This is a genomic window from Thermodesulforhabdus norvegica, from assembly GCF_900114975.1.
Classification (GTDB): Bacteria; Desulfobacterota; Syntrophobacteria; order Syntrophobacterales; family Thermodesulforhabdaceae; genus Thermodesulforhabdus; species Thermodesulforhabdus norvegica.
The window spans coordinates 113,405-170,229 of record NZ_FOUU01000004.1 but is presented as its reverse complement, the minus strand read 5'-3'; the positions used below and the strand labels follow the sequence as shown (position 1 = coordinate 170,229).

The window sequence follows — 56,825 nt, the reverse complement described above, 5'->3', positions numbered from 1 at the left end:
TCGATTCCCGTCAACGATTATTCTTGAGTTCTTTCCGATTCTTTTTCACACTAAGCGATTGAAAAGGGCAAGAACTTTCCTGCATCGAAAGGAGGGCAAAAGGCCATGGCAGAAATAAAGAGCACCATCGAACTGGCGATGGAACGAACCAGGCATCTCGTTATGACCGACAGAGAAAAGAAAGAAATGGAATATCGCGAGCACCTGGAGAAAATTCCCGGGGTTGCACAGAAGTATCTGGATGGTTTGATGAAAGAAGAAGAAGTAAAAAAAGCCCTTGAAGAGCTTCCTGAAGCAATAAGAGAAAACGCAAAAAATAAACTTATCGTTTCCATCCTGGAAAAGACGGACGAAAAGCTGGCGACAAAGGCGCTGAGTCTCCTGAAAAGCCTCACAGCCCAAAAAGGGAAACATCACGTAGAAGAACTGGAAGCCCTCGTCCACCACTATGAATCCCGACTGCAGGGAGCTTTAGAAAAGATCAGTCGCGATATTACAGAAAAGCTGTCCCGCCGTAAGATAAGCGGAACGGCCGTAAGGATAATCCCTGAAAAATCCGAAAACTACCGAAGGCTTACCAGAGAATTCCACGAGGCTTTTACAAGAGCAAAAGAAAAATGTATAGAAGCCTTCGGGTCTTAGGAAGCCGAACTGAAAGGGAAATGTCCAGATGGGGAGCACGGAATGGAAAGACTTTTAACGGCCGAGAAAGCAAAGCTTTTTCTTCTGGGTAACGAAGCAATCGTCAGGGGAGCGCTGGAAAGCGGTGTGAGTTACGCGACCGCTTATCCCGGCACTCCATCGTCGGAAATAATCGACACGATGTATCGACTGAGGGAAGCCTCCGGTATCAGGGTTGAATACGCCGTAAACGAAAAGGTCTCCGTGGAAGCGGCGGCAGCGGTTGCCGTATCCGGCCTCAGAAGCCTCGTTTCAATGAAGCATGTTGGCCTGAACGTTGCGGCAGACGCTTTTATGACCCTCGCCTACGTCGGCGTTAGAGCCGGTATGGTAATCGTAACCGCCGACGACCCGTCTCTACATTCAAGCCAGAACGAGCAGGATAACCGATGGTATGCCAGGATGGCGCTGGTCCCCATGCTGGAGCCGTCAACGCCGGACGAAGCTTACCGGATGACGCGATACGGTTTTGAACTTTCTGAGAAGTTCGGCATACCCTGCCTGCTTCGTACTACCACAAGGGTAAGCCATGCCCGGGGCGTCGTAAAAGTGGGCTCTATTGCTTCCCGAAATACCCCCCGGGGACACTTCGAAAAGAATCCCATGAAGTATGTCGTTGTGCCTATGGTGGGCCGCGAACTCCGTCTGCAACTCCTGGAAAAGTGGTCAGGGCTCGAAAAGGTCTCTGAAGGTTGCGAATTTAACTTAGTGGAGGAAGCCAAGAACGGGGAAAGGAACCTCGGAATAATCACCGGAGGAGTCTCCTATCTCTACGTAAAGGACGCCCTGCAGGAACTCGGACTCGACGACAAGATTAACATTGCCAAGCTTGGTATGACTTCCCCCTTTCCGGAAAAATTCGTAGCTGACTTTCTTTCGAAGGTTGACAGGGTTCTTGTGGTAGAAGAACTGGAACCCTACCTTGAAGACATGGTTCGTGTTTGCGCTCAGAAGTACGGGCAATCAAAAAAAATCAGAGAAATAGAGGGCAAGTCGCTAATTCCGAGAGCCTTTGAGCTGAATGTGCCGGTCGTTAGATCCGCCATTGCAGAATTTGCCCGGATCCCAAAACCGGAAGGGAAAGTTTTTTCCGTCCCTCCCCTGCCTCAGCGTCCGCCCAATCTCTGTCCCGGTTGCCCTCACAGGGCTACCTACTATGCAATAAAACAGGTCTTTGGTGATGATGCTATCTATCCTACGGACATCGGCTGTTACACACTTGGGCTATTACCGCCGCTTAAAATGGCCGATTTTCTGCTGTGCATGGGCTCCAGCGTTTCCACGGCGGGCGGATTCAGCATAGCCCAGAATCGACCGGTTGTCGCATTTATAGGTGACTCCACCTTCTTCCATGCCGGCATCCCCGGTCTCATAAACTCCGTTTACAATAACCACAGGCTCCTTCTGGTAATTCTGGACAACAGCACAACGGCAATGACGGGTCATCAGCCTCATCCAGGTGCATCCATGACACCGGAAGGGATTCAGGAGCCGAAGTTAAAAATTGAAGAGATCGTCAAATCCTGCGGTGTCAAAGGCGTGGAAGTTGTTAATCCTCTGCAGGTCAAAAAAACCCTGCAGACTATTGAAGATCTAAAAAAGGCACTGATCGAATCCCCCGGAGTCTATGTACTTATAGCAAGAAGCCCCTGTCCTTTACTGGCCCGCAGAGTAACAAAGCAACCTCAAAGGGTTTACTTCAAAGTAGATGAAACCTGTGACGGTTGCGCCCGCTGTCTCGAAGAGCTTGCCTGCCCCGCTTTTGTGGCCCGGGAAGGTAAAGTCCACATTGATCGCTTTCTCTGCATCGGCTGTGCGGTCTGTGCTCAGATCTGCACTTCCATAAGGCCTCAAAAAATTGACGGGAGGAGCAAAGAATCATGAAAAACGAGAAACTCAGACTTTTCTTTACGGGTGTTGGAGGTCAGGGGATACTCCTTGCCACGAGGATGATCGGGGAGGCCGCATTACTTGCAGATACTCCCGTTTCGATGAGTGAAGTTCACGGCATGGCTCAGCGTGGGGGAGTGGTAGAATCTTCCGTCGTTCTGGGAAAAAGATGGAGTCCCGTTATAGGTCAGGGCGAGGCGGACATTCTGGTTGCAATGGAACCCCTTGAAGCTCTGAGGGCTTTACCGAGATGTCACGAGAAGACGGTGGCGGTCGTAAATTCCGTGCCCATTCCCCCTTTTTCCGTAAGCCGGGGTGAAGCAACCTATCCCGACATCGATTATATGGTTTCGGAGCTAAAGAAAAACCTTTGCCGTGTATATGTAACAGACGCCAGGGAAATTGCTCTAAAAGCGGGGTCGGAGAGAGCCGTAAACATCGTCCTGGTGGGTGTTCTCTTCGGTCTCGGGTTGTTGCCTTTAGAGAGAAAGCATCTCGAGCAGGCTCTTTTTTCTCTGCTGCCGGAAAGGTTAGTCGATATGAATTTAAGAGCTTTCGAAGGCGGGGTTGAAGAAGGTTTTCGGTTGCAATCGGAGGGCGAAAGGTGTAGTGTATGATTGGGTTGGAGTCTTCGATCAGGGGCTGTTCCTGAATTAATGGCACGGATGTTGCTCTTTTCTTCAGTGAAGGAAAAAGGGTTGTTTGTTAACGAAATTGTTGATTACTGCCGATAAAAAAAGTAGTGTAGTAGCCTCTTTCCGGATGAACCGGAAAGGATGAATGTTACTGCACGGTAAGGATACAAGCATGAGGATTACTCAAGAAGAGGTCCTCGAGAAGAGCTGCAAGGAAATAATCGAAACCATCCTTGCCTGCCTCGATCACGCCATAAAGGGAACCATATATCTCATCGGGCCTCTTCCGGAACTCAGGGCGATTCGCATCACCTCTGGCGTAAGAGACACCGAAGGAGACGAAATCCGCTGGGGGCTTCCGGAACATTCAGACTATAACTTCCCCGGCAAAACCTGGCTCCAGTACAGAGACGAGCCGGGACGGCCTCTTGAGGCGATGGCGTGGTGCGTGGAGCGTCAGAGGAGCTGGACTGCCGACAATCCCGCCGAGGATACCCGAAGTGTAAGAAAACAGCTCGTGGGAGAACTGGAAGATTACCACCACATGGAACCCGTGCTTGTCAGAAAAGCCGACATCTACGGCTCCTCCGACATGCTTGAGTACCCGCTTACCTGGGACGGTAAACCCATATGGCAGGACACGGAATACGCCGTCGTGGCCGTTATAAAAATTCACTTCCTTCCCAACACCATACGGCGGGGCGACAAATCGACTAAGCTTGTAAAGCGGCTCGCCAGGGTGCTGGGCTCAGACATATTGTCACTCCATCTGCGTGAGGCTTTCTGCGAAGTGAGAAGGTCTTTCGAAAGAAAGAGGCTGGAAAGCTGCAATGAACTGGCGCATCAGTTAAGAAACCCCATCATGAAATTGGGCTTCATCGCATCGGCCATAAACGCAGAGATCGCACTTCTCCGACAGCAGTGGGAGCATTACATATCCCAACAGCTTCCGGAGCTTATGACCAAAGACAAAATTATGGAACGCCTCCATCAAATACTTGTCTCCAGGCTGGATCAGCTGGACGGTCACATGGATCTCAAGGTAACGGCTCATACGCTTCTGAGAAAACAAAAGGACTTTCAGCAACTGGGGCTTCATCCCAGCAACGGCCGTGAATGGATCCTGAGGCAGATTGAGCCATTATGGGAAGCCATCTTCGAAGCCACACCTCTGTGGTCCGACCGGGCCGAGGAAGTGCGGAAACTTCTACAGAGCCTTAAAGAAGCCATCTGGTACGGACTGGATGAAAGTATAATATCCAGGCTGAATCACATTCCCGAGGAGGTAAAGGAGACCTGGAGTCGTCTGGCTTACTCGGAGTTTTCACCTGAAAACACCGAAATACTAGAAGAAATTCTGACCTTTCTTGAATACGCACCGATAGAAATAACTCACGGTCAGCACATTCGAAGAGTTCTTTCCTACCTGAAAAGCGTTACCGAGGTCGTGCAGGAGCTTGAAGAGAGGGCCAATGCCATAATAGACTCCCTCCGAAACATGGACCTTGAGCCCATAATATCATCCTTTTCCACCGAAGCCGCAGGAGAGGAAAGCTGCATTCTATCAGGGCGCTAGTTTATTAAGAACCTCAGAGAGGGCTCCGGCGAGACTTTCTATTGTGTAAGGCTTGTACACTAATTTTAAGTCCCTGTGCTTTTTCAGGTATTTTTCAAAAGGACTTCCGACATATCCGGTGCACACTATGACGGGTAAGTCGGGCTTCAGTTCCTTTGCGTATTCAAGAAGTCTGTGTCCCGGTATCCCGGGCATCGTTATGTCGGTCACCAGGACGCTGACTTCCCCTATATTCTTACCGATGTATTGCTGAGCCTTTTCAGAATCGGTAAAGGCCTTAACATTATAGCCCCATGACTCCAGGGCCCTTTTCGCCATATCCACGATGAGAGGATCATCATCAACGAAGACCACAAGCTGACCTCGACCCTTACCCGGAGCTTCATATACCCTATCCCAACTTGTCAACTTATCGTCTCCATCGGCTGCGCGTGGCAAGAACACCCTGAAAACCGTACCCCTTCCGGGCGTGCTCTCCACGGCAATGTCTCCTCTATGTCCCGAAACTATGCTTCTAACTACGGCAAGGCCCAAGCCGGTGCCGCCGGTAGATTTTTTGGTTGTGAAGTAGGGATCGAAAATCTTGTCCATTATTTCAGAAGGAATACCCGGGCCGGTATCTGCAATTTCAATGCATACGTATTCACCAGGGGGAAGGAATCCGGATGCACATTTCGTAGGAGCCGACAAATTTTGTCTATAGAGATTAATTTTCAATATTCCTTCGTCCATGCCCTCCATTGCCTGAACGGCATTTGTGCAGAGATTTATGATAACCTGCTGAATCTTTGAGGGATCGCCGCGTATGACGAGCCCATCATCCTCCATGTTGAGTTCTACCTGAATGGTGGAGGGTATGATTGACCTGATAAACTTTACCGTTTCCTTGACAAAGGGTTTTAGATCGATATCGGATAAAGTGGACGGCCCGGGACGGCTTATGGAAAGAATCTGCTTTACCAGATCGCGGGCCGAGGTTCCCGCCCTTTCTATCTGTTCAAGGTAACCACAAATCTCACCGTCCTTACAGGCGGACTTTGCAAGTTCCGTAAAGCCCATGATTACCGTAAGAACATTGTTAAAATCGTGGGCAATCCCGGCGGCAAGGGTGGCTATCGCTTCAATTTTCTGCAACCTGTGAATGTGATCCCTCATTTCTTCCCGTTCTTTCTCCATCCGCCTTCTCAGAGAAATATCCCGGATGATCATAATAACCCGACCATCTTCGTCTTCCTGACCGTACAAAGCTTTGGAAACGGTTATTTCAAGATCAAGGCGCTTTTTATCGCCACTCCAGAGGGTTAACTCGAGGGGTTGATCAAAGTCGGTCTTATCAGAGCAGACATAATCGCGGAGTTTCTCACGACTTATTTCCGGGAACAGATCGCACACGCAGGATCCCACAAGATCCTCCGACTTCATTTCGAAGATAACCTCTGCAGCTCTGTTCACATACTCGATACGCCCATCAGAACGGGCGATGACAACCCCGTCTCCTGCGGCATACATAACAGCTCGAAATTTCTCTTCACTCTCCCTGAGGGCCTCCAGAGCCTTGCCCCGAAGTTTTACCTCACGACGAAGCCTATCGGTAATTTCCTTCAAAGAATGTTCTCTGGCTTTTATCCTCGAGGCCATCTCGGTCATAAAGTCCATTATGGTTGCGAACTCCTCGTACTTAAAAGGAGCGGCAGGGATTTCATAGCGTCCCTCCGAAATCATTCGCATATACTCAAGAAGTTCTCCCAGCGGCTTTGCGATGTTTCTTTGAACGAAGAAATAAACGGTAAAAACCACGGCTGTAAGACCCAGACAGACGAAAAGAATGGCTGCCCCCAGCCACGCCATAAAGGTCATAATTTCATATGCGTAGGATATCCTGAACAGAAGTGATCCAACGGGTACAGAGTTGTAATAAACGGAACTGCCTCGCTCAATAACGAAATGTGCGGCCTTCTTATCATGCTTGCATATGGTATTTCCAAGATCATCCTTTACTTCGATGTAAACCAGATACTCAGCAGAAAGCAGGGAATCACAGATGTCTCTGGTCGTCTCGGTATCAAGTCTCCACAAAGGCACTTTAAGAGCATTTACAAGATAGTTGAGGTATTCATCGGCTTCTTCCATGTTCTCGTGTTTTATGAAATTGACGCTCAGAATGCCAACTATCAATAGACTCATCATCACCGCGGTCAGCATAATTGTGACGCAGAGCATCACAAGAGAGGATGCCAGCTTTTTTTGACGATAACCTTTTTCCCGCAAGCCATGCTCCATCATCACTCGTTTCGTTCCTTCCTCAGCCACGGAACCACCTCTGCGAGTTTACGATCTATAGCACGAAGGATAACCGGGTCTGCCTTTCTGCTACACATCATGTACCGGGGATTTGAAGGCACGAAATTGTCGAGATACACAGGTTTCACTCGATTTTTCAACGACGGATCATTGAGGATAAGGAAACCCAACTCTTCGGAGTCTATCAGCAGAGATCCGATGCGTCCAGTTGCAAGCATCCTTACGAGGGATGCCGTGGGCGCATGAAGACAGGTGACGGAAGGATATTCTGCAATAATTTCGTCAATGGTTGCCCCATAGGAAAAACCACAGCGGGTGGTAAGCTTACCTGAGGCTGCAAGGGCTTCAAATTCTCTGCGGGTAATTTTCGTGTGGTACTGGGATTCTCCCGGGACCAGCAAAACCGGCGGTGGGCTTACATAAAAGGGGCCGATGAATTTGTAAAGTTTCTCTCTATCCGGCGTTTTAAACCATCCAACGGAGCAGGCATTCGGCTCGCTGAGCAGTAACCTCAAGATTCGCTTTGGACTTTGCTCCTCAAGTTTTGCATCTATCCCCGATTGTTTCAAAATATGCACGGTAAAATTCATGAGAAAACCACCGGGTACTTTTTCGCCTCGGACATAGAAGGGTGGTCTGTGAAAATAATAAATCGTTATCCGGAGATTCTTGCTTTCACAGTGGGCATAAAAAAGGATCAAAAAACAGGATACCACAAAGACGAACCTGCCCACCGAGGAAACCGGATAACGAACCATAACTGATCTCTGAACCTGTGGAAATCAGTTGCACCTGACCGTTCCTTGCATTGCTAACACATCAATCTCACAAGGACAACGGAATCTTGAATTTTTTATTTGTATTACCCGTAAAACCCGGTAAATTATCTGTAAAGCAAGGTCACGGTAATAACGGCAAACTCACAGGGGGCAACAATGAAGAAAATCGCCAGCATTGTGACCCTTTTATTTGTGGTTTTTATCCTGGGGGCGCCTTTGTATGCATGGACGGTTCAGGGACAGGAGGAATCCCCGTCAAAGGAGGTCAAGGCTCAGAGCCCTGAAGACAGAGCTCTGGATAATCGTAAGGAATTTATAGCATTTCTTCTCAGGCCCGATTTCAGATATGGGCCTCTTGCATCACTGCCCGATCCTTTCAAACCCTTTGTGAAGTCGCCTGAAGAAGAGGCCATGGAGCGGGCTGCCCTGGAAGAAGTGCTCCCACCGGAACCCCTTGTGCTAACACCTCTTCAGAAAATGGACATAAGCGAAATACAGCGGGGTTTTAAAGGTGTACTCTGGGGTCCGATGGGACGACGAGCTATTATAGAGGACTCCACCGGAAAAGGTTATCTCGTTACCGTTGGTACACCCGTAGGGAATCAGGATGGGGTGGTATCGGCCATATTCAGGGATCGTATCGTCATAAAACAGAAGGTCTGGGACCGCCAGCTCAAGGACTTTGTCTGGGAAGAGGTCGTAGTACCGTTGCCGAAGAAGACGAGTTCTTAAGAGAGGTTTTTACCCGGGCCTTCCGGGAGTTCTGATAGTTGCTATTATCAGAAATATTGCGCCGACGGTGATAGCACCGTCGGCGAGGTTGAAAGCCGGCCAGTGGAGGTCTCCTATATAGAAGTCCAGAAAGTCCGTTACCATTCCTCTGGTAATCCGGTCGTACAGATTACCCAGAGCCCCCCCAAGGATTAGCCCGTAGGGAATAAGAAGACCGCGACCGGGATTGTCCCCGGAGCGGGCAACTACGGTGTTAAGTACGACAACGGCAATAAGAGCAATTAAAATTAAAATCAGGCGTGTCAGTAACGTTGGGTTATCAGCAAGGATGCTGAAGGCAACACCGGGATTTTCCACATGTACGAGGTTAAAAAATCCGGGAATAACGGGGCTGGCCGAACCGACCGGAAGAGTCTCCCGAACGAGACGTTTGCTCAGTTGATCCAGCATCAGAACGAATAATCCCGTGATCCAGAAGATCAAAAGCTTTCCCCTTTTAGAGCTCCCTATCGACATCGGAACCGTCGACTCCTTTTAGATAGGTCAGCCTGAATCATTTCTTGACGACCTTTATGATCTGCTCGGCAGCCTGGTCGATTTCATCCTCAGTCGTGAACCGCCCAAGGGATATCCTGACCGTGCCTTTCGCTACGTCTTCCGGCGCCTGTATTGCCTGAAGAACGTGTGAGATTCTAACATCTCGGGAATGACATGCCGCACCTGCAGAAATGGCAACCTTATCGGCAAGGCCGTTTACGATATCATAGGCAAGCCTTCCGGGAAAACCCACACTGAGTGTGTTGGGAAGCCGGGGAGCATTCCGTCCGTGGATGACCGCATCGGGAAGGGCCTCAAGTATCCGCTCTTCAAGTCGATTTCTCAGTTTCTCCAGCCTTTTTATCTCCTCCGCAAGCATACGCCCCGCAATATCGGCCGCTTCCCCCAGTCCAACGATGTAAGGGACGTTTTCAGTTCCTGGCCTTACCCCCCGCTCCTGACCTGCTCCGAACATGAGCTTTCCGAAAGAAGCGCCGTTTTTGCAGTACAATGCCCCTATACCTTTAGGAGCGTAGAGCTTGTGTCCGGCAATGGTCATAAAGTCAACGCCCAGAAGATCGGTTCCCACGGGGATTTTCCCGGCACTCTGGGCAGCATCCGTGTGGAGTAAAATGCCCCGCTCCCTGGTTATTTTAGAAATCTTCCCAAGGGGCTGAATCGTACCAATTTCGTTGTTTGCGTGCATTACGCTGACAAGAACGGTATCGGGCCTTATGGCCCGGCGAAGATCGTCCGGATCGACCAAGCCGTTTTTGTCCACAGGCACAAAGGATACGTCGAAACCTCTACACATGAGCTCTATACAGGGCTCAAGAACGGAAGGATGTTCGATTTTGGCGGTCACTATGTGTCGTCCTTTATTCATCAGAGCCTGAGCAACGCCGAAAAGAACCGTGTTATTGGATTCGGTGCCGCCGCTGGTGAATATTACTTCATCGGGGCTGCACTGCAGGAGACAGGCCATCTGTTTTCGAGCCTTCTCAACAGCCCGACGTGCCTCAAGGCCGTAGGCATGACCGCTTGAAGGATTTCCGAAATGTTCTTTAAAAAAGGGTAGCATTGCTTCAAGAACCTGAGGGTCCACCGGAGTAGTTGCGTTGTAGTCAAGATAAATGGGCCTCATGGCTTATCTCCTACCAGTCATACAGAATATCCCAGTATGCGTTAAAAGGAGGAGAATTTCGAGTATACCTCCAGTCCATGGTCTTCCCCGTTCCGGGGCCTTTGGCAGAGTCTTCCCTCCAGAACCTGAGGTAAATGGCCGGCTCAAGCCTGACCTCACCCAAATTGGGATCCTCCACTCTCTGCCAGATTTCTCTTTCTTCTATTACCTTCCAAACCGTATTGAATTTTTTACTTCTAACTCTTTCTCCGACTCTTGGAAGACCGAGTTTTTCCCTGAGCTCCCTGAAACGATATACCGCCGCTTCATCACCGTAGTCCAGAATTCTTTCTCCCAGTATCATTATCCCAATAGCACCCAAGGGGGCCGTGAGTAAAATCGAAAGTACCGCAACCGCAAGGATGACGTCACCGGAGGCGACCCCGGCTTCAAGGGGCACCGCACCGATGGCGGCCTGAACAGTTGCCTTGGGAATGTAGGCAACCACGCAGAAAAGGCGCTCCCGTGGGTCGAGATCTGTCCCGAGAAGGCTCAAATAGGTCCCTACACTCCTAAACAAAAGCCCGACTAAGATCACCGCCGTTCCTGCAAGCCCCGCCTTCCAGGCGACATGGATGTTTACCTGCGACCCTACCAGGACGAAGAGCAGAATTTCGGCAAAAACCCATAGTTTCTTGAGCTTTTGCGAAATCATGTGGGCAATGAGTTCGGCCTTGTCCAGGATGATGAAGCCTATGGCCATTACCCCCAGAAGGCTTGCTACGTGGACACCGTGCTTTCCCGCGACATCTTCAAGCCAGGTCAGGAGAATTGCCATACCCATGACCACAATGGTCCTCTTGGGAGGACGCCAGTCGTATTTAACAAACAACCTGTACAGCAGGTATCCGGGTATCAGACCAGAAAGGATGCCAAGAACGATGGAAACGGGTATATTCAGTAAGCTTGCGAAAATACTTACCGAATGCTGAGTATACATGCCCAGTAGAATGGTAAAGATCACAATGACGAAGACGTCATCTATGGAGGAAGCTGCAAGAACCAGAGTGGGTATTCCTTTTTTGGCTCCTCGCCCCCGGTCCATAAAATCGATCATAAGGGGCACGACCACGGCTGGTGAAACTGCGCCGAGTATTGAACCCAGAATTGCCGCTTCCAAATAGGATATTCCCAGCCAGTGAGGCGCAACCAGCGTGACGCCTGCAATTTCGAAAAGTGCAGGCACGGCGGACATAAGCAATGCCGGTCGCCCCACCCGGAGCAAGGTATCTCGGTGGAGTTCAAACCCCGCCCTGAGAAGAATGACAATAAGGGCTATCTTTCTGAAATCGGCCGAGACATGCATCATCTCGGGACGCATAATCCCGAAAACATAAGGCCCAACGAGAATGCCGACTATCAGCATTCCAACGAGACCCGGCAGTTTCAGTTTTCGGAAAAGGTAATCGGCCATAAGACCCAGTATGACGATAACTGCCAGACTGAAAGCCATAACGACCTCCTGCAAAAAGAAACCCCCGTCCGGCTTACGCCAAACGGGGGTTGTTCATTGAACTTCACCGGGCCGACACTCCTACCCCCTCTGGCAGAGTAGAAGTCATCAGCCCGACTTTCATCGACGGGCGATTCGGGCAGACTTCATTGCCCTCACCTTGTCAATGAACGATTTTTCACAAAGTCCTTATTACCTTAAAGGGCAATAAGGTGTCAAGATCCTGAAACCACCCGGTCGATCAGGATGGAAAGTAATAGCGAGACGGAGATTACGGAGTTTACATGAAAGAAAGCCACAGGCACTCTTGAAAGGTCAGAAGGGCTTACAAGGCGGTGTTCAACGATCAAAAGACATCCGATAAATGCAACTCCCGCATAGTACGTAAAGCCCAGAGAAAAAAGCGCACCCGTTACGAGAAGCGCTCCAAAGGTCACGGTGTGAAGGAGAGATGAAATCCAGAGTGCTTTATCCACGCCGGATGTGGCGGGAAGAGAAAAAATTCCCGTTCGTCTGTCAAATTCTACATCCATACAGGCATAGAGTATGTCGAAACCGGCTATGTAGGTCATCAGGGCTATTGAAAGGGGCACTATCTTCCAGGAAAAATCTCCCGTAACGGCAATCCAGGCACCCATCGGCGCCAATCCTATGGCACACCCGAGCCAGAGGTGACACCATCGGGTAAACCTCTTTGCATAGGAATAGGAAAGCAAAAAGACTAGCACGGGGAAGGCAAGGTAAAAGCACAGCGGGTTTATCATGCGAGCACTCAGGACAAAAGCAATTCCGGAAATGGCAATAAAAGTTATCAGGGCTTTAGCCGAAATTTCACCCGTGACGGAAGGTCGGCCTGAAGTTCTGGGATTCATTCGGTCGTAAACCCTATCGGCCCATCTGTTAAAGCCCATGGCAGCAGATCGGGCACTTATCATGGCCAAAATTATCCACAGGAGTTTGCCTTTCGTAACGGGGACCTGTCTGTGCGCCAGGATTACAGAGGAAAGTGCAAAGGGCAGAGCAAAGATCGTGTGACTGAACTTTATCAGCCTTCCGTAGGTGTAGATAACCTTCAACCAGTTCATATTTATCCCCGTTCAAAACAGCGCCGTCTCACCAAGTTTCGGCAAAAATCCACGGGTCATTCAAATATTCCGTCGCAAGCATACCAACGGGCATCATGTACATCGCAACGACTGCCCGGCTCCTCATTCGAGATTCGATCAGACCGGGAAAACTCTTTTACGACTTCACCGGGCTCTTTCCCGGAGCCTTTAGTTTAAGGTTATGCCGTATTTGTCAAGTTTGTAACGCAGGGTTCCCCGGGGAATGCCCAGGAGTCTTGCGGCAAGCGAAATGTTCCCCCCTGCCCTCTTAACGGCCTCACTGATAAGAGATGCTGCCACCTGATCCAGAATATCGTCTAACCTGAGACCTTCTTCGGGAAAGGGGATATTAATGACGGCCGCCTGAAGGTCATCTTTGACCCTGCTTGGCAAAAGTTCTGCCGGAAGGTGATCCTTCCTCAGCGTATCGGAGTTATGCATAATGCAGATTCTTTCCATCGTGTTTTTAAGCTCTCTTACGTTCCCCGGCCACGAATAACCCGTTAGCAGTTCCTCGGCATCGGAGCCTATTTTCTGGAAATCTTTGCCGAACTTTCTTGCATAATGTTTCATAAAGAATTCCGCCAGCGCCATAATGTCTTCCGGCCTTTCCCGAAGCGGGGGAATAACGATGGGGAAGACGTTCAACCGGTAAAAAAGGTCCTCCCGGAACCTCCCGTCTCTGACTGCCTTCTGAAGATCCTTGTTGGTTGCGGCTATAATTCGCACGTCCACGTCGTACAGACGCGTACTTCCAAGGCGTCTTACCTTTTTCTCTTCCAGAACCCGAAGAAGTTTTGCCTGAACGTTCAGGTCCATTTCTGCCACTTCATCGAGAAACAGAGTTCCCCCAGAAGCAGCTTCAAACAGACCGGCCCGTTTCTGAACGGCGCCCGTAAAGGCACCTTTTTCGTGACCAAATATCTCACTTTCCAGAAGGCTTCCCGGGAAAGCAGCACAGTTTACCGCCATAAAGGGCTTATTCTTTCTCGGGCTCATGGCGTGAATATACCGCGCTATCACCTCTTTGCCGGTACCGCTTTCTCCCATGATCAAAACCGTGGTATCGCCGTGACGGGCAACCTCTCTGGCCTGACCAAGGACCCTGGAAAAGGTTTCACTTCTGTAAACTATCTCGTCGTGAAATCTGGATTTGTGTTCTCTCAGGTAGTTAACTTCTTTTCTCAAACCCTGAGCTTCAAGAGCCAGCCTGACTATAAGCTTTATAACATCCGCCTTGAAGGGCTTTTTTATGTAGTCATAGGCACCGAGCTTTATTGCCTGAACGGCAGACTCAACGGAGGCATAACCCGTTATGATTATGACGAAAATCTCAGGGTCCATCTCTTTGATGGTTCTCAAAACGTCCAGCCCGTTCATGTCGGGCAGTCTGAGATCCAGCAGAACAAGATCAGGAGATTCCTTCTCTACAAGCTTAAGAGCGCTTTGCCCGTCGAAGGCAAGCTGAGTGCGGTAATTCTCCTCTTCGAGAATTCTCTGAAGATTTTCACATATGAAAGGCTCGTCATCGACTATCAAAACGTGAGCCATAGTCACCGGATCCCGTAATGCTTTTCAAGTATCTCATGGGAAAAAGCCCAATTGCCTTCAAGTAGTTAAAGGGCCAGAAAAGCAACCACCTGTAGGAACGAAAACCCGAAAGCACATCCGCTATAATGGCGGCAATTTCCTGACCGTAGAGTGAAAAACATCCGTCACGCAATTTCGGAACATGGTAAACTATTCGGGCCAGAAAACTCGATAAAGCATATTCCCGAAAAAGCCTGCGCTTTATAGCCTGCCTGTAAACCTTAAATACCTCCTCCCTATTTCCATCGCCCTCAATGATGGCGTTAGCAGCTTCCATGCCACTTATAACGGCACCGCTGATCCCTTCCGCCATGATCGGATCGGTCCATCCCAGCGCATCCCCGGCAAAGAGTACCCCTCCCGGGTCGGCCGGTTCTTTTCTGGGGGATACGGGTATGGGCGATCCCTTCACGCCTCTGACCAGCGTCACATCCAGGCCCAACCATCGGACATACCTGCGGAAGAGAGCCCGCAGGGATTTACCTCTGTCGCCGAATCGACCGTAATACACAACCCCCACACAATAGGTATCCCTTCTCGGAAACACCCAGCCGTATCCGTTTGGAATTACGCCAAAATCAAAACGCGGAGAAGGAGCCAGATCTTCCAGCACCGGAACCTCTTCCTTTCTTACGCTACCCTCAAGGGCGGGTATTAAAATCCGGCCATCCGGGGTTCCCAGAAGACGCCCTACAGGGCTCACCGCACCGTCGGAAGCGATAACGTAACGGGTCAAAAATCTTCTTCCGCCTGCCGTTACCTCGATTAAACTTTTCTTTCCCGCATCTCTCTTTATCCTTACATCTCTGCACCCGGTCCTGTTCAGGAAAACTGCCCCCTTTTGCCTCGCCGTGGTCAGCATTGCGTAATCGAAGTGGTAACGATCCACCGTGGATATAAGGGGATAATTTTTTGTGACCACGAAAGTTTTCTTCAGGGATGCAAAGTGAAGGAGGGCACTCCTGTGCTGTGCTTCAACGCATTGTTCTGCAACCTCCGCGGGCACCCCTTTGAGGGCCCTCCAGACAAGGCCGCCCCCACAGGCCTTGCGTCGAGGAAAGGATTTCCGATCAAGAAGGAGAACTTCCAACCCCTTTTCGGCCAGAACCCTTGCCGCCGTAGATCCGGCAGGTCCTGCCCCCACGATGACAACATCATAAACTCTCGAGCTCTTCACCGTATCATCCCGCCTTTCCGTCAACGGGTAAATCAACAGTAAACATTGTTCCCTCTCCGGGTCTGCTGTTTACGCCAATCCAGCCTCCGTGTTCGACTATTATGCTGTGCACGATAGAAAGTCCGAGGCCCGTTCCGGAAAAATGTCTGGTAAAAAAGGGATCGAAAATAAAAGGCAGATCTTCCGGCTGGATGCCCATTCCGGTATCGGCCACAGAGATCCTCACACATTCCCTGCCGGTAACCGTCTCAAAGGGCTTAACGGTTTTAAGCGCAATCGTAAGCCTTCCACCATTCGGCATTGCCTGTAAAGCATTCAGGGTCAGATTCAGAAGAGCCTGCTGAATTCTGTTGGGATCCATCACGACCTCCGGAAGACTGTCAGGGACGGAAACGGTTAAATCGATTTTCTGCTGTTTGCAATGCTTTCTGATAAAGAAAACAAGCCTATCAATAACAGGACGAAGATCGGCCTTCACAGGGCGATTTCTCCCTTTCTGAGCCGCGAATTGAACCAGGTTATCAACCAGCTCCTCTAATCTATCGAGTTCATGAAGTGCCTTTCGTACGAGGGCTGCCGAATCACGGGTCGAAGGGTTGGACTCGAGATGGTCATGAATGTCATCGAGCAAAAGAGAAAGTCCTGTGAGAGGGTTGCGTATTTCGTGAGCAATGCCTGCGGCAAGCGTCCCCAGGCTCACAAGCCTATTTGACCTCTGAATGTGTTCTTCAAGCTTTTTTCTCTCGGTCACATCCCTTAAGAACATGAGAATGATGTCCGAGTCCACATCTCTGCAAATTCTCGAAAATTGCACATCAAGATATCGCTCTACTCCGTTCCCATCTTCGTGCATTTCAATTTCAAAGGATTGTTTGTCGGTATTACACAAAAGGAATCTCTGTATCCTGCGGCATAGTGCTTCGTGGTTCGATAAAACCTCATTGTAGTGCCTGCCCACGACGTCTTCGGCCTTCATGCGGAACAGGTCTGCAGCCCGATCGTTTACGGACGTTATAATCCCTTCCGTATCCATGGTGATAAGGCCGTGAATCATCTGGGTAAAAACGGCCCGGATGAAGTTCCTCTCCTCCAGGATTTTTCCGTAAAGGGTTGACCTTTCAATTGCCCGCGATGCAACACCGGCAAGGATTTCCAGGGATTCAATATCCTGCTCCGTTATAATCCTTCCGCTCCTGGCATTGTCCGCCCCGAGGACACCTATACCCTTTCCCTCTGCAATGAGCGGAGTAAAAACGTAGTGATTGATTCCCGCAATGCTCGCTATCTTTTTGTCCAGCTCCGTAGCCATCGGGTCTGAATTAACACCGCCGATGTAAAGGGTCCTGGACTCCCTGAAGACCCTTACAGGAGTACAGTCGTGCACCCCGACCCTGTACACCCCTCGCCTGGCCAGGGTTTCTTCGTGGTGAGAAAAACCGACCGTTCCGAAACATTTCAGGCTATCGGTTTCCGCATCGTAGAGGTACAGAATGGATCGATCAAACCCAATGCCCTGAACCACGGTTTCGAGAACCTTCTGCAAAACGAGCTGCGGATCAAGGGTGGCGCCGAGGTACTGGCTCAATTCGTTAATGCGCTTTAAAATCGTTACCTGTCGCTCCAGTCTCCGGCTGTAGCGACTGATTTCCCTTCTTGACTTTGCAAGCTCATCGAGGGTCTCACGAAGCTCCCTGTGATGTCTGGCTATTTCAGAGGTCATCTCCAGGAATCTTTCCCAGAGGATCTCCGTCTCATCTCCCGTTTTCATTGGTTCTTTCCGGAGGGGAGGTTCCCCTCTGGCCAGCCTCCTGACCTCATCGGTCAGGCGAACCAGAGGCAGTGTGAGACGCCGTGAAAGGATCAATGCACCGATGATGGCCGACACAACGGCAAAAAGAAGCACAACGATCTGGTTTTTCTTCATAACGCCAACAATAAGCTCGATCTGTCTGCCCGTCTTTTCCGCAGGTTCGTTGAACTTCTCCGTGCGTATGCCTATCGTTATGCCGCCAAAAATGCCGTGCTTCCTGTAAGGGCCCCGATTGTAAAAAATCGGCGCATAAGCCATCACTCTCGGGATCCCTCCAACATTAAAAGTATTGGTAACACCCGACCTGCCCTTTCGTACCTGTTCCGCAATGAAAGCGTAATTGGGATGAATGAAATGCACGTGGTCGAGATTGAAAGGCGCCAGACCCGTCCGAACCATTCGTTCATAGTCCGGGGAGGTGGGATCAAAGAAGCTTCCGTCGGGTTTTATCCCCCTTATGTCCCAGAACTTGGGATGGGTAATTATCCATCCTTCATCGTCGAACATGAAGGCATAATTACCGCTGTTGTAGCTCGGAAAGACGACAAACCGTTCCTCCGTAGGAAGAACGTGCTGAGTGAATTCCATGAGGTGCTGATGATCCAGTGAGAGAACCACCACACCCTGAAGATGACCGTCATCGCCCCTTATGGGAGAAGCAAACCTTACCACACCTTCGTACTTCTTTCCTTCGATGGCTTCCTCAACGGAAGAAACTCCCATGAGCTGTTCATCCCTCGTAACATACCATCCGGTAACATGAGACACGTAGATTTCACCCGCAGGTAGTTCTGCGGCTTCGACGAAATAGGTTTCCACTCCATACTCGGTATTTGCCGGATCTCTTACATTCCTGAGCTCATCAAAGGGTACAACCTGATCATTGCGAATCTTTATGACCTCATTGCCCTGCGGATCAATGAAAGCCACCTCCCTGTACAACGGTATCGAAAGGTGAACCTCCTTAAAATTCTCATTGGTTCCGACACGGGTCCAGACAATTCCTCTCTTATTCAGAGAAAACTGTCTGTAAACCTCGGGATCTCTCGGCAGAAGCTCAAGGGTGTGCAGGTCGGCTTCACAGGCTCTCAAAAACTCAGACACCCGGTTTGCTAGCTCAATAGCCCTTAACTCCAGGGATTCCCTGATCTTGATCTCCAGCTCTCTCGAGCTGCTAACGGCAGCCTGCTCCCCTATCTTGCGTATGGAGTGAACCGTAAAAATACCCAGAATAATAAGCGGCACCAGCGAAACAACAAGGCAAAAGGAAATCAGTTTCCTGGTAATCGTCCACTTCATGGCCGATTTTCACCACCTGATTGGCGAATTTTCGCCACTTAAAGTCTTTTTCTCGCCGTTATATATATCGAAACCCGAAAATAAATGCACTTGCATTGACCTCTTTGCCGGCTTTCAGAATAACCGGAAGGGGATCTCTTTCATAGTTTAGAATCGTCTTCTCGGGCTGTTTTTTTTTTAGTGCGGCACGGAAATTGTTATGGTAAACACTGCCCATCGGTCAGGCTATCGGTCATGGAAGTCGGAAGAGGGTCAAGAATGATAAGTGTAAACACTCTGAAAAAGTGCAGGTTCTTCAGAGAATTCGAAGATTCGGAGCTCCTGAAGCTGGCCAGGCTCGCAATCCCGTCCCAGTGGAATGAGGGGGAGGTCATCTTCAGAGCAAAATCACCGGCTCAGTATCTCTATACTCTGAAAAAAGGCGCCGTTCTGCTTGCTTATCCTAATCGGCGGAGTCTGATTGTTGATACTCCGGGGGAAGCAATTGGATGGTCAACACTGGTGAGTCCTTTTCATTATACCGCAACGGCCATATGCCTGACCGATGTGGATTTGATAGCCTTCTCACGAAATGATCTTTTTGATCTTATCAGAATGGATGCTCAATTGGGCCATAAGATTGTTCAAAAAGTCATTTCCATAATGCACGCAAGGCGAGCCTACCATAGGGCAGGCACCCTTGAAGGAGATGCACAATGTACGGCCTGAAGGCTATTCAGGAGGCTCACGGCTGGACCATAACTTTTCTGGGGGTTTCGGTTGTATTCAGTGCACTGGCTTTTCTGTCTCTTTTTGTTGCAAATCTGAGCAGAATCCTGAACTTTCTGGACGTCGCAAAACGCAGCATTCTTGAACGACTGAAAAGCAAGCCGGAGGTTCTTCAGGAAGCCCCGGCCCCACAGGGTAACGGGCATCGCGAGGTCAGGATATGGCTTTCTCCTCATGACCATGAAATGATGCGCTATTTTGAACTCATAACTCAAAAGCTGGGTGAACCCTTTTCTCTTGAAGAAGTTCTGGAAAAGGCCCAGGATCGCGGTATCCCACGGCCTCATTCGGCTCTTTATAACCTGATTAAAAAAGGCGTAATAGTTGAGTGCCGGGACAAAGCTATGGGTTACTATTGCTGGAAGAGGGGTATTGATATTGCCGTATCTTCTGATGATAAATCTCCGGAACGAGAAGTAGCGGCGGAGGATTAATCCTATGGAGCTTGTTCTCGATTTCCTTTCCAACACCGGATTTGCCCTGGCGGATTACCGTCATCTAATCATGATTGCCGTGGGTTGTGTTTTCATTTATCTGGGCATTGCCAAGCATTACGAACCACTTCTACTCGTTCCCATCGGATTTGGTATCCTCATGGGAAATGTTCCCGTTTTTAAGGGCTTCGGACTGGGCATCTACGAACGGGGAAGCGTTTTGAATTACTTATATTTCGGGGTTCGTCAGGGAATCTATCCCCCTCTGATTTTCCTGGGCATAGGCGCAATGACGGATTTTTCTTATATGCTTGCTCAGCCCAGGCTTATTCTTCTGGGAGCGGCTGCTCAGATAGGCATTTTTATAACTTTTCTGTGTGCCCTGGCACTGGGTTTTCCGGCAAACGAAGCTGCTTCCATCGGAATTATCGGTGGAGCCGATGGTCCCACGGCCATATTCCTTTCCGCCAAGCTTGCTCCTGAGCTTGTGGGCCCCATCGCAATAGCGGCTTACTCTTATATGGCTCTGGTCCCCGTTATTCAACCTCCCATAATGAAGCTTCTCACCACAAGAGAGGAACGGCTTATCCGCATGCCCGATCCCCGTCCCGTCAGTAAACGAGAACGCATCATCTTTCCCGTTGTGGGTTTTCTTATGTGCTGTTTTCTTGCCCCTGCGGCTCTTCCCCTTCTCGGGATGCTCTTTTTCGGAAACCTCCTGAAGGAGTGTCTGGTTGCGGACAGGCTTGCTCAGACCGCACGCACTGCACTGATTGACATAGTAACAATTCTGCTTGGAATCACCGTTGGTGCTTCAACTCAGGCCGATGTGTTCCTCACGAAAAAATCGGTCGGGATCTTTTTTCTGGGAGCAGCTTCGTTTATGATTGCAACGGCCGGAGGAATCATATTCGCAAAGATTATGAACATCTTTTGCAAAACCAAAATCAATCCGCTTCTTGGAGCTGCAGGTGTTTCTGCCGTGCCTGATTCTGCAAGAGTGGTACAGCTCATCGGAAATCGGGAAGATCCCGGTAATTATCTCCTCATGCACGCAATGGCGCCGAATATAGCCGGAGTGATCGGATCGGCCGTTGCAGCCGGTGTGTTGTGGTCTTTTATGATGTGAGATGTAAGGTGTGAGATGTGAGGTGTGAGGTGTGAGGCCGGATGTGTAACCTTTAAAAAGGAGGTCTACAGATGAGAAGATTCGGCAGGCTTGCTATGTCTCTGGCCTTAATCGGGATGCTTGCTCTGGGAATTGGGACCACCGTATTTGCCGCAAAAGCCTTTCTTGCGTTCGGAGGAGGTCCCGTTGGAGGAACCTTTAACTACTTTGCCAACGCCATAGCAATCTACCTCACCAAGAACGTTCCCGATGTGGAGGTTTCAAGTGAGGGTTCAGGGGGCTCGGCCGAGAACCTCAAAAGATTGCACCGCCACGACATTGATTTCGGTATTGTGTACGCAGGTGACCTTTATCTGGGGCGCATGGGCAAATTACCGAAAGACCCCACCAAGTACACCAATGTACGAGCCGTTGCCTACCTCTACGGTGCTCCTGCACAGCTTGTCGTATTGAAAAACAGCAACATCACCTCGGCAAAACAGCTCGTTGGAAAGAAAGTCGCCGTGGGTAATGCCGGTTCCGGAGCTGCTCTTTCGGCAGAACGATTTTTCCGCACTTTAGGTATATGGGACAAGATTGAGCCTCAGTTTCTGGGTTATTCGGCAGCCGCTGCGGCTTTTAAAGACCGCAAGATCGACGCCTTCTGGGTTCTTGTCGGCTATCCCAATGCCTCTATTATTGAAGCGAGCACACAGGATGAAATCCGCCTCATCAACGTTTACAACGACGCCGTTGAAGCCGGTTTCTTTGATAAGTATCCCTTCTATTCCAAGGTCGTAATTCCCAAGGGGACGTACAGAGGACAGGACGAAGATGTCGTCACCTTCCAGGACAGCGCCTACTGGTCCGCCAACAAGGATGTCGATCCGGAGATTGTTTATCAGGCACTGGCCGCAATTTTCTCTCCCCAGGGACTGGAGCACATGAGGAAAGCCCATAAAGCGGCAAACGAAATGAGCATTGAAAACGGCGTTACGGGCCTCTCCATACCCTTACACAAAGGCGCATACAAATTCTGGAGTGAAAAAGGCCTTCAGATTCCGGACCAGTACAAGCCGATAGATTAATTAAGATACCGGGCGGGCGAAGGGTTGCCCGCCTTTTTCAGGAAAAATTCTATTCGGTTGGCAATTCCCACGAACAAGGAAGGAAAATCGAGCCATGACGGAAGACGCTCAGATTCAGAAAGACGAAACCCTGAAGAAGCTCCTGGAAAAGGAAGAAAAAACGGGTCGAAAGCTCACGGGTGTATGGCACTATATCATCGCCGTAATGAGCGTGTTTATGGTTTGCTTCTATTTCTATTCTGCGGGAATTAAGCCCGTAGCCGTGCAGTACAACCGGGGGCTTTACGTACTTCTGACCTATGTTATGGTTTTCCTCGTGTATCCTTTCTCCAAACGGTCACCCACAGGCCGCCCCTCTGTCTTCGACATTATTCTTGCCCTTTTGTCCATTTTTGCGACGGGTTACTGGATCAAAGAATTTGAAGCATTGAACTACAGGATAGGAAGCGAGACAAAGCTTGACATCTACATAAGTATTCTCGGACTGCTTCTTTCGCTGGAAGTGTCGAGGCGTGTTCTGGGCTGGGCCATGACAATTATGGGATTTCTTGCGGCGGCATACTGTTACTTTGGGCCCTGGATGCCCGGCCCCTTTGCCCACAGGCAATTCAGCATAGAAAGAACTGCAGTGCATCTTTTCTTAACGCAGGACGGCGTTTTCGGCGTAATGGCAAACGTTCTGGTCACTTACGTGATTCTTTTTATTTTCTTCGGGGCATTCCTGAAAAAGTCGGGAGCCGGTCAGTTCTTCCTCGATTTTCCCATGTCAATCGCCGGAAAGACCACCGGTGGGCCAGCTAAGGTCGCCTGTATGGCATCGACATTTTTCGGCTCCATCTCGGGCAGCGCAATAGCCAATACTGTTTCGACGGGAACCTTTACAATCCCGCTTATGAAAAAAGCGGGGTTTCGGCCTCACGTTGCGGGAGCCATAGAGCCTTCCGCATCAATCGTCGGGATGTTCATGCCGCCGATTATGGGAGCCGGCGGTTTTCTCATGGCAGAACTCACCAGAACTCCCTACGTTGAAATAATGAAGATGGCCGTCGGGCCCGCCCTGTTATATTTTCTCTCCGTATTCGTTATGGTCCATTTCGAAGCCAAAAAGCACGGAATAGTCGGCCTTAAGGAAGACCTCCCGAACTGGAAGGAAATCCTCAGAAAAGAGTGGTACATGTCGCTCCCTCTGATTGTGATTGTTGTCCTTATGCTTCTGGGATTTTCTCCGGGACTCTCCGCCTTCTGGGCATCCATTACCTGCATCGTCATAAGCTGGTTCAGGCCCGATACGCGTATGGGAATTCGGGAAATCTACGAAGCCATGCTCGAAGGGGCGCGCAACACCCTCGTCATAGGTGCAACGGTCGGCGTTATAGGCATGATCGTCGGATCCATAGCCTTGACCGGAGTAGGTCTAAAGTTTTCCGACATTATCATATCCCTGTCTCAGGGTAATCTAACCGTTGCCATACTTCTCATAGGTCTTGCCTCCCTTGTGCTTGGAATGGGAGTTCCCGTCACGGCGGCTTACCTCATCACGGCCGTTCTGGCAGTTCCGGCACTGGACAAGATGGGTGTGAACCCCATTGCCGCACACATGATCGTGTACTGGTTCAGCCAGGATTCGAACATAACTCCACCGGTGTGCGTTGCGGCTTATGCCGGTGCCGCCATAGCGGGATCGGATCCGTGGAAAACCGGCTGGACCTGTTTCAAGTTTGCCAAGTTCCTTTACATAGGCCCTTTCCTCTTCGCATACGTTCCGGGCATACTTCTTCAGGGGTCCTGGCACGAAATTGTTATGGCCTACCTTTCGGCAACTATCGGAACCATTGCCTTTGGAGCCCTGACGATGGGCTATCTGATCAGAAAAACCACAATTATTGAATGGATCTTTTTCGCCGTGGGAACCTTTCTCTGCTACCATCCTCACCTGATAACCGATCTGACGGGAATCGGTCTCATAGGGCTCGTTTACCTGTCCCAGAAGTACAGAGAAAGAAAGGAAAGGCTGGCATCTCAGGCCGTAAAACCATGAGATCCCGCCTTGCGCCTGCCATACCCCCGGGCAAAGTCATCGACGATGCGGGAGATTAATCCTTCCGCATCGTCGATATCTCTTCCCGAACCGAACTTCGAGCCGTAAGCCACAAAGAGCCCGTCGAAGTTCGATACCTTTCTGTGATACCTTCCGTAGGGAATCCTCACCTCTCGATACTCATCACCTTTAAAAATGTACTTACCCAGACGGGCTACCCCTTGCATGCGATAAGGCCAGTCAAGCTTGTACTGCCACAACCGTAAAAGGATTGACGAAAGCTCCGGGGACTCCGCCACCAGAAAAACATCGAGCGCCTCGCCTGCTGCATCGGAAAGAATCCGGAAAACAGCCTTCACGAGGTCTATATCCGTTATGATAAGACCGTACAAATACCAGTCCCGGATCGTTGTCACAACCAGGCGCTGTTCCTGCAACGAAAGGTAATAGTAAGACAGGCAGAAATGGTCGCGGCAGAGATTCTGTCCGTAGAAGGAATAATGCCTGAGATCCTCCCCGCCGAGACGCTCCGGATGGATAAGACATCCCACCCTGCGACAATGCTCGTCCAGAAAACCCACGAATTCACAGTTAAAAATACTTTGAAACAATTTCCCTTCGCCGTTATCCTGTACCCGATATCGCAGGGAATGGGATTTTATAACGTCATCTTTTCCGGGGGTCAGGTTCTGGAGTGCACGACGGTTTCTTTGTAATCTCAAAGCAACATGATCGCGGCCGTTGGAAAGAAAGTTGTATATGCCGCAGCAGGCGGCACAGGATTTGGTCTCATCGGGCTGACAGAGATGAATCGGAAAATTCACAGGTCACCTCCTGATAGATTAACGGGAAAACTCAGATGCAATTGAAAGCACCTCTGTCGTCAACATGTCAAGCCTGCCTGGAAAGGCTCATAGATCTGACGGTGACACTTGCCACGACGGACGGTGAACTTCGAGAACGTGCCCGCCGGCAGGCTCTCCTTATAGTGGAAAAACTTAAGAACGGTCCGGGTATAACACCTGCCTACATTGCCAGCAGGTTTCACCCGATTATAAAAGCCATCTGTCGCAACGAAGACCCCTTCAGGGAACGCAAGATCGAAGAAATCAGGACTGCCGAAACCATTGCGGCAAGAGCTTTAAAAGCCATGGGGAATAGATTAGAAAACGCACCGGAAAAAGAAACCTTTTCAAGTCTTCTGACCTTCTCTCTTATAGGAAACGGCCTGGACTTTTTCCGAAATCCGGAAGAACTGGAAAATCTGGTCACCGCCGGTCCTAACATATCGATAAACGAAGGAGATGTAATCTACTCCCGGCTTTCCAATCCCGGTGCCACAGTCCTCTTTCTTGGCGACAATGCAGGCGAAGTATTCTTTGACCTGCCCTTCCTGAAGTTTCTTGGTGAAATCGGCCACAAAGTGTTTTTTGCCGTAAAAGGTGCGCCCGTTCAGAATGATCTTTGCTGGCAGGATCTTGAAAATATCTCCGTGGACTGGGGCAATGTCGTGGTAGTGAGTACGGGTTGTGGCACGGTGGGTCTTGAGCTTGAGCACGCATCGGGGTATTTTCGGGAACTCTACGACGGAGCCGACGTCATAATGGGTAAAGGAATGGGTCATTACGAAACATTGGGAGACACACGGGACGAGCGGGTTTTTTTACTCTTTCAGGCAAAGTGTTTGCCCGTTGCAACGAGCTCCGGAGTGACCCTCAATTCTTTCGTAATAATGCAACCTGCCTGCAGGAGGACATAAAGTGGCGGATCTGAAAAAAGACATGCACGAAAGGCTTTTAAGATGTGCGGAAAACATCCCGTCCTATTTTCGCCGGAGTGATACCATAAGGAGAACCCTTCAGTGTGAGCTCTACTTTTTTATGCGGGAGGCGGGGTACGGAGCTGTGGCCGATTACTACCCGCCGAGGATTTCCGATCGACCCGTTGACCTCATCGTTTACGACCCTTCGGATCCCAAAAAGATCCTCTGGGCACTGTGCATAGACGAGCTGATTACCCTCCATGCCGTCCGGAGTCTTACATCCTTTGATGCAGAAAACAGAATAATTTTCACCACTCACCCCCTGGAAAAAAAGGTTAACGAAAGCACCTTTTTTCTGAAACCCGGCGTTGAACATGTGCACTTACGGATAAAGTGAAGGAAAGGAGGCTTGCGGCGAACGATGAAAAGAAGCCGAATTGAAGTGAGATGGCACGGCCGTGGCGGGCACGGAGCCGTAACCGGCGCAATGATCCTTGCCGAAGCGGCATTTATCGAGGGCTATCGAGGCGTAACTGCGGCACCCTTTTTCGGCGCCGAGCGCCGTGGAGCTCCCGTCATAGCAACAAACCGCTTCGGGCCTCGCCCCATAAGAACCTTTTCTCTCGTTACCGAGCCCGATGTGGTTATCGTGCTGGACGAAACCCTGATGGATATCGTGGATGTTTCCGCAGGGCTTAAACCCGACGGAATCATAATAATAAACACGGTCAGACCCCCGGAAGATTTCACCCTGTCAGAAAGGTTTAACGTTGCAACCTGTGATGCCTTTCACTGTGCCATCGAAGCAGGACTAGTCGTGTCCGGAACGGTTCTTTTCAACACCACCATTCTCGGCGGGTTTTCCCGTGCAACGGGCCTGATTTCTATGAAAAGCATAGAAAAAGCCCTGGGAAACAACTTCTCGGGCGAAGCCCTTGAGAAAAATATTGAAGGAGCCCGCAGGGCCTACGAAAATACCAGGTACCTGAAACCCTGCACCCTTGAGTGCGCCTGAAAAGAGGGAAAAGAGAGGGTAAGGCTATGAAGAAGGAGTATCGAATTGAAAGCGATCCCTACATCTTTGCTCATGGCGAACTCTGTGAAGGAGAAGCCGGGAAGACCGGTGGGTGGCGCAGCTACCGCCCCGTTATCGACCACTCCAGGTGCACTCCCAGCAAAAACCAGAAGCCCTCGTGCTTTCTCTGCTGGCTTTACTGCCCGGAGGGCGTGGTCAGCCGGACCATACCGGTAGTGATAAACTACGACTACTGCAAGGGCTGTGGAATTTGCGCGGAAGAATGCCCTACCAGAGCCATTGAGATGGTTGACGAATCGGCCTTCAGGCGGCAGGAGGACGGCAGAGAAAATCAGGAGACCCTTTCCGCCGCAAATACTCCCCGATAAAAGGCATCGTCAATTGCCTCTTTATCAAGCCCTCTGCAGGGGCCGAACCCCGACGACCGAAGCAACTCAAAGAACTCTTCTTCCGTCAGGGCCCCTGCAATGCACCACGCCCAGGCATCCGGCTCCGTTTTCACGTAGTCCGGGAGAGAGGTCGAAACGAATATGTCGGCAATAACAAGGCGTCCGCCTTTCTTGATAACCCGCCGTAATTCTTCAAGAAGGAGTTTCTTGTCCGGGAATACATTAAAGACACCGTTCATCAACACGACATCGAAGGTTTCGTGCGTGAAGGGAAGTTTCAGGGCATCGGCACACACCCATAACAGTGTGAAATCATCAGGGAGTTCTCTCAGGGAAGCTACCCATCTGCAGGCTCTTTCAAGCACCTCGGAAACTACATCAACGTTCACGACGACGTACCCGACTTCGGCCTTCAGTTCTTCCGTGGCCTCAAACATTAGAGCACAGGCATCGAGGCCGATACCGCATCCCAGATTGAGGACAAAATCCCCCGGTTCAAAGAGACCCTTTCTCACCGGGTTCCCACAGGGGTGTATGTAATCCCAGGGAAAATCATGGTCCGTCAGCCAATCCAGAAGCTCCAGGGAATACCCAAGCCTGCGGGCAAGGACACTGCCGGAGCAAACCTTTACGGTGGGGTTAATTTTCCCCCTGTAGAGCTCACGGTAATAACTCTTCACATGCTCAACTACTTTGCGACTATTCTTTTCAAGCATAGGGTGTAATAATAAAAAACAGGTTATCGGAAGGGTCAACAGATTAGAGGAGGTGGAGATGGCCATCAAGGTTTTTATTGAAAGGAAGATCGAGCCGGGGAGAGAAATTGATGTACATCACGCTCTTATTAAGCTCAGGTCAAGGGCGATGCACGCCCCCGGCTACATTTCGGGAGAAACCCTCCGCTCCTATGATGATCCCCATACCTACCTCGTTATAAGTACCTGGAACAGCGTTGAAGAGTGGAAACGCTGGGAAAACAATCCCGAAAGACAGGCTATTGAAGCCGAAATCGCCCCGTACCTCACCGAACCTCCGAAAACCAGGATATTTCTGTACACAGCCTGAAATTGTGCGGTTACCCTGTCGGCCTACTCAACAGGAGTGCCCATTTTAAAAAAAGCTGTGAAATTTTGTTTCATTTGCTATAGAGTATGAACCGTCTTTGAGCTCAGGTTAATCCGGCCGTTGATTATCCTGGAGGTGTCTTCGATGAGATATACCCGTGCATTCATACACACCTTTTACGAAACGCCCAAAGAAGCAGAAACGCCGTCTCACATCTTTCTACTCCGGGGAAGCTACATTTACCCCGTAGCGGCAGGAATCTACACACTTCTTCCACTCGGTCACAGGGTTGCCGAAAAAATCAAAAAGATCCTGCGAGAGGAGATGGACGGAATTGAAGGACAGGAAGTTACGATGCCCGTGGTCAACCCTGCAGAACTCTGGAAGAAGACGAAGCGCTACTACGACATCGGGCCCGAGCTCTTCAGGTTTCACGACAGGAAAAACCGGGAATTCGTTCTCGCAATGACCCATGAAGAAGTCATAACCGACGTGGCAAAACAGTTCATAAAATCGTATCGTGACATGCCGGTGATGCTCTATCAGATACAGACCAAGGTTCGGGATGAAGCAAGGCCCCGGGGAGGTCTTCTGAGAGTCCGGGAATTCACGATGAAAGACGGCTACAGCTTTCACCCGGACTTTGAAGACCTGGACAGGTACTACCCAAGGGTTTACAACGCTTATCTGAGAATCTTTGCCCGCTGCGGCCTTGAAGCAATCCCCATCGAGGCCGACACGGGCATAATGGGAGGAACGGGCTCTCACGAGTTCATGCTACCTTCGGATTACGGCGAGGACCGCTTCGTAACCTGTTCTCATTGCTCCTACAGGGCCAATACGGAAAAGGCCGTTGGCGAAAAGAAGGTTCCGGAAAACCTTCTGAACGAAAATCCGCCGCCCGTAGAAGAAGTAAGCACCCCGGGCATCACCACCATTGCCCAGCTCATGGACTTTTTCGGCATATCCCGTGAAGGCTTTCTGAAAACCGTTGCATACGAAGCGGACGGGAAGCTCGTCATTGCGGCCATAAGAGGCGATTTTGACATATCCGAAACAAAGCTTGCAAATAGGCTGAAAGCCGTAAAACTGGAACTCGCTTCCGAAGAAACACTTCGCGAAAAAGGCCTCTACGGCGGTTTTCTATCGCCGGTAGGGCTAAAGGGAAAGGTGACCGTGATCGTTGACGAATCCGCCACTCTTCCCATACCCTTCATTGCCGGCGGAAATAAACCCGACGTTCACCTGAAAAACGTTCTCTACGGCCGTGACTTCCAGGCGGACGACGTGGCGGACATAGCGGAAGTCCGTGAAGGAGACACCTGTCTTCAGTGCAGAGAAGGAACCCTTTCGATAAAACGGGGTATCGAACTGGGACACACCTTCAAGCTGGGAATAAAATACACCGCAGAAGACACAATGGATGTGCAATACCTCGATTCTCAGGGGAACATGCAAAGGGTTGTCATGGGCTGTTACGGCATCGGGGTGGAAAGGCTCATGGCCGCCGTCGTCGAAAGATGGCACGACGATGCGGGGATTATATGGCCCGTTACCGTGGCCCCCTATCAGGTTATTTTAATCCCCATAGGCCAGCGGGATAACGTGCTGAACACGGCCCAGGCGTGCTATGAAATGCTCAAAAATCGATTTGAAGTATTATGGGACGACAGGAATGAATCCCCCGGAGTTAAGTTCAAGGATGCCGACCTTCTCGGGATACCCCTTCGGGTCGTGGTAAGCCAGCGTCTTCTGGAATCCAATTCCGTGGAAATCAAGGTCAGAAAAACGGGCGAAATCTTTGAGTGCCCTGTAAACGAGCTCGTTGCGAGACTGGAAAGCATCATAAAAGAGCTCACGCCTCAGCTGGAAGGCCTTCCCTATATGGAAGAGGAGCAGATCTGATGCCACCGGGGTACACGAGATTTCTTCTCCTCGTCTGTATCCTGTCGATCCTTTCCGGCATACCGGGCCCATGCCACGCCTTTGAAAGTCCCCTTACGGAAGATGCTAAAAGCATCATAAGTAAAGACCGTAACCCCTGGACGCTCTCGGCCGACACCATAGAGTACGACCGAAACAGGGACGAGTATGTGGCTCGGGGAAAGGTAAGGCTCCAATCAGGTGAAAAGCTGATTCTTGCGGATTATGCCCGGTTTAACCGGCTGAACGGCTCGGTTCACCTCAAAGGCAACGTTCTCCTGAAATACGGAAAAGACTGGATTCGTGGAGCATCGGTCATCTGGAACCTGAACTCCGAAACGGGTTACGTCGAAGAGGGGCTGGCTTATTTTTCGAAAAGCAACTTCTACCTTCAGGCTTCATATCTGGAAAAGCGGGATAACGACGTCTATTACCTGAAGGACGGATTCATAACGACCTGTACTCCGGAAAATCCAGACTGGAAGATCAGCTTTGACCGGCTCAGGGTTCCATCAGAAGGCTTCGCCACAGGGAAGGGCCTTGCCTTCAGAATCGGTTCGGTTCCCGTAGTCTATGTTCCCTGGGGAACCTTCCCGGTAAGGAAACAACGTCAGTCGGGATTCCTTGCTCCCGTCGTCGGGGTATCTGAGCTTCAGGGCTTTGAGCTGGAGATACCCTACTTCTGGGCCGTTGATCGAAGCCGCGACGTTACTCTTTTCGCCCACTACCTTCAGAAAAGAGGCGTCATGGGAGGTGCAGAACTTCGCTGGAGTAGCCTTAAATGGGGAGAAGGCATCCTCATGGCCAACTACCTCCACGACGAAGCCGACCGGGATCACCTTCTTGATCAAAACGTCCCCTTCAAAACCGAAAACCGTTACTGGCTGAGAGGGCTGGCCTCTTTTTCACTTCCTTCCGATGTGGAAGCCCGCCTGAGGCTGGACATGATCAGCGACGAAAATTTTCTCAGGGAATTCGAAAAGGGCTCGCCCTCCTATGAGTACACCGACAAAGCCTTCAGAAACTTTCTCGGAACCGGTGTTCTCGACGACAAAACAATCACCGCCAGAGAATCGAACCTCTACATGATGAAACGCTGGCAGGACTCGGAGCTCACGCTGGACGCTCACTACTGGGACGAAGAAAAGGATATTCTCAGAGACAGAACGACCCAGCTCCTGCCTGCCCTTGCCTACCTTCAGGCGCAAACCCTTTCAAACCGGTTTTCGGCATATTATAACCTGGAATCCTCGGTTACACACTTCTGGCAGGACGAGGGGAATCGGGGGATTCGGGTGAGAATAGCCCCCGAAATCTCCCGTCCGGTAAATCTGGCATCAGTCGTCAGAATTACGCCATCCTTCAAACTGGATTTTGCCGGATACAGGATGACCGAGACGGAAGAAGAAACCGAGTCCACGGACTACAGACTGGTTCCTTCCCTATCCCTTACCGGGATTTCCGAACTCAGCAGAACATATTCTTTAAAAGTCGGAAGCGTGACCTCGCTGAAGCACACCCTGCGCCCTTCAATCGGCTACGAATACGTTCCCGGCGTATCGCAGGAGGGCATCCCGGAATTCGATTTTCTGGACGTAGTCCACCGGAGGAACCTTTTTCGATACGGCATAACATCCTTTGCCACGGTCAGGAAAGAACAACAGCTTTCGATTTCCAACAACAGGGTCACCTCTTACGAAGAATGGCTCAGGTTCAGCCTTTTTCAATACTACGCCTTTGGAGAACAGTATCTGGAACTCAAAGAAAGTTACTTTGACACCCATGACGAAACGGAAAAAGACGACGGCTTTTCCGACCTTTTCCTGGAACTGGACATAACCCCTCACAAATACGTCGAACTCTCCTACGACACCGCAATATCTCCCGACGAAGATCTTTTTACCCGCCACGACGTTATGCTTTCCGTAAATATGCCCATGGGACAGACCATCGGTATTGATTACCGTTACAGGGAAGAATCGGAAACCGACGAAGTTATAAGCCACTTCAACTGGAACGTGACCCCCTGGCTTACCCTTTACATGTATCACGACTATTCTCTGGACAGAAACGAGGTGCTCAAACAGACATACGGATTTACCTATCGCAGGGGATGCTGGTCTCTGAGTCTCAGCTACGAGAAAGAAGGGAAAGACAGGCGCTTTTTCGTTGGCCTCAACTTACTCGGCCTTGGACAAACGCTTCTCGGCTACTCATCTACTTCGGGAACGGAAGTGGGCGATTGAATCACCCACCCCCGGCAGTAATCTTTACATTTGATAAAGAGTGGTGGGCACGGTCTTAACACTCAGGTCTTTGACCCCGGGAATCCGATCACAGGCTTTTCTTATACGATCTATCAGTTGAGACTCATCCACTTCCACGGGCAACCTCACGCTGACCGTAACGACACCCGATTCGGCCTCAACCTCTGCATCGGGTCTTATCTCAACTATTGAAGCCTTTACCTCGGCGGCGAGGGCAAGATCTTCCATCTTCTGCCTGGACTGCTCCGTTGCCCTGAACTGATCACGCCCTGCGGCGTCGCAGATGAGATCCACGGCATCGTCGATGGTAAGGGCCTTTATGTGAATCACCAGATCGTAAAGGCCTGGATCGTTGGTGTCTATGCCGTAAAGACGCTGTCCCCACTTTCTGCGCTCCGCATCGAGCTTATTCAGAAACTCAACGGCCTCGTCTCTGGACAGGCCGTCCCGCTCCATGACGAGCCTGACTCTATCCTCAAAATCTGCAATGATTCTTACCTTAAGGGCATGAGGAACATCCCGGACGAAGTAATGTCCGGCAAAACCGTGATAGACAACGTTGTCCTTCTTCAGGTGATTCAGCAGGGTGGCACGGATGTAGGCTATGTACTTCTGCCTTCCGTAGGTAATTCTGTCGAGAAATGAAGGCGCATCCTGAATGGCCTTGAGGAGTTTAAACTCGGGAACGTCAAAATGCTCGGAGGCCTCAAGGATTATCTCCCTGGACACACACTCGTAACCAAGCCTTTGAGCAACCTTTTCGGCAACTTCCTTACCGTGACTGTAGGATCCCCTTGAAATCGTAATGACGGCCATCTCGCCAACCTCCGTAAGTTGTCGTGAAAGGGAATTAATACTCCGAAAACGTTCAAGCGCCGAAGTTTCTTTAACAATAATGGACAAAAGAGATCTAAGGCAACCAAAGTGACTTTTTTCTCATCGGGTCTTGCATTGACGATGTACATATTTTAAAAGCTGGCCTTGTCAGAATAGCCCGTGACCGTGGAACTAAACCGAAGGTCTTACCGAAAAGGGGGCATTTATGGAGACTCATCGCCCGGATCGCTGCCGCCACATCGTACCTTACAGGGGAAAGATCAGGAGAGAAGACCGCGAACGACTGCTTGGGCAGAAAAGCTTCGTTCTCTGGTTTACGGGGCTTTCCGGATCGGGAAAATCGACCATCGCCCACAGGCTTGAAGAAGAACTGCATGCCCGGGGTAAGCTCACCTATGTTTTCGACGGAGACAACATAAGAAGCGGCCTCTGCAGCGACCTCAGCTTTTCTCCTCAGGCACGGGCGGAAAATCTCAGACGCGTAGCCGAGGTGATCAAGCTCTTCCTCGATGCCGGGGTTATCTGCTTTGCCGCCTTTATCTCACCCTTTGAATCCGAGCGAAGGAAGGTCAGGGAAATGATCAACTGTGACGCCTTCTACGAAATCTATGTGAAATGCCCTCTCGAAGTCTGCGAAGCCCGTGATGTTAAGGGCCTCTACCGCCTTGCCCGGGAAGGCAAAATTAAAAACTACACGGGCATATCGTCGCCTTACGAGGAACCCACTTCGCCCGATCTTGTTGTTGATACGGAGAAGTTGACGGTTGAAGAAAGCATTAACTTATTACTTAGCTTTCTTTATCAAAAAAAACTGTTGTAGCAGGCCAGGCAACCATAGTTTAAACCAAGAATCGATAAAGAGTAATGTTGATATTCTTCGTTGTTTTAGTGACTTACTTTGTTATACTCTCACAGCTCCACAATCTATTTAAAACACACGGGGGCTGGTTTATCTTACTCAAGCATGCAGGCTGGTATATTCTAGGGATTTGTCTGGGATTAGTTTTTTGCGATTTGCTCCATTGGGTTACAATCGGATCTCTTATTATAGCCGTTAACCTGATCTTCATGATATACGCTCTGCCAAAATCCATCTCTCAAATTAAACCACAGATCAGCGAAAGTAAAGCAAGGAAGATTATCTTCCTGGTGGCTATATCAGCAGTTACGGGAATAATCGTAGCACGAGGATTAATACTTTTAAAGTACTATCACTTAATAAAAGCCGCGAGTACCTCTTCGGGAGACATAAAGGTTGTTGCTATTGAAGATCTTCTTGAGTTCTCAGCGAGCCACAAATCACTTTTGAATAGAAGCTGCTCCTTCGCTGCTTATACCGCGCAAAGTATTTCTCTTAACGCCGGCGGCAATTCTATTGAATCAACACTTATTACACCTCATATCGTTCGCCTGACGGCACGTTATTGCCGGAACGGGTTTCAACTGGACTTCAGGGAAATTAACCTGAACGGTGCAAACTTTGTTAAATCGGATTTACCCAATCTGAGGTTCATAGACTCAAATATGGACATGGTGGATTTCTGGCAGGCTAACCTGACCGGTTCAGAATTTGTGCGGTGCAGTTTAAATAAAAGCAAATTACGAAATGCCTTGTGTGACAGGGCAAAATTTATCGCCCTTCAAGCGAGAAACGCCGACTGTCGCGGAGGTCGTTTTATAAATTCTTACATTGGATGGGGAAACTGGGAAGGAAGTAATTTCTGCTGGGCTAATCTAAATCATGCAATTATTCGTGGTGCCGCTCTGAAAAAGGTTATTATTAGAAACGCTAAAATGGAAGGAGTGGATGCCCGGTGGGCTGTATTTGATAATTCCGATCTGAAAGGTGCAATTCTGGTGAACGGAGATTTTAGAAACGCCCGGTTTAGAGGGGCCGATCTCAGGGGTGCGAATCTTTCGGGTGCTAAATTAGATAAAGCCGATTTTCGAGGCGCCGATCTCAGAAATGTTAAGGGACTTGATGCTTCGAGTATAAACAAAATAATAATCAACGATCAGACCTTACTGTCGGTTAGCAAATAGATTGCTTATGTCAACGCATAAATTGTTTGCTCTATTCTTTGTGTGGTCGGTCATTAAACCTGAGTCCGGCGAGAATACAGTTAAATACATGGGAATTCCACTGGAAATAATAATAACATTATTTTTCGTCGCCACCGTTACGAAAAAATGGAAAGATGGAAGTCTAAATAGAAACGGTCTGAAGCTCATAGTGGTTACCACAGCATTTTTCACATCTCAATTTATCTCACTGATAATTAACTGGAAATCCCATGATTCCCTTCAAACATTTCTTTTTGTAGGCCTGGCAACCGTAGCGGTTACCGCCCTTCTGCCCATGAGCTGGGTGATCTTCGTTGACCGATTCACACCGGAAGATCGGTGGATTGGGCTTGGTATTTTACTTTTCGTGCACCTCGTCGCCTTGATTCAGCTCATGTTTCCCGATCTCTCGAAATCATTAATAGCGCCGACCCTCGGATCTGACGGTATAAGACCCGGTGCAGTAAATTCAATAATGAGTGCAACTACAGTGTATGGAACCTTCAGCGCCATTACTCTGGTTTTCTCCATCACCGGGCTCACGTCTGCTAAAAATTGGACATGGTCCCTTCATGAAGGATTAGGGGTGTTTTACAGATTTCTTTTTATGTTCATTGCATTGCTTTCCGTAATAGGGGGAATTCTTTCGGGTAGCCGTAACTTCATATGGAGTGCTTTGGTCGGTTGTACTTACATAGCCCTGGCTATAAAGCATACTAACAAAAAACTTCTTCTACTCATGCTGTTAAGCTCTCTTATACTATTGCATCTGGTCGCCTTCACCAACAAAACGATTGGTAGTAAACTGGCCATGACTTTACCTTACATCGACAAGATCAGAAGGCACCAGGATTTAATCATAAAAGATTTTATCCCCCAGTTCGGTAACGGTGCGTTAAGCAACCGTCTTTCCATCTGGAAGACTGCCCTCGATATGTGGCAGGAAAAGCCTCTGATGGGGCACGGCCCTGGTTCTTTCCGATTAAACAACATCTTCCCACAAAGGCTAAACGTGCATAACTTCTACCTTCAGACTCTTGCAGAGTCCGGCATTATCACTTTTTTAATATTTCTAATTCTGGTGTTCCTTATCTTTAAGACAATCCGTTCAAGCGAACTTACCGGGGTCGCACTTACCGCCATGGCAGCTCTGGTTTTTGACAACTTTCTGGACTATTCTCCGTCCTGGGTTCTGGCACTGGCATACATGCTGTCATGGCCGCTGAAGCAAAAAGAACCCGCTGGTGATCGACCCTTCCCTGCAACAGGAGTTGCCGGGTGCCCATAAGAACGTTAAGTAAAGCGATCTTTCACGACTATTTTGCCATTGCGGGTGGAGGAGAGAGGCTGGTTCTTACTTTATCTAACCATTTCAGAATGCCCGTGATCACAGCCTTTGTTAACAAAAAGCTTTACAGAGACGTCGGCTGGATCGGAGCCATAAGGCCTATACTGCCTTCCGTACCGGGTAAGTCCCCTTTAACAAGAGCTCTGGCTGCCATGATAACCTTCTCTCTAATGCCCGGATGGTGCGCTCAAAAAATCGAGACAGTTATCTACAGCGGGAATTATGCACCCCTTGCAAGGCGACGACTTGAATGCAACTTTCATGTTATGTATTGCCATACCATTCCTAGATTTCTCGGCGATCTACAGGCCGAATTTTTGCAGAGTGTTCCCGGGTATTTACTGCCCTCTTACCGTTTGATGCTTCGCCTTTACAAATCCTTGTACCTGCTATCTGTTAAGAAAATAGATCTTCTCATTGCCAACTCCCGGAATGTCAGGCGACGCATAAAATCTTTTACCGGCAGGCAGTCGCTTGTTATTTATCCACCCTGCGATACGAGTTCTTTCAAGTTCATGGGTCAGGATGATTATTATCTGTCAACCGCTAGATTGGAACCTCAGAAGAACGTGGATCGAGTTGTAGAAGCCTTCAAGAAAATGCCGGATAAAAGGCTGGTCGTCGTATCGGGAGGAAGCCAATATAAGAAAATATTGGAATTGGCTTCCGAGGCATCCAATGTGCATGTATTGGGATGGGTTTCCGACAGGAAGCTTAAGGAACTGATAGGACGTTGCATTGCAACGGTTTACGTACCCACCAATGAAGATTTTGGCATGTCACCCGTGGAGTCCATGGCCGCCGGGAAACCTGTTATAGGCGTAAGCTCAGGGGGCTTGACAGAAACAATTATCCATGGCAGGACAGGTTACCTGCTTCCGGAAAACTGGACTCAAGAAGATATGGTCAGGGCTGTGAAATATCTGAATGCCGCGAAAGCTTTCGAGCTGAGGCGTTTTTGTGAAGAGCGGGCAGAGTGTTTTGATGAATCGATATTTCTGGAGAAAATGGCAAAGGTTATAAAAGGAGAAATGCCCTATGTCCGAGATGAGTAAGGATCAGATCTCAAAATCTACAAACTTAGAAGGCAAAGAAACTCAGTCCAGCGACTATGTAGAAGACTACGAAATAGACCTTTACGATTTATTATTGGTTTTGTGGAATCAAAAACTTATTATCTTCGGAGTTATGCTGGTTTCGCTGGTTGCAGGATTTGTATATATACTATTGGCCAGCCCTCTTTACGAAATAACAATGCAGGTAAGACCTCCCATGGTAGGCCCTTACAAAGGTTGGAGCACTGAAGATATCAGACGCTGGATCGAAGAAGACCAATATTTTAATCTGTTAGGTGAGCTACCTGCTAAACCGGAGCAAATTAAAATTCGAGCCAGTGTACAGAGAGGTAGCAGTATAGTCAAATGGACTTTGTTGTATCCCGATCCGACGGAGGGGAAGCAAATTCTTAATTCAGTCTACGAAAAAGCATATCAATTTTATATTTTAAAAAACGGAGACACCAGCGCTGCACAGGTTAAGTCAAACCTGGAAAAGGAGATCCAAGATCTGGAAACGGAGCTTTCTTCAATAGATCTTGTTGAGTTACCCAATCTGGAAGTTATGATAACAAGGAAAATCGAGCAACAGAAAGTGCTCGAAAAGATTATAGATGTGGCCAATCAGCAGAAAGAGGTTTACTCGCTTGCATCATCAGCACTATCAGATCTACTTAACAAGGTATCAGGTAGCTATACTCAAGTGATTAAAAGCATAAACAGGATGGTGTCATCGAAACTCGATAAAATTTCGGCTTTGATATTGCAGCAGATTGCAGCGCAGAGTGCAGGGTACGAAGGGGACTTGATTACACAGATAACACTTTTTAAAGCCCGTATTCTTGAACTTGATGAGCAGATATCAAACTTGCAAAAAGAACTTATCCAATCACAACAAGAAATAGATCAATTAAAATATCAAAAAGAACAGCTTAATCTTAAAAAAGAAAAGCTTTCAAGACAAATAGCTCAGAAGAAATTCGAGCTTCAGCATCTCACCGTGTTTGAGAAAGTCTCCGAGCCGATTGCAAGCTTCGAACCGGTAAGACCTAAGAAATTACTTATTCTGGCAGTTTCAGGCGTTCTCGGCATGTTTTCAGGAATACTGCTTGCGTTCCTGAGACACGGATGGCAAAAGAGGTTTAATTCCTGAAATCCCTGAAGCTTTTATCAGCAGTCTACAGGCCAGAATAATCCAGTTGGGTTGAGATGATGCAATAAGCGGAAGTATCTGAAAAAGCCTATCCCGGGGATATTTGCTTAAAACTCTCAATCCGTATTTATTCAGTGATGTCAGCATAAAATCATAGTCTTCGTTCCCACACTGCTCAAGTAGACGTTGAATAACGCTATGAATGAGGAGTTCACGCCAGAGGGGCAGGGCTATTAATCTATAATTTCTCCCGGTGACTATAGCCTTACAGGCGGCTATTGCCCCCTTGATACCGGTAACCACTCCTCCCACCGTCGTTGCCTTTACCTGAGCCGCCGCATCACCAACAAAAAAGACGTCTCGGGGATTCCAGCTTAACGGCGGCACGGGGTAAATCGGGGGGAGGGGAACTTCGCCCAGCTGAGGCGGTCCTTCCTGGCTCAGACCTGCTCCACCGAGAAATTTCTCCAGCCCTCTTCGCGCTTCTGCCATTGTAGGCGCAATAATCCCCACAACACCGGTTAACGGAGTTTCCGGTATGAGCCAAACAAAAAAAGGTGTTATATCCCGATCGAACCAAACTCTTGTGACATGAGAGGGCTGATCCCTGGGAAGCTTCACCGGAAATTGCAACAGGGCAACCTTTTTGTAGCCATTACAACCAAACGTTCTGGCCAATGTGCTATACACTCCATCGGCACCGATAACTTTTCCATAACAAACGCTCTTTTCATTTTCTCCATCTGAAAATTGCAGGCTAATACCCCCGGCGGTTCTCACAGCCGTAATCAAACGATGAGAAACATAAATCCTAACACCGGCCTGCCGGGCTTCTTTGAGCAAATACTTTACCAGATCCGCCCTGTTGACCACGAGGTCAGGCTCTCTCAGAGGAATATTCACCGAGTTATTGGGGGATATTAGCTGAAAGGAATGTATATAATTCCTTATTATGAAACTGAAACCACAGTCAGGGGTCTTAAGAAAATCCGATGTTACAATTAGCGTTCTACCGGCAGGTTCTAACAGATCTCCGGAATCGTAAAGATCTACCGGAAACCCTTTCATCGCAAGCATTTTAGCGGCGAACAAGCCCGCCACGGATCCCCCTACGACACATATCCCCGCAGCCACATCAACCTCCGAACCCCTTTTGTGTGTGACTTACATCAAATTATAAACCCGTCAAAAGCAAGAGCTTTCATCAATTTAATGGGAACACCCAGCAAACAAAGCAGGTAAATATTACGCCCTGCCCCTAAAAGCAAGAGTGTCCATAACGGTTTTTACCAATATTACCACATCCAACCATATGGACCAGTGCTTGATGTAATAAAGGTCATACTGGAGTTTGGCCACCGTGTCCTCTTTGGAAGCAGCATATCCGTATTTAACAAGGGCCCATCCTGCCATGCCGGGCTTTACGGCGTGACGAATTCTGTAAAAAGGAATCTCTCGGGCCAGATCCTCAACAAATTCCGGCCTTTCTGGCCTGGGACCGACAACACTCATATCCCCTTTGAGAATATTAATAATCTGAGGAAATTCGTCTATATGAGTCCTTCTTAACAGCCGACCAACCCTGGTCACCCTGGGATCGCCTTTACACGCCCATACCGGCTTGCCCTGTTCTGCATCAGGAACCATCGATCGGAATTTATACACTTTAAAAACCTTCCCACCTCTTCCAACACGCTCCTGGGTGTAAAAGATAGGCCCCGGACAATCAAGGTAAATCGCAACGACAATGATCGGGAATAAAGGCAAAAGCAATAAAAGGCCGAAAGTGGCGAAGAAAACGTCGAAAGCCCGCTTTATAATCTTGTTAAAGGTTCTCGTAAGGGGATGGTTAACCGGCAAGGCAACATACCACTCATTATCAACATGATATATAGCAACTCGCCCTGTAAGTTCTTCATACATCACATTCATGGGAACAATCTCAACACCGAACTCCAGACAATTAATAAGACTCTCAATCACTGTTGCTTCCATGTTACCATTCAAGGCTACAACGAGGGTTGTAATCCTCCGACCGACTATCAGGGACCTTAATTCCCCAAGGTTTCCGATAACGGGATAACCGTCAATCTCCTTTTCGGAACCTTCGTCAAGACTGTCGCAGACAAACCCTACAACATCATATGCTCCCCAGCCGTTCTCTTTTAAAGCCCGAACCACGGTTTTGGCAGAAGCACCGGTCCCTACAATCAAAACCCTTCTCTTAAAAGCCCGTCCGGTAAATAGATAATAAAACAGAATTCGAGACAGAGTCAGACAAGCACAGCAAGATGTAAAAAAAGTAAAAATTATCCATCTTCGGGTGGGAAGAACCGGCGTAATGTATGGAATCAAAAGAAAAAGCCCTATCGTTCCAAGGCAGGCAAAAAAAGCAGAGCGAACAGAGCCAACGAACCTGTGCATTACCCTTGGTTCATAACAATCAAAGGACCAGGACCATACTATCCAAAAAAAGCTTAACAGGACGAACCATTCAGGATGATTAAGAAGATATTTGGTATGTCCTTTATGATAAGGCTTAATCGTAGTGTAGAGGAAGAGAGAAAAATTAACCCCCATTAAATCCATCAAGATTAATATCCACCTTCTCTCGGAAACCGCCAGCGGAAAATGACGCTTCAATCGAACCATAAATCGGCTTATCCTCCCCAGCTGTCCTGGTTCCGGTTATCCCTGAAACAGCATGTAATTTCCTCAGGTCTCCACTCTATACCCCACAATATTGTTCTCCAACAGGCGGTAATAATGTCCCGTTCTTAACAGAATAGCAAGAAATCGTTTAATATATGTTAGCAACACATTAATTGTCCGGTTTTTGTAGCACATAGATTATCCGGTTTTGGGTTGTCGCGATGGCAGTGATGGAGGTCTTTTTTATATGCCCATCGGTATTAGTCCGCGCTGGCTGTGCTTGATAAGGGGGCGCCGAGAATGGGCCCGCCGTGTAGACCGTCGGAGTCCTCCTGCTCTTCCAAATAGGCCAGAAAATCGTTTACCCTGTAAAGTTTTCAGGGGAAAGTCGCTTCAGGCGTCGCCCAATCTCCGCAAGCAATGCGGCTCTCCCTCTCATTACCTACTTCCTTACTCCCTCTTTTCCCCTTTTGGCTATCTTCTTCCCACATTCGTGGGCAGTAATGTTCGTTCTCCATAAATAAAAATTTCACCCTCCGAGCACTTCCCCGTACACGGCCTTGGTCTCGCGGAGCATGCGGTCGAGGGTGAACTCCTGCAGGGCTTTTTCGCGGCCGGCTTGGCAACCATGCCGTACCACAATACGCTAAAGTTTGGGATCTTGGCCCTAGCTTACGAAAATGTTCTTTAAGCCACTTAGCGATCTGCTCGCCCCCAGGCTCTTATCTTCAATGCAAAGCATCAGCTCAACGATCTCGTCAGGCCCTGCTCGGAGCGAATGTCTGTTCTCTTCGACGAAGGTATGCATCGCCTCCCAGGCAGTGCGCTTATTTCCATCTAAAAAGGGTTGGTTGAGGACAAGAGAGTACCCCAGCGCCGCCGCTTTGGTAAAAAGATCCCGATAGAGCCCATTCCCCCAAAGGCGACACGGGGGCGTTGAATCGCCGAGTTTAGCAACTTCCAATCCCGGAATCTGCCTGCTCCACCGGACTTCTCCAGGATGCACTCGTGGATCAGGATCACTTCCCCGGCGGTGAGATACCTCACAGTCCGGCTAAGCGCCGCAGTGCTTCCTCGTCCTCCTCAAGACGCCCGTCAAGCCGTTTCAGGAACTCCAGCCGCTCCCGATCGCTCTACCAATTCTCCAGCAGGAGATCGACCGCCTGGCGCAGGAGCTCTGCCTGGGGGATTTTGGTCTCCTGGGAGAGCTTTTTCAGGGCCTCCATCTGTCGCTCCTACAACTCGGCCGCATAGGTTTTGAGCATCGGTAATCACCACTTAAACCTAAGCACAATCTTTATAACTGGCATCAGCAATTCCGATGCTATAAACCTCTTACTGCAATAGGATTAGTTCTTGGGAGTGCAAAGGCTGCCGGTATTCTCACTTTACGGATTCTCATCATGCTCTCCCACGATTTTTCCGCCCGCTTTACACTTCTCTCGGCACCCCGTGGTACATCCTCTCCCTTTCCCGGAGCATGCGGTCGAGAGAAGACTCGCGCAGCGTTTTTTCCTGCCCTGTCTCACTCATCCTTTTTCGCAACTCAGGGTCGTCCAGGAGCTTCCTGATGGCCTCGGTCAATACCTACGGAGCCTTGGGTGGAACAATGAAGTCGGTGAATAACATGGCACCGAATGTTCACAGAGTTCGGTACACGTCCCGGCGATGGCGAACGTGATAGATAGTCACCACCTTTGTGTGCTCGTCTACCTGATAGATCACCCGATAGTCGCCGACACGTATACGGTAAGTTTGTTCCGCACCCCTAAGCTTGCGACATCCTCGTGGAAAGGGATCGGTCGCTAAAGCTTCCACCTTCTGAATAATACGGGTGATTTGTTTGGAATCTAAGTTGCGCAGTTCTTATTCAGCAGAACGCTTCTATCGGATTTCATAAGAGGCCATCAGCCTTTAATTTCTTCTTGAGTTCGTCAAACGACACGCTGGGCTCATCCCGCCGTTCCGCAACGATGGCCAGATCGTGGAGATCCTCTAAAAGTTCCTCATACTCCTTCAAAGGAAGCACAACAGCGGTTCGCTTCCCCTTTTCGTCGACGATATAACGTTCTTTTCTATGACTCATATTGCCCTCCCAATCAACGTAACAAGGAAATGTCACCGTCCCGAGGACTGCGTGCAAATCCATAATTTCAGCGATTCATCGTACATTTTTTCAGTTTCGCGGATCATGCGATCGAGGGTGAATTCCCGCAGGGCCTTCTCACGGCTGGCTTGGCAACCAAGCCGTACTGTTTAGGATCCCGGCTTCAGTTTACGAGAATGTTCTTCAAGCCACTCGGCGATCTGTTTGACCTCTAGGCTCTTGTCTGCAATGCGGAGCATAAGCTCGACAATCTCTTCAGCTTTCGCCCTCAGCCGCATCCCGTTCTCCCCAAGGAATCGCTTCATCGCCTCCCATGCGGTCCGCCTGTTCCCGTCCGCAAAGGGATGATTAAGGACGAGGGAGTGGCTCAGCACCGCCGCTTTCGTGAAGAGATCCGGATAGAGTTCTTTCCCTCCAAAGGCTGCCCTGGGACGCTGGACTGCGGAGTCCAGGGACTTCCAATCCCTGAGTCCTCCAGCTCCGCCGAACTTCTCCAGAATACGCTCGTGGATGGGGATGACCTCATCGGTGGTGAGATATCTCATCTCATAGTCGGGATAGGCGCTCCATCGCTGAGCGGTCCTCCTCCAGGTCCTCATCCACGCGCTTTAGGAACTCCAGCCGCTCCCGATCGCGCTGCCACTTCTCCAGCAACAGATCGACCGCCTGGCGCAGGAGCTCTGCCGGGGGGATCTTCGTCTCCTGGGAGAGCTTTTTCAGCGCCTCGATCTGGCGCTCCTCCAGTTTGACAGCATAGGTCTTAAGCATGGTAATCACCACCTAGAAACGATTATACCACTGAAACTAACGTTAGCAAATCCACGCTATAAATTATTTGCGACAGTAAGCTCAACCCCTTTTCTGCAAGCGGCAAAGGCCGCTAATGTTACCCTCCCTCATCGTCCTGTTCTTCCCTGATTTTTCCGCCCGCTTCCCAACACTTTCAGTACCTCCTGGTACACTTTCCCCATTTCGCGGAGCATGCGGACGAGGGCAAACTCCAGCAGGGCCACTTTGCGGCCGACTTCATTATTATCAGGGCCTTCCACGCTCAATGGCAAAAAGAAAGGACTCAGGACCGAAGAGCTTCAAAGGAGGTTAAGGAACTCCTCTACGGAAAGCTCAGCATCTCGAATGATCTTGCGTAAAAGCCCACGACCGATTTCCTTGTGCATCGGCACCGTTACCACACGGCCATCCCGATGTTTGAGCCGAACGTGGCTTCCCCGTTGTCTTGTTATCTCAAAACCCGCCTCTTTCAGTGCCCGCAGGACATCCTCAGATGACAAGGGGCGAAGCTTGCTCATTCAATGGAAACCCTCTGAACACCGACGAATTCCGGAGGGGGTTCCTCCCCAACTTCCTCCAAGCACATAAGGATAACCTCTTTTATATTTTCCAGAAGCTCGTCGATGGTTCTCCCTTGGGAATAGCAAGCGCGCAAGCCGGGTACCTCACCTACATAGAACCCGTCCTCGTCTTTTTCTATAACAACATAGAACTCCCTTCTCATGATCTTCCAGCCTCCTTTAAAAATAATACACTCCCAAGCCATCACGTGTCCACATAGCTCGTACTGACTCTATCGACATTTCAACACCTCCCGAAACTGCTCAGGAGTCAGCTCGATATCGCGCAAAATCTCCCGGATAAGGGGCCTGGCCAGATCTCTTCCCGGATGATGTGGAACCGTGGTCGTCCGCCCATCAGGATGGCGATAAAAGACGTGGCTTCCTTTCTGGCGAACCCTCCTCAAACCCTAGCTTTAGGAGCAGCTTTTCCATCGTTTTGGCATCGACGATGGGAACCTTGCTCACTCACCGACCTCGACTTGTTGTAGCCCTACGAAATGGGGCGGAGCTACCCTCAGTTCCGGGTTTTCCTCTAGGCAGAGCTCCAGCACTTCTTTCAAATTCTTCTGTAGTTCATCCAGAGTAGCTCCTTGTGTATGCGCCCCGGGAACTCCGGGCACTATTCCTACATAGAGCCTTGTTTCAGGGTCCCACTCAATATAAGCTACGAAGGTCTTCATCCTCTCCTCCTATTTTGAAGTATATCATCTCCCGCACGGGTAGAAAGAAACCTTCCTGGCCCCGCCCTCCGCGAGGATCCGGGCCAAGGATTCCAAGTCCATTTTGTTTTCGAGCCTGAAAGCCATAATTATAACACAGAATAAATCCTTTTGTTTGCACAGGAAAATGGTCCATTCATGGTCGCCTCGGTTTTGTTTCCCTTGAGGCCTTGCATGCGCTCCCGATTCTTCCGCAATGCAACCACCCCCAAAGGGGCAGCCCCGGTCACCTTCGGTTCCCAGGGACTTCCTCGTAAACCCTTTCGGTTTCGCGCAGCACGCGGTCAGGGTGAATTCCCGCAAGGCCTTCTTGCAGCATGATCGAGGCAGACCGAAAGTGCCTGCACACGAGCCCAGAAAGTTCAACAGGAGATCCAAACCCGAGAAACCCCTCGCTGGCAGGAAGATCTTGACCACCTCGAGGAGCAGACCCTAAAGGAACGCTCCCGGGAGCGCCGCGAGCGTCGCCCTCTTCCCCCTCGAAATGAGGACCCAGCCCAAGAGCACCGCCAAGAGGAAATACCCCACAACGTGAAGGGTGAGCGAACTCACCTTGTGAAAGAGCAATTCTATGGGGCCAGGATAGTTCGCCCCCATAGACATCCGGGCCAAAAGGGCCATGTGGATCAGGAGCAAGGATATCTTTAGCGTCTTTAAGCTTCTTTCCATCACACCCGAAAGACCCCAGCGTTTAACAACCTAATCAAGTCTTAACCGCTCAAAATCTTAGCATAAGCCTCTATTGCTCGAGCTTTTTGAAATCTTTCCTCATAGACTTTCCTGGCTTGTTGTCCCCGATGTATCAGCTCCTGCCGATCCTCAAGTATTCGACGAACAGGATAGGCGCCTATAAGCCCTACAAATGGAGGATTGTGGAAGGTAAGCACGGTATCAAAACGACGCGTCTTAGCTAAGCCCCGTGATTTTCTCCAAGCGTTCAAAAGGAAAAGGACATAACCTTTCAACCGAGTTCGCAAACGTTCGCGACCACGGGCGCCTCCCAGGGACACGCGGTGCACACAGCCCATCTAAGACCTCGTAAGCAGGGGCTTTCGGAGAAATGACTGTATAACTTGGTTGGCCGGCTATAACATGGACTTCAAAGCCGCGTTTAGCCAAACTACCGCAGATCTCGGCAGCCAGCTGCTCGGTGGAAGCAACATCCGGAGCATAATACTGGTTGACAACTAAAAGCTTGTGAACTTTGTTCGAGCCCACGGGCTTGGCGTTGTCGCTGTTCCGGCCGCGCCCCTTGGGGTTTGGTGAGATCGTGCCGCTTGCGCATCTTCTTTCCCGCGATCTTGGCGATGATTGCCACGAGCTCGTTGATCGTGAGCAACCTATCGAAGCCGATGTTCAATGGATGAGGATAATCGGACCGCACAAGTTTGTAAATCTCTTCCAGGCAGTCGTCAATATGAAGGAAGGAGCGCGTTTGGTTGCCGTCACCCCAGATTTCGATCTCATCGCCATCCTTCGCCAAGGCAATCTTCCGACAAAGGGCGGCCGGTGCTTTCTCCTTGCCCCCTTCATAGGTCCCCAGCGGACCGTATACGTTGTGGAAGCGGGCCACCCTGGTTTCCAGGCCGTGGTCCTCGCGATAGTATTGACAGAGCTTCTCCAGGCCGTAGCCCTCCTCGGGCTCCGCCGGCCAGGCGTCCTCCTCCTTGAGGGGCGTAAGATTGGGACTCCTCTGCTTGTATTGTGGACAGACACAGGCCGAGGAAGAGAAGAAGAAACGGCCGGCACCGTTGATCCTACGGGCTTCCAGTATGTTTGTGTTGATCAAGACGTTGTTGCGGATGATGTCTATGTGAATGGCCGTGATCTAGGCTATCCAGCCCATATCCGCGGCCAGGTGGTAGACCTCATCGAACTCACCCGCTCCTGTCACCGACGCTCGCTTTGCCATCGCGTTCCCACTTTCAGTTATTTATGACAGCTCATAAACCCAGAGTGCCCCACAAACGAGCTATGGGAGCCGCCTCATGTCCTTGCTGCTCCAGTTTGAACCTCCTTTGCCTCCCAGCTCTACGGCTGGAGCTGTTCCAGGAAACGCTCGATCTCCCGCCGATAGAGCTCCTTGAGCTTGAGGGCATCTTCCACCACCAGGGCCACCTTCTTGGGATCGAGTTCGTAGGAGTAAGCATGTCTGAAGAAATGCCGGAAGGCCCTCAGCGAATCGAGAAGCCTGTAGCTCTCCTCCGAAAGTAAGGCCGGCCTCACCCCCTCTATGGAGAGCTTCATCCGCCAGAGGAGTTCACTATGGTATCTCGCCCGATCCTCGATCCGGTTCTCGAAGAAGTCGGCGACGATCCTGAACAGATCCTCGAAGGCACAATATAAGTTGTGGAGCTGATAGGCGAGGCTCTCCAACTCAGCCGCGCTTTCACCGCGGCGCCGCTCCTCTATCTTTGCGAAAATCCGCTCAATCTCCTTCCGCTGGGCCTCGACGGAAGCCCTAAGCAGGCTCAGTCGCTCCTCTTCCATCTGATACCTTCCTTAACGACCTTATCCCGCAGCGGATGGCCCTCCAGCTGGAGGATATCCACCTCAGTCCCGAGTTCCCGCGAGAGGAAGGCCATCGCCCGAAAGAAATCCTCATCCCTCAAGCCGATAAAGGCTATATCGACATCGGAATCGGCGAAATATCGATATGGTTTGGTCAGCGAGCCGAAGATATATGCCTCCTCAAAAGGTATCAGGCGAGATAGCCGCTCGAGGGCCTGGAAGACGGCCGTCAACCGCCCCTTCCGTCGCTGCTCCCTCTCCTCCCTCGCCCTGGCGAGGGCACGGTCAAGCAGATAGGGGGAAAAACGGGCCATCCTCTGTTATCCCCTTAAATATTTTCTTTCCTTCCCAGTCTAATGCTAACCTGCGGTCAGAACTTTCGGCAAGGATCGCCCCGGCGACATAACGGGCCCTGTCGCCCCGGTGTGGCCCTCGCGAAGGGCCCGGGCTGCCGGGGCCGCCATGGTCCCTCAGCTCCCGACCGCTTTTACATACACCCTTTCGGTTTCGCGGAGCATACGGTCGAGGTCTTTCAGGGCCCGCTCGATCTCCTCTACAACGCGATCAAGGCCGGAGAGACCACCCTCTATCTCTGCCCAAAGGAGCGCAAGTTCACTTCGCTTCATAAAGCGAAACTCCTTCCTTCTCTATACGCTTGCACAGCGGCCCTTTGGCCTTATCAAGATCGATCAAGTCGACATCCTTCCCTGTGGACAAGAGCAATTTCCCAAGGGCTTCGAAGAACCGTTCAGGAGGCAGACCCTCACATGCGAGGTCCACATCCGACCCGGGCCTCTCCTCCCCTCTAGCTACAGAGCCAAACAACAAAACCTTTTTGGCCCCGCACTCCACGAGGATCCGGGCCAAGATTCTCCATCATGGTCGCATCAGTTTTGTTTCCCTTGAGGTCTTGCATGCGCCCCCGGTCCTTCCACCCCCAAAGGGGCAGCCCTGGTTACCTTCGGTTCCTAAGGACTTCCTCGTAAACCCTTGCAGTCTCACGGAGCACCTGATCAAAGATACTCTCGACGCCTTTTAGCTGCTGGCCCGCCAAGTTCGAGGCTACCCCACAAAAGTCGAAAATCGGGATTGCTCCGAATAGTCCTCATCGACTCACCAAATGACATCTACTGGATATCGCGAAAATTGTGGGTCGCTTGACAAAACCGACAGCTCTTCCAGCCTGGCCTGAGCGATCAGTAGCCGATCAAAGGAGTCGCTATGAAACTTCGGAAGGCTGTAAACATGAAGGGCATGCTCATTTGAACCGGAAGCACCTTAATTGCGTTGATCTGAAAAATCATGTTATTCATCTCTTGATGGCTCGAACAAATCTTGGATGCTTTCAAGAAAAAAGCTCAATGTATGATCCTATAATCTTGCTTCGAGAAAATCTTTCTTCATAGACCCTTCGAGCTTTCTGGCTTTTAACCCCAATCTCGTTTCGGTCTTCAAACATCCTCCGTACCAAGTCAACTAACTGCTCTGTATTTGTTACGTTCCAGCCACACCCGTCCCTTTCAACTATTTTAGCTACTTCAGCCTTTGGAGACATGAAGGCAATAATAGGTTTACCCGCAGACAAGAAGGTAAAAGTTCTTGAAGGGAAAGCCAGGTTCTCCAATCCAGGTTCTAACACGACGAAACAAGCATCGGCCATGGCAACAAGGCGGACAAAACGATTTTCCGGCTGAAAGGGTAGAAAGATGACATTATGCAGGTTCTCCTGCCTAACCCGAGTCCTCAACTGCTCACGTTTGACACCATCACCAAGGAAAACAAAACGGACGGGCAAATTCCGTAGAAGCTTTGCAGCATTTATCAGCGGCTCTAAGGGATGCATAACCCCCATGTTGCCAGCGTAAAGAAGAACCAGTTCTTGATCACCTATCTCTAATTCATGGCGGATAAGCGAATCCGCCCCCACCGGTGACAATTCAGGCCGTCCCCATAACGGAATGATCTTTATTTTAGAAGAGGGAACGCCCTTTTGGAGAAGAGTCTGCTTCATTCCCTCTCCCAATACTACAATTGCATCGGCCTGTCCAAAAATACATTGGTTTTGCTTTTCCCATAGTTTGACTAAAATCCTGGGGAGTTTCCATCCTGTAGCAAGCAAAATATCGGGATGAATATCATAGAGAATATAAACAAAGCGACACCCTTGCTTTCGAGCCAGATATGCACCAAGCACAGGAACCAACGGGGGGTTATGGAAGGTAACAACGTATTCGGGGTGCATTTCATCAGCTAAACGCCGAGCAAGAAAAAACCCCTTAAGTAAAAATTGCAGATATCCCGATAACCTAATATGAAGTTTCTCGCGCCCTCGGGGACCTAGCAGTGGAACGCGGTGTATATGTACCCCATTACGGAATTCAAAGCTGGGAGCCTGGGGTGAAGATGAGGTATAGCTTGGCTGCGCCGTGACAACAAGTATTTCAAACCCATTCCTCGCCATCTCCTCGCAAAGCTCGGCTGCAATCTGGCCCGTAGAAGCCAAATCAGGGGCATAATACTGATTCAAGACCATTAAACGAACACCCATGAAAACCTCTTGTCATCAGAAAACACCGAGTCTAACAACCTGTCATCCTTCACCGGCATGCTATTGTCATGAGAATCGTCACAATAGCCCCTTGTCCAGAGCAATTTTAACCTGTTCCTCAACCCATCTGTAGGTTATCTCGAGCCCATATCTTAAAGGCATTGAAGGTTTCCACCCCAGCTTTTTGTAAATCAGCCTGTTATCAGAATTCCTGCCTTTGACTCCTACAGGTCCGGGAATGTGCAGGATTTTCAAACGAACGCCCGCGATATCCATAATCATATGCGCAAGCTGATCAATAGTTACCATCTCCTCAGAGCCAATATTTACAGGGCCAGTCCAGTCAGAACGCATTAGACGCAATGTGCCTTCTAGGCATTCATCAACATACAAGAAACTCCTTGTCTGCTTTCCATCTCCCCAAACTTCTATGGAATCCAGACCCTTCAACTTAGCCACCGCCACCTTTCGGCACAGTGCAGCAGGCGCTTTCTCTCGCCCATCATTCCAGGATCCCTCAGGCCCGAAAATATTATGATAACGGGCAATCCTGACCTCCATCCCATAATTTCTGTGGAAGGCCAGATAGAGCCGTTCACTAAAAAGCTTTTCCCATCCATACTCACTATCGGGCAAGGCTGGATAGGCACTGTCTTCAGCGCAAAGAGGATTCTCGGGATCCTCTTGGTTGTATTTAGGATAAATGCATGCCGAAGAAGAATAAAAAATTCTTTTTACATTGCGACGATAACATGCTTCCAGAACATTAAGGTTTATGAGAGCAGAGTTATGCATAATGTTTGCATCATTTTCCCCGGTAAAAACATATCCGGCGCCGCCCATATCCGCAGCGAACTGATAAACTTCGTCAAATTTTTGATCCACGACCTGCTTGCACAGATATGAATCTCTTAAATCTCCAAGCACAAAGTCATCCGCTTCAACATCGCAAAATTCAGGATACTTTAAATCAACACCTCTCACCCAGAAACCCTCTTTTTTCAATCTCCTAACCATGTGATGGCCTATAAAACCACCGGCTCCTAGAACCAATGCTTTTTTCACAGTTTGTCCTCCCCTTTATTAGGGTTACTATAGTGAAATCTTAGTGCAATTGTTCCGCAATATTTTTCGATGCTTTGAATTTGCTTCCCTGTAGCTTTTTCCATGTAATGTAACGCCCGCCTGGAATTTAATGGGTACCACCTATCCTGGAATCTTGAACCAAAAGGAACCTTATGGTGAGGGGCCGGGAGCATATCTTTACGAAACTCAAGCTCCACGTGCTCGCAGATCCTGCGGAGGGTACCTTCGGGCTCTCTCAGGAGGTCCTCAAAGCGCACTATCAGCATATCATCTGCTTTATCCTCCAGGGCACAGTGAATAGAGTTAGCCCAGTGCTGGGCACAGATTTCCAAGCGCTCCTGAAAAGAAAGCTTCCCCTTCAGCCGCTCCATGTCCTGGGCCTTCCCCAGCGCCGCCCGGTAGCAGGCCGCGTAGGGGTTGTTGACCACCAGCACAAACCTGGGGTTGTATTCCTTCAGAAGCTCCCGGATGAGGGAGACGCGCACCGTGTAGACTTGGCTTTTGTCGATGAACCTGGCTCTACGACCGGGGGCGTAACGCCTCAAGCAATAGCGGACCACCCGCTCCAGCCCTCTCTTGATTTCGGGCGTTGCGTCCTTCGCCGTCTTGCGATAGTAGGGCAGAAGCTCTTCGCAGGCGTAGGTCCAGCTACGCGGGGGATTGTAGAGGGGGTGCTCGGCTGCCGGGACCTTGTAGCGGGTGCCGGTAAGTTCCGGCGGCAAGATCGGCCCGAAGACCGTGTGCATCTCGTCGGCCCCCGACCAGTACCGATGGTTCCCCGTCACGGAGACCACCTCGGGATGGCGCCGGAGCATCCGGGAGAGGAGCGTCAGGCCGCCGCCCTGGACTCCGAGCAGGAAGATGGGACGGTCAATGGCCACATCCCTGAAGCGGCCCCAGTAGATCCGAGGATCCAGCATCCAATTGTTTCGCTTCCACAAATACCAAGGGAGGTTCAGGGCTTCTTTTATATCCATTCCCATCAAGCTATCACGAGTTGTTCTAGCCATACAATCGCGCTTTCCATAATGCTCCGCCAGCTATATTTTTGCTCCACAAGCTGACGGGCTTGAGTTGCCATGTGTTTCTGGAATTCCTCGTCTTGAAGCAGTGTGACCACCCGCTGGGCAAATTTTTCTCCATCCTCTTCCACGAAGAGGTGCTTTCCCGGCACGGCCTCGATCCCCTGGCAGCCCACCGGGGTAGCCACCACCGGGACCCCTAAGGCCATAGCTTCCAACACTTTCAACTTCGTCCCCCCGCCGTAGCGGAACGGGGCCACGGCCACCTTCGCCTTTGCATAGTAGGGCCGCACGTCCTCCACCCGCCCGGTCACCCTCACCCCCGGGAGCGCCTCCAGCGCCCGCACCTTGGGCGTAGGATCTCGCCCCACGATCCAGAACTCCGCGTCGGGAACGGCTTCTCGCACCTTTGGAAAGATCCGCCGGGCGAACCACTCTACCGCGTCCTCGTTCATCAGCGCGTCCATCGCCCCGCAGAAGATCACCCGGTTGGCCCGCGGCTCCTCCCTCGACGGCCGAAGGCTCCCGGTGTCCACGCCGTTGGGCACCACCCAGACTTCCGTGGAAAGATTCGGGAGCCTCAAGCGGGTGAATTCCGCATCCTCTCTGGAGACGCTCAACACCACATCGACCCATCGCAGAACTTCATCTTGGAACTGGCGGAGCTTCCACAAATTCTGGAGGGCGAAGAGCCGGACCCAAGGAGGGCCTTCTCGGGCATAGGTGGCCCAGAAGCGCTCGTCGGCGTTGTGCTGGTCAAGGACTAGGATGAAGCCCTTTTCTTTTAGCTCTTCTAAGGGGAGATAGGCCAGTGTCTCCAAAAAGTGGACCCAGACCACATCCCATCTTTTTCCCCTAAGGGTTTCTGCCACGCGCCGCCTGAACCCCGGGCTCTCGAACTTGGCCACCCTGTAAGGTTTGGTGGAGAAGAACGCCCGCAAAGCGGCCCGCAAGCGGGTTCTGTGCTCAACCGGGACGACGTGCAGTTCAGCACAATAGGGCTCAAGAGCTTTCAGATCGGTCTCCCCATAGGGCTCATGTGCCAGGCTTAGGAGTGTCACTTCGTGTTCGGCCCGGGCCAGCTCCCGCAGGACATAGTAGATCCGAATCTTACTTCCCATGTTTAGGGGCCAAGGGAGGGTTGGGGAAAGCACCAAAATATCCATCGGCTTCACCCTTCCAAAGGTCCAAAATGGCACACCTTGGAGTCCGGATAGGGACATGAAGCCTCATAGACCCAAATGCCAAAAATGTCGAGAACTTCCTGCACTCGAGCCATTTCGTTTTTGCTTACCTTCCGTATCCACTTGTCAATCAAAGCTCTAGGTCCTTCTTTGTGAATTAGGTGTCTTGACTGCCGCGTGGTTGTTCGTGAAGGTTTAGTTACAACCCTCCACATCTTGTCTGGATTGGGCAAATCAAAACGGCTGCAAATCAGTTCGGAAATCTCTTTCGGACGTACAACGAGCTCCTCATAGGTCACTGTCAACCAAGGACGTTGCTGAAAAAGGTGCAGAGGCACAAGGTTCTCAAGACACCACTCCAGCACATACCGCTGAAGTTGGGTACCGTGTTTTAAAATATGCCAGCCAAACGCCACCTGATCAGGTTTCAAATACTCCCGGCAGAACTCTTCATTTCTCAGGTAAGCTTCTGCATCATTTCCTCAGCCGCGATTAATAATGCTTAGGGCTGTTGCTATAGGATGTCTGATCAAGTAGAGACAATGGATGTCGAAATGCTCATTGAACCAATCTATCAAAGCGTGTGCATTACAAACTTTAACCACAAGCCTATTTACAAGGAAACTGAAGTTACGGTCGAAAATTCTCCATTGGTTACGAAGTCTGATGCGTCCAGCTAAAAGGTCTGTAAAATACTTGGCAAGGCGTTCTTCCTCTTCTTCTTTTAAAGCAATGAACTTACTCCGCAAAGGATGAGGCAATCGGTTAAAATGAGGATGCAACTGCCATAAGTCCAGCGGTTGGGCAATATAGTCAACTCCTGGCTGTGAGTAAATCATTTCCATCACCAAAGTTGAGCCGCCTCGCCGGTTGGCAAATATGAAAATCGGCTTCTCGGTGAGGCGATAGATACACAAACGACCGAGGGTTTGTTTGCTAAAGGCTTTCAACATATCTTTTCCCGAAAGGTTCTTTTTGTCAAGTGCCCCACCGATTCTTATCACAATGCCTCCTTTTGAACTCTCCGAGATCCAAATAGCCATAGAAGAAGCATAGTGGGCAATATCCCAAAACTTGTTAAAGCAGTTGTGAGGTCTGAAGCAGTAAATAAAGCATAAAAAGGCAAAGCTGCCATCGCCACTCCGAATTCTTTAGGGAGACGCCCTAAAATCAAGCTATCCGTCAATCTTAATAATCCTCCCACAATAATTCCAAATATTATTAATCCCGGGAGCTTGAGATGCATATATGCAGTTGCTAAAAACCCTACCGAAGCAACAGTGTTCGAATGCAATATATATCTACCAACCATACGCTCAGGGGTATCAGGAAATGGATAATTTATTGGTATTGGCAGATGTGTGCTTGAGAAGAGCAAAGGCTTCTGTCCTGAAAAGAATTCAAAGTAAGCATAGTGTATTCGAGCTGGGGTAAAAAAGAAGCGTTCAAGAATCAGAGAAGCAGGCAAAGAGAAATCGGTAGCGAGCATTAGAAATGCGCTCGCCGCGACCAGCATTAAAAAACCTAGCACCATTAGAATTAACCGATTGCGCTTTATTACATAATACGTTCCTAGCACCAAGGGGACAGTAAACATAGGCGTTCGGCTTGCACTTAAACTTGAGAATACAATTTCTAACCCGATTAAAGCAAGAAATAATATATGTTTCCTATACAAGAGAGCCCACATTGCTAATGCTATAGTAAAAACATTGTATGCCCAAAGACGAATATAATTGAACATTCCTCCCAATAATCCAGTCTCCTTAAAAAGCCTCGTTGTTACTAATCTTCTAATTTCCGCCATACCACTGAAATCAAAGGTAAGATACCAGCGGAAATGTTTTAATCCACCTTGGTTTATAAACCACGTTAAGGCCAGTACTACTCCTATAATTGAAATAACTAAAGCAATAGTAGGTCCTTTGAGCACGGCACGAATTTTGACTCGTGGCAATATTTTTGTTGTCATAATTACAAGAACAAAAGATGTAGCTACCATATAAGTAAAGTCACGGTTACCAGCTATATCCATAAGACCATATAAAGAAAATATAGGTAATATAGGTGTGAGAAAGAAAAGCCAGATTAAAAAATCAGAAGGCTTCTTGATTTTGTATGGGAGAAGTAAAGCAAGTGCTAAGGTGAAGATCCAAGATTCCACTATTTTTACCTTATTAGGTAAAAATATGTAACGTGTTGCTGTCCAAGAAAAGTGAGGGGCAACAATATATACGTAACTGAGATCAAGAGCAATCTTGAGTAACAAAACCAAGATCATGAGAGTTAGTCTTGGAAAAAAGATCCAGATAAATTTCAATCTTTTCATAGCACTTGTTTCACAATTTTTTTTATTTCTTTTATATAGTAAGTTGCGGAAAACATCCCTGCTCTTTTTCCTAAGTGTTTACGGAGTGACGCTTGAACTCTTTTGTTGTCTAAAATATGCATGATTTTTTTTATGGCCTCTTCTTCTATTTGGTAGGTAAGTAGTTCACTATCTACGATCTCTACCTGTCCTCCATCATTTGGCACAAAGACAATGTTACCAGCTTTCACC

59 protein-coding genes and 1 riboswitch (1 of these 60 cut by a window edge) are annotated in these 56,825 nt (G+C 49.6%); of the genes, 22 read left to right on the top strand and 37 right to left on the bottom strand.

What is annotated here, in order from left to right:
• Positions 1-105 precede the first annotated feature (105 nt).
• The 4 genes from BM091_RS07970 to BM091_RS07955 all read left to right on the top strand — a co-directional run bounded on the left by BM091_RS07970 (position 106) and on the right by BM091_RS07955 (position 4,782).
• Positions 106-642, top strand: coding sequence for a hypothetical protein (locus tag BM091_RS07970; RefSeq protein WP_093394828.1), 537 nt, complete (start codon positions 106-108; stop codon positions 640-642).
• A gap of 42 nt (positions 643-684) precedes the next feature.
• Positions 685-2,565: an indolepyruvate ferredoxin oxidoreductase subunit alpha gene (gene iorA / locus BM091_RS07965; protein ID WP_093394826.1), complete on the top strand. Its 1,881-nt coding sequence runs from the start codon at positions 685-687 to the stop codon at positions 2,563-2,565.
• Positions 2,562-3,188 (top strand): indolepyruvate oxidoreductase subunit beta, encoded by a 627-nt coding sequence (locus BM091_RS07960; protein ID WP_093394825.1) that lies wholly within the window; start codon positions 2,562-2,564, stop codon positions 3,186-3,188. The genes iorA and BM091_RS07960 overlap by 4 nt, the downstream gene beginning before the upstream one ends.
• Positions 3,189-3,378: 190 nt before the next feature.
• Positions 3,379-4,782, top strand: coding sequence for a hypothetical protein (locus BM091_RS07955; RefSeq protein WP_177193584.1), 1,404 nt, complete (start codon positions 3,379-3,381; stop codon positions 4,780-4,782).
• On the opposite strand, the gene BM091_RS07950 is transcribed toward BM091_RS07955, so the two are convergent.
• Together BM091_RS07950 and BM091_RS07945 are read right to left on the bottom strand one after the other, a co-directional pair.
• Entirely contained in the window at positions 4,771-7,092 is a 2,322-nt protein-coding gene (locus BM091_RS07950) for a hybrid sensor histidine kinase/response regulator (protein WP_143083122.1), read from the bottom strand. The genes BM091_RS07955 and BM091_RS07950 overlap by 12 nt on opposite strands.
• The gene (locus BM091_RS07945; protein ID WP_093394821.1) at positions 7,065-7,841 is read right to left on the bottom strand and encodes a substrate-binding periplasmic protein; all 777 of its coding nucleotides are present in this window, start codon (positions 7,839-7,841) and stop codon (positions 7,065-7,067) included. The genes BM091_RS07950 and BM091_RS07945 overlap by 28 nt, the downstream gene beginning before the upstream one ends.
• A gap of 177 nt (positions 7,842-8,018) precedes the next feature.
• Here BM091_RS07945 and BM091_RS07940 point away from each other — a divergent pair, with 177 nt between their 5' ends.
• Positions 8,019-8,594 carry a pilus assembly protein PilP gene (locus tag BM091_RS07940; RefSeq protein WP_093394819.1) on the top strand — a complete coding sequence of 192 codons (576 nt, stop codon included), beginning with the start codon at positions 8,019-8,021 and terminating at the stop codon, positions 8,592-8,594.
• A 9-nt stretch (positions 8,595-8,603) separates the two neighbouring features.
• Here the strand turns inward: BM091_RS07940 and lspA are convergent, their stop codons facing one another.
• The 7 genes from lspA to BM091_RS07905 form a co-directional block, all read right to left on the bottom strand.
• Positions 8,604-9,110, bottom strand: a complete 507-nt coding sequence (gene lspA, locus BM091_RS07935; protein ID WP_093394817.1) for a signal peptidase II — start codon at positions 9,108-9,110, stop codon at positions 8,604-8,606.
• Positions 9,111-9,147: 37 nt separating this feature from the next.
• The gene (locus BM091_RS07930; RefSeq protein ID WP_093394816.1) at positions 9,148-10,275 is read right to left on the bottom strand and encodes a cysteine desulfurase family protein; all 1,128 of its coding nucleotides are present in this window, start codon (positions 10,273-10,275) and stop codon (positions 9,148-9,150) included.
• A gap of 10 nt (positions 10,276-10,285) precedes the next feature.
• On the bottom strand, positions 10,286-11,767 hold the full coding sequence (locus tag BM091_RS07925) for a cation:proton antiporter (RefSeq protein WP_093394814.1): 1,482 nt from the start codon (positions 11,765-11,767) through the stop codon (positions 10,286-10,288).
• A gap of 92 nt (positions 11,768-11,859) precedes the next feature.
• Positions 11,860-11,930: riboswitch (Fluoride riboswitch) on the bottom strand.
• Positions 11,931-11,982: 52 nt separating this feature from the next.
• Positions 11,983-12,852 carry a UbiA-like polyprenyltransferase gene (locus BM091_RS07920; RefSeq protein ID WP_093394813.1) on the bottom strand — a complete coding sequence of 290 codons (870 nt, stop codon included), beginning with the start codon at positions 12,850-12,852 and terminating at the stop codon, positions 11,983-11,985.
• Between the two features lie 189 nt (positions 12,853-13,041).
• A complete protein-coding gene (locus tag BM091_RS07915) occupies positions 13,042-14,424 on the bottom strand; it encodes a sigma-54-dependent transcriptional regulator (RefSeq protein ID WP_093394811.1) in 1,383 nt (460 codons plus the stop codon).
• A complete protein-coding gene (locus BM091_RS07910; RefSeq protein WP_177193583.1) occupies positions 14,399-15,640 on the bottom strand; it encodes a geranylgeranyl reductase family protein in 1,242 nt (413 codons plus the stop codon). Before BM091_RS07910 ends, BM091_RS07915 begins: the two co-directional genes overlap by 26 nt.
• Before the next feature lie 4 nt (positions 15,641-15,644).
• The gene (locus BM091_RS07905; RefSeq protein ID WP_093394808.1) at positions 15,645-18,749 is read right to left on the bottom strand and encodes an ATP-binding protein; all 3,105 of its coding nucleotides are present in this window, start codon (positions 18,747-18,749) and stop codon (positions 15,645-15,647) included.
• A 258-nt stretch (positions 18,750-19,007) separates the two neighbouring features.
• On the opposite strand from BM091_RS07905, the gene BM091_RS07900 reads away from it, so the two are divergent.
• The 5 genes from BM091_RS07900 to BM091_RS07880 all read left to right on the top strand — a co-directional run bounded on the left by BM091_RS07900 (position 19,008) and on the right by BM091_RS07880 (position 24,185).
• Positions 19,008-19,457, top strand: coding sequence for a Crp/Fnr family transcriptional regulator (locus BM091_RS07900; protein WP_177193582.1), 450 nt, complete (start codon positions 19,008-19,010; stop codon positions 19,455-19,457).
• Positions 19,445-19,951 (top strand): OadG family protein, encoded by a 507-nt coding sequence (locus BM091_RS07895; RefSeq protein WP_093394805.1) that lies wholly within the window; start codon positions 19,445-19,447, stop codon positions 19,949-19,951. The genes BM091_RS07900 and BM091_RS07895 overlap by 13 nt, the downstream gene beginning before the upstream one ends.
• 4 nt (positions 19,952-19,955) lie before the next feature.
• On the top strand, positions 19,956-21,080 hold the full coding sequence (locus BM091_RS07890) for a sodium ion-translocating decarboxylase subunit beta (RefSeq protein ID WP_093394803.1): 1,125 nt from the start codon (positions 19,956-19,958) through the stop codon (positions 21,078-21,080).
• A 71-nt stretch (positions 21,081-21,151) separates the two neighbouring features.
• Complete coding sequence (locus BM091_RS07885; RefSeq protein WP_093394801.1) at positions 21,152-22,147, top strand: TAXI family TRAP transporter solute-binding subunit; 996 nt, start codon at positions 21,152-21,154, stop codon at positions 22,145-22,147.
• Positions 22,148-22,241: 94 nt separating this feature from the next.
• The gene (locus tag BM091_RS07880) at positions 22,242-24,185 is read left to right on the top strand and encodes a TRAP transporter permease (RefSeq protein ID WP_093394800.1); all 1,944 of its coding nucleotides are present in this window, start codon (positions 22,242-22,244) and stop codon (positions 24,183-24,185) included.
• Here the strand turns inward: BM091_RS07880 and BM091_RS07875 are convergent.
• Positions 24,167-25,009 carry a hypothetical protein gene (locus tag BM091_RS07875; protein ID WP_093394799.1) on the bottom strand — a complete coding sequence of 281 codons (843 nt, stop codon included), beginning with the start codon at positions 25,007-25,009 and terminating at the stop codon, positions 24,167-24,169. The genes BM091_RS07880 and BM091_RS07875 overlap by 19 nt on opposite strands.
• 35 nt (positions 25,010-25,044) lie before the next feature.
• Here BM091_RS07875 and BM091_RS07870 point away from each other — a divergent pair, with 35 nt between their 5' ends.
• Genes BM091_RS07870 through BM091_RS07855 form a run of 4 tightly spaced genes read left to right on the top strand, consistent with a single transcriptional unit; the run spans position 25,045 to position 27,351 of the window.
• On the top strand, positions 25,045-25,944 hold the full coding sequence (locus BM091_RS07870; protein WP_093394797.1) for a damage-control phosphatase ARMT1 family protein: 900 nt from the start codon (positions 25,045-25,047) through the stop codon (positions 25,942-25,944).
• A 1-nt stretch (position 25,945) separates the two neighbouring features.
• On the top strand, positions 25,946-26,344 hold the full coding sequence (locus BM091_RS07865) for a hypothetical protein (RefSeq protein ID WP_093394796.1): 399 nt from the start codon (positions 25,946-25,948) through the stop codon (positions 26,342-26,344).
• 24 nt (positions 26,345-26,368) lie between these two features.
• A complete protein-coding gene (locus BM091_RS07860) occupies positions 26,369-26,962 on the top strand; it encodes a 2-oxoacid:acceptor oxidoreductase family protein (protein ID WP_093394794.1) in 594 nt (197 codons plus the stop codon).
• Positions 26,963-26,988: 26 nt separating this feature from the next.
• Complete coding sequence (locus BM091_RS07855) at positions 26,989-27,351, top strand: 4Fe-4S binding protein (protein ID WP_093394793.1); 363 nt, start codon at positions 26,989-26,991, stop codon at positions 27,349-27,351.
• Here BM091_RS07855 and BM091_RS07850 read toward each other — a convergent pair.
• Positions 27,315-28,052 carry a methyltransferase domain-containing protein gene (locus BM091_RS07850; RefSeq protein ID WP_177193581.1) on the bottom strand — a complete coding sequence of 246 codons (738 nt, stop codon included), beginning with the start codon at positions 28,050-28,052 and terminating at the stop codon, positions 27,315-27,317. The genes BM091_RS07855 and BM091_RS07850 overlap by 37 nt on opposite strands.
• Before the next feature lie 94 nt (positions 28,053-28,146).
• Between BM091_RS07850 and BM091_RS07845 the strand changes: the two genes are divergently transcribed.
• From BM091_RS07845 to BM091_RS07835, 3 genes are all read left to right on the top strand, one after another.
• On the top strand, positions 28,147-28,437 hold the full coding sequence (locus BM091_RS07845; protein WP_093394790.1) for an antibiotic biosynthesis monooxygenase family protein: 291 nt from the start codon (positions 28,147-28,149) through the stop codon (positions 28,435-28,437).
• 144 nt (positions 28,438-28,581) lie between these two features.
• Complete coding sequence (locus BM091_RS07840; protein ID WP_093394788.1) at positions 28,582-30,342, top strand: proline--tRNA ligase; 1,761 nt, start codon at positions 28,582-28,584, stop codon at positions 30,340-30,342.
• The gene (locus BM091_RS07835) at positions 30,342-32,606 is read left to right on the top strand and encodes an LPS-assembly protein LptD (RefSeq protein ID WP_093394787.1); all 2,265 of its coding nucleotides are present in this window, start codon (positions 30,342-30,344) and stop codon (positions 32,604-32,606) included. The genes BM091_RS07840 and BM091_RS07835 overlap by 1 nt, the downstream gene beginning before the upstream one ends.
• Before the next feature lie 24 nt (positions 32,607-32,630).
• Here BM091_RS07835 and BM091_RS07830 read toward each other — a convergent pair whose 3' ends face one another.
• The gene (locus BM091_RS07830) at positions 32,631-33,443 is read right to left on the bottom strand and encodes a cytidylate kinase-like family protein (protein ID WP_093394785.1); all 813 of its coding nucleotides are present in this window, start codon (positions 33,441-33,443) and stop codon (positions 32,631-32,633) included.
• A gap of 226 nt (positions 33,444-33,669) precedes the next feature.
• Here BM091_RS07830 and cysC point away from each other — a divergent pair, with 226 nt between their 5' ends.
• From cysC to BM091_RS07805, 5 genes are all read left to right on the top strand, one after another.
• Positions 33,670-34,284, top strand: a complete 615-nt coding sequence (gene cysC, locus BM091_RS07825; RefSeq protein ID WP_093394784.1) for an adenylyl-sulfate kinase — start codon at positions 33,670-33,672, stop codon at positions 34,282-34,284.
• A gap of 44 nt (positions 34,285-34,328) precedes the next feature.
• Positions 34,329-35,507, top strand: coding sequence for a pentapeptide repeat-containing protein (locus BM091_RS07820; RefSeq protein ID WP_093394782.1), 1,179 nt, complete (start codon positions 34,329-34,331; stop codon positions 35,505-35,507).
• An 88-nt stretch (positions 35,508-35,595) separates the two neighbouring features.
• Complete coding sequence (locus BM091_RS07815; protein WP_177193580.1) at positions 35,596-36,816, top strand: O-antigen ligase family protein; 1,221 nt, start codon at positions 35,596-35,598, stop codon at positions 36,814-36,816.
• Positions 36,807-37,931, top strand: coding sequence for a glycosyltransferase (locus BM091_RS07810; protein ID WP_093394779.1), 1,125 nt, complete (start codon positions 36,807-36,809; stop codon positions 37,929-37,931). Before BM091_RS07815 ends, BM091_RS07810 begins: the two co-directional genes overlap by 10 nt.
• Positions 37,915-39,084, top strand: a complete 1,170-nt coding sequence (locus BM091_RS07805) for a Wzz/FepE/Etk N-terminal domain-containing protein (RefSeq protein WP_093394778.1) — start codon at positions 37,915-37,917, stop codon at positions 39,082-39,084. The genes BM091_RS07810 and BM091_RS07805 overlap by 17 nt, the downstream gene beginning before the upstream one ends.
• Here the strand turns inward: BM091_RS07805 and BM091_RS07800 are convergent.
• The 25 genes from BM091_RS07800 to BM091_RS07680 all read right to left on the bottom strand — a co-directional run.
• Complete coding sequence (locus BM091_RS07800; protein ID WP_093394776.1) at positions 39,028-40,218, bottom strand: NAD(P)/FAD-dependent oxidoreductase; 1,191 nt, start codon at positions 40,216-40,218, stop codon at positions 39,028-39,030. The two genes, BM091_RS07805 and BM091_RS07800, sit on opposite strands and share 57 nt — an antisense overlap.
• 111 nt (positions 40,219-40,329) lie before the next feature.
• Complete coding sequence (locus BM091_RS07795; RefSeq protein WP_093394775.1) at positions 40,330-41,736, bottom strand: sugar transferase; 1,407 nt, start codon at positions 41,734-41,736, stop codon at positions 40,330-40,332.
• Between the two features lie 667 nt (positions 41,737-42,403).
• Positions 42,404-42,742, bottom strand: a complete 339-nt coding sequence (locus tag BM091_RS07790; RefSeq protein ID WP_245735308.1) for a type II toxin-antitoxin system death-on-curing family toxin — start codon at positions 42,740-42,742, stop codon at positions 42,404-42,406.
• 127 nt (positions 42,743-42,869) lie between these two features.
• Positions 42,870-42,962 carry a ribbon-helix-helix domain-containing protein gene (locus BM091_RS07785; protein ID WP_093394773.1) on the bottom strand — a complete coding sequence of 31 codons (93 nt, stop codon included), beginning with the start codon at positions 42,960-42,962 and terminating at the stop codon, positions 42,870-42,872.
• A gap of 415 nt (positions 42,963-43,377) precedes the next feature.
• Positions 43,378-43,575, bottom strand: a complete 198-nt coding sequence (locus BM091_RS14555; RefSeq protein ID WP_425443308.1) for a type II toxin-antitoxin system RelE family toxin — start codon at positions 43,573-43,575, stop codon at positions 43,378-43,380.
• Between the two features lie 55 nt (positions 43,576-43,630).
• Entirely contained in the window at positions 43,631-43,822 is a 192-nt protein-coding gene (locus BM091_RS07775; RefSeq protein ID WP_093394770.1) for a prevent-host-death family protein, read from the bottom strand.
• Between the two features lie 170 nt (positions 43,823-43,992).
• Positions 43,993-44,388, bottom strand: a complete 396-nt coding sequence (locus BM091_RS07770; protein WP_177193578.1) for a type II toxin-antitoxin system death-on-curing family toxin — start codon at positions 44,386-44,388, stop codon at positions 43,993-43,995.
• Position 44,389: 1 nt separating this feature from the next.
• Positions 44,390-44,611, bottom strand: a complete 222-nt coding sequence (locus BM091_RS07765; protein ID WP_093394767.1) for a ribbon-helix-helix domain-containing protein — start codon at positions 44,609-44,611, stop codon at positions 44,390-44,392.
• A gap of 320 nt (positions 44,612-44,931) precedes the next feature.
• A complete protein-coding gene (locus BM091_RS07760) occupies positions 44,932-45,150 on the bottom strand; it encodes a type II toxin-antitoxin system HicA family toxin (protein WP_093394766.1) in 219 nt (72 codons plus the stop codon).
• Complete coding sequence (locus BM091_RS07755) at positions 45,147-45,356, bottom strand: type II toxin-antitoxin system HicB family antitoxin (RefSeq protein ID WP_093394764.1); 210 nt, start codon at positions 45,354-45,356, stop codon at positions 45,147-45,149. The genes BM091_RS07760 and BM091_RS07755 overlap by 4 nt, the downstream gene beginning before the upstream one ends.
• 69 nt (positions 45,357-45,425) lie before the next feature.
• Complete coding sequence (locus BM091_RS14500) at positions 45,426-45,599, bottom strand: type II toxin-antitoxin system HicA family toxin (protein WP_218148840.1); 174 nt, start codon at positions 45,597-45,599, stop codon at positions 45,426-45,428.
• A 57-nt stretch (positions 45,600-45,656) separates the two neighbouring features.
• Positions 45,657-45,875: a type II toxin-antitoxin system HicB family antitoxin gene (locus tag BM091_RS07745; protein WP_093394763.1), complete on the bottom strand. Its 219-nt coding sequence runs from the start codon at positions 45,873-45,875 to the stop codon at positions 45,657-45,659.
• A 471-nt stretch (positions 45,876-46,346) separates the two neighbouring features.
• The gene (locus BM091_RS07735) at positions 46,347-46,586 is read right to left on the bottom strand and encodes a hypothetical protein (RefSeq protein WP_143083121.1); all 240 of its coding nucleotides are present in this window, start codon (positions 46,584-46,586) and stop codon (positions 46,347-46,349) included.
• 448 nt (positions 46,587-47,034) lie between these two features.
• Positions 47,035-47,703, bottom strand: coding sequence for an NAD-dependent epimerase/dehydratase family protein (locus BM091_RS14495; protein WP_218148839.1), 669 nt, complete (start codon positions 47,701-47,703; stop codon positions 47,035-47,037).
• Between the two features lie 242 nt (positions 47,704-47,945).
• Positions 47,946-48,404: a ribonuclease toxin HepT-like protein gene (locus tag BM091_RS07725; RefSeq protein WP_093394758.1), complete on the bottom strand. Its 459-nt coding sequence runs from the start codon at positions 48,402-48,404 to the stop codon at positions 47,946-47,948.
• Positions 48,386-48,739 carry a nucleotidyltransferase family protein gene (locus BM091_RS07720; RefSeq protein WP_093394756.1) on the bottom strand — a complete coding sequence of 118 codons (354 nt, stop codon included), beginning with the start codon at positions 48,737-48,739 and terminating at the stop codon, positions 48,386-48,388. The genes BM091_RS07725 and BM091_RS07720 overlap by 19 nt, the downstream gene beginning before the upstream one ends.
• A gap of 156 nt (positions 48,740-48,895) precedes the next feature.
• The gene (locus BM091_RS13920; RefSeq protein WP_177193577.1) at positions 48,896-49,051 is read right to left on the bottom strand and encodes a hypothetical protein; all 156 of its coding nucleotides are present in this window, start codon (positions 49,049-49,051) and stop codon (positions 48,896-48,898) included.
• Positions 49,038-49,292, bottom strand: a complete 255-nt coding sequence (locus BM091_RS07715; protein ID WP_177193576.1) for a nucleotidyltransferase family protein — start codon at positions 49,290-49,292, stop codon at positions 49,038-49,040. The genes BM091_RS13920 and BM091_RS07715 overlap by 14 nt, the downstream gene beginning before the upstream one ends.
• A gap of 478 nt (positions 49,293-49,770) precedes the next feature.
• On the bottom strand, positions 49,771-50,973 hold the full coding sequence (locus BM091_RS07710; RefSeq protein WP_093394752.1) for a glycosyltransferase family 4 protein: 1,203 nt from the start codon (positions 50,971-50,973) through the stop codon (positions 49,771-49,773).
• A 78-nt stretch (positions 50,974-51,051) separates the two neighbouring features.
• Entirely contained in the window at positions 51,052-52,038 is a 987-nt protein-coding gene (locus tag BM091_RS07705; RefSeq protein WP_093394750.1) for an NAD-dependent epimerase/dehydratase family protein, read from the bottom strand.
• Entirely contained in the window at positions 52,035-52,979 is a 945-nt protein-coding gene (locus BM091_RS07700) for a sulfotransferase family protein (protein WP_177193575.1), read from the bottom strand. The genes BM091_RS07705 and BM091_RS07700 overlap by 4 nt, the downstream gene beginning before the upstream one ends.
• Positions 52,980-53,041: 62 nt before the next feature.
• Positions 53,042-54,247 carry a glycosyltransferase gene (locus tag BM091_RS07695; RefSeq protein ID WP_177193574.1) on the bottom strand — a complete coding sequence of 402 codons (1,206 nt, stop codon included), beginning with the start codon at positions 54,245-54,247 and terminating at the stop codon, positions 53,042-53,044.
• A gap of 500 nt (positions 54,248-54,747) precedes the next feature.
• Entirely contained in the window at positions 54,748-55,269 is a 522-nt protein-coding gene (locus BM091_RS07690; RefSeq protein ID WP_093394747.1) for a hypothetical protein, read from the bottom strand.
• Positions 55,266-56,594, bottom strand: coding sequence for a hypothetical protein (locus BM091_RS07685; RefSeq protein WP_093394745.1), 1,329 nt, complete (start codon positions 56,592-56,594; stop codon positions 55,266-55,268). Before BM091_RS07685 ends, BM091_RS07690 begins: the two co-directional genes overlap by 4 nt.
• Positions 56,591-56,825 carry the final stretch of a glycosyltransferase family 4 protein gene (locus BM091_RS07680; RefSeq protein ID WP_093394743.1) on the bottom strand. 908 nt of this gene lie beyond the right edge of the window, so the window shows 235 of its 1,143 coding nt (coding positions 909-1,143); its start codon lies off the right edge, out of view; the stop codon is at positions 56,591-56,593. Before BM091_RS07680 ends, BM091_RS07685 begins: the two co-directional genes overlap by 4 nt.

Coding starts and splice junctions, on each gene's coding strand:
- BM091_RS07725 (WP_093394758.1), bottom strand. CDS start 48,404: ATGGAAGAGGAGCGACTGAGCCTGCTTAGGGCTTCCGTCGAGGCCCAG.
- BM091_RS07955 (WP_177193584.1), top strand. CDS start 3,379: ATGAGGATTACTCAAGAAGAGGTCCTCGAGAAGAGCTGCAAGGAAATA.
- BM091_RS07925 (WP_093394814.1), bottom strand. CDS start 11,767: ATGGCTTTCAGTCTGGCAGTTATCGTCATACTGGGTCTTATGGCCGAT.
- BM091_RS07870 (WP_093394797.1), top strand. CDS start 25,045: ATGCAATTGAAAGCACCTCTGTCGTCAACATGTCAAGCCTGCCTGGAA.
- BM091_RS07695 (WP_177193574.1), bottom strand. CDS start 54,247: ATGGATATTTTGGTGCTTTCCCCAACCCTCCCTTGGCCCCTAAACATG.
- BM091_RS07940 (WP_093394819.1), top strand. CDS start 8,019: ATGAAGAAAATCGCCAGCATTGTGACCCTTTTATTTGTGGTTTTTATC.
- BM091_RS07855 (WP_093394793.1), top strand. CDS start 26,989: ATGAAGAAGGAGTATCGAATTGAAAGCGATCCCTACATCTTTGCTCAT.
- BM091_RS07930 (WP_093394816.1), bottom strand. CDS start 10,275: ATGAGGCCCATTTATCTTGACTACAACGCAACTACTCCGGTGGACCCT.
- BM091_RS07775 (WP_093394770.1), bottom strand. CDS start 43,822: ATGAGTCATAGAAAAGAACGTTATATCGTCGACGAAAAGGGGAAGCGA.
- BM091_RS07785 (WP_093394773.1), bottom strand. CDS start 42,962: ATGGAGGCCCTGAAAAAGCTCTCCCAGGAGACCAAAATCCCCCAGGCA.
- BM091_RS07860 (WP_093394794.1), top strand. CDS start 26,369: ATGAAAAGAAGCCGAATTGAAGTGAGATGGCACGGCCGTGGCGGGCAC.
- BM091_RS07830 (WP_093394785.1), bottom strand. CDS start 33,443: ATGGCCGTCATTACGATTTCAAGGGGATCCTACAGTCACGGTAAGGAA.
- BM091_RS07945 (WP_093394821.1), bottom strand. CDS start 7,841: ATGGTTCGTTATCCGGTTTCCTCGGTGGGCAGGTTCGTCTTTGTGGTA.
- BM091_RS07900 (WP_177193582.1), top strand. CDS start 19,008: ATGATAAGTGTAAACACTCTGAAAAAGTGCAGGTTCTTCAGAGAATTC.
- BM091_RS07685 (WP_093394745.1), bottom strand. CDS start 56,594: ATGAAAAGATTGAAATTTATCTGGATCTTTTTTCCAAGACTAACTCTC.
- BM091_RS07840 (WP_093394788.1), top strand. CDS start 28,582: ATGAGATATACCCGTGCATTCATACACACCTTTTACGAAACGCCCAAA.
- lspA (WP_093394817.1), bottom strand. CDS start 9,110: ATGTCGATAGGGAGCTCTAAAAGGGGAAAGCTTTTGATCTTCTGGATC.
- BM091_RS07815 (WP_177193580.1), top strand. CDS start 35,596: ATGGGAATTCCACTGGAAATAATAATAACATTATTTTTCGTCGCCACC.
- BM091_RS07895 (WP_093394805.1), top strand. CDS start 19,445: ATGTACGGCCTGAAGGCTATTCAGGAGGCTCACGGCTGGACCATAACT.
- BM091_RS07960 (WP_093394825.1), top strand. CDS start 2,562: ATGAAAAACGAGAAACTCAGACTTTTCTTTACGGGTGTTGGAGGTCAG.
- BM091_RS07970 (WP_093394828.1), top strand. CDS start 106: ATGGCAGAAATAAAGAGCACCATCGAACTGGCGATGGAACGAACCAGG.
- BM091_RS07805 (WP_093394778.1), top strand. CDS start 37,915: ATGTCCGAGATGAGTAAGGATCAGATCTCAAAATCTACAAACTTAGAA.
- BM091_RS07765 (WP_093394767.1), bottom strand. CDS start 44,611: ATGCTTAAGACCTATGCTGTCAAACTGGAGGAGCGCCAGATCGAGGCG.
- iorA (WP_093394826.1), top strand. CDS start 685: ATGGAAAGACTTTTAACGGCCGAGAAAGCAAAGCTTTTTCTTCTGGGT.
- BM091_RS07760 (WP_093394766.1), bottom strand. CDS start 45,150: ATGAGCAAGCTTCGCCCCTTGTCATCTGAGGATGTCCTGCGGGCACTG.
- BM091_RS07770 (WP_177193578.1), bottom strand. CDS start 44,388: ATGAGATATCTCACCACCGATGAGGTCATCCCCATCCACGAGCGTATT.
- BM091_RS07890 (WP_093394803.1), top strand. CDS start 19,956: ATGGAGCTTGTTCTCGATTTCCTTTCCAACACCGGATTTGCCCTGGCG.
- BM091_RS07700 (WP_177193575.1), bottom strand. CDS start 52,979: ATGCTGGATCCTCGGATCTACTGGGGCCGCTTCAGGGATGTGGCCATT.
- BM091_RS07720 (WP_093394756.1), bottom strand. CDS start 48,739: ATGGCCCGTTTTTCCCCCTATCTGCTTGACCGTGCCCTCGCCAGGGCG.
- BM091_RS07820 (WP_093394782.1), top strand. CDS start 34,329: ATGTTGATATTCTTCGTTGTTTTAGTGACTTACTTTGTTATACTCTCA.
- BM091_RS07915 (WP_093394811.1), bottom strand. CDS start 14,424: ATGGCTCACGTTTTGATAGTCGATGACGAGCCTTTCATATGTGAAAAT.
- BM091_RS13920 (WP_177193577.1), bottom strand. CDS start 49,051: ATGAAGCGAAGTGAACTTGCGCTCCTTTGGGCAGAGATAGAGGGTGGT.
- BM091_RS07920 (WP_093394813.1), bottom strand. CDS start 12,852: ATGAACTGGTTGAAGGTTATCTACACCTACGGAAGGCTGATAAAGTTC.
- BM091_RS07905 (WP_093394808.1), bottom strand. CDS start 18,749: ATGAAGTGGACGATTACCAGGAAACTGATTTCCTTTTGCCTTGTTGTT.
- BM091_RS07710 (WP_093394752.1), bottom strand. CDS start 50,973: ATGGGTGTTCGTTTAATGGTCTTGAATCAGTATTATGCCCCTGATTTG.
- BM091_RS07835 (WP_093394787.1), top strand. CDS start 30,342: ATGCCACCGGGGTACACGAGATTTCTTCTCCTCGTCTGTATCCTGTCG.
- BM091_RS07755 (WP_093394764.1), bottom strand. CDS start 45,356: ATGAGAAGGGAGTTCTATGTTGTTATAGAAAAAGACGAGGACGGGTTC.
- BM091_RS07745 (WP_093394763.1), bottom strand. CDS start 45,875: ATGAAGACCTTCGTAGCTTATATTGAGTGGGACCCTGAAACAAGGCTC.
- BM091_RS07845 (WP_093394790.1), top strand. CDS start 28,147: ATGGCCATCAAGGTTTTTATTGAAAGGAAGATCGAGCCGGGGAGAGAA.
- BM091_RS07885 (WP_093394801.1), top strand. CDS start 21,152: ATGAGAAGATTCGGCAGGCTTGCTATGTCTCTGGCCTTAATCGGGATG.
- BM091_RS07880 (WP_093394800.1), top strand. CDS start 22,242: ATGACGGAAGACGCTCAGATTCAGAAAGACGAAACCCTGAAGAAGCTC.
- cysC (WP_093394784.1), top strand. CDS start 33,670: ATGGAGACTCATCGCCCGGATCGCTGCCGCCACATCGTACCTTACAGG.
- BM091_RS07795 (WP_093394775.1), bottom strand. CDS start 41,736: ATGGTTCGATTGAAGCGTCATTTTCCGCTGGCGGTTTCCGAGAGAAGG.